Source organism: Pseudoalteromonas sp. SG45-2 (assembly GCF_014164115.1).
Taxonomy (GTDB): Bacteria; Pseudomonadota; Gammaproteobacteria; order Enterobacterales; family Alteromonadaceae; genus Pseudoalteromonas; species Pseudoalteromonas distincta.
In genome coordinates, this window is record NZ_JACJEO010000033.1 from 1 (window position 1) to 40449 (window position 40449).

33 protein-coding genes are annotated in these 40449 nt (G+C 39.6%); 10 read left to right on the plus strand and 23 right to left on the minus strand.

Annotation, left to right across the window (positions count from 1 at the left end):
• The 8 genes from H5116_RS18665 to H5116_RS18700 all read right to left on the minus strand — a co-directional run.
• The coding region (locus H5116_RS18665; protein ID WP_182716813.1) for a sterol desaturase family protein at positions 1-789 on the minus strand (789 nt) is incomplete at its 3' end.
• A complete protein-coding gene (locus tag H5116_RS18670; RefSeq protein WP_182716814.1) occupies positions 782-1462 on the minus strand; it encodes a CDP-alcohol phosphatidyltransferase family protein in 681 nt (226 codons plus the stop codon). The genes H5116_RS18670 and H5116_RS18665, both read right to left, overlap by 8 nt.
• 44 nt (positions 1463-1506) lie before the next feature.
• The gene (locus H5116_RS18675; RefSeq protein ID WP_182716815.1) at positions 1507-2145 is read right to left on the minus strand and encodes an ATP-binding cassette domain-containing protein; all 639 of its coding nucleotides are present in this window, start codon (positions 2143-2145) and stop codon (positions 1507-1509) included.
• Between the two features lie 72 nt (positions 2146-2217).
• Positions 2218-3972, minus strand: coding sequence for an ABC transporter permease (locus tag H5116_RS18680; protein ID WP_182716816.1), 1755 nt, complete (start codon positions 3970-3972; stop codon positions 2218-2220).
• A complete protein-coding gene (locus H5116_RS18685) occupies positions 3969-5303 on the minus strand; it encodes an ABC transporter substrate-binding protein (RefSeq protein WP_182716817.1) in 1335 nt (444 codons plus the stop codon). Before H5116_RS18685 ends, H5116_RS18680 begins: the two co-directional genes overlap by 4 nt.
• The gene (locus H5116_RS18690; RefSeq protein ID WP_182716818.1) at positions 5290-6108 is read right to left on the minus strand and encodes a DUF547 domain-containing protein; all 819 of its coding nucleotides are present in this window, start codon (positions 6106-6108) and stop codon (positions 5290-5292) included. The genes H5116_RS18685 and H5116_RS18690 overlap by 14 nt, the downstream gene beginning before the upstream one ends.
• A gap of 2 nt (positions 6109-6110) precedes the next feature.
• On the minus strand, positions 6111-8264 hold the full coding sequence (locus H5116_RS18695; RefSeq protein WP_182716819.1) for an FAD-dependent oxidoreductase: 2154 nt from the start codon (positions 8262-8264) through the stop codon (positions 6111-6113).
• A 19-nt stretch (positions 8265-8283) separates the two neighbouring features.
• On the minus strand, positions 8284-10644 hold the full coding sequence (locus tag H5116_RS18700; RefSeq protein ID WP_182716820.1) for a TonB-dependent siderophore receptor: 2361 nt from the start codon (positions 10642-10644) through the stop codon (positions 8284-8286).
• Positions 10645-11061: 417 nt separating this feature from the next.
• On the opposite strand from H5116_RS18700, the gene H5116_RS18705 reads away from it, so the two are divergent.
• Positions 11062-11475, plus strand: coding sequence for a hypothetical protein (locus tag H5116_RS18705; RefSeq protein WP_096794390.1), 414 nt, complete (start codon positions 11062-11064; stop codon positions 11473-11475).
• A 94-nt stretch (positions 11476-11569) separates the two neighbouring features.
• Here H5116_RS18705 and H5116_RS18710 read toward each other — a convergent pair whose 3' ends face one another.
• Complete coding sequence (locus tag H5116_RS18710) at positions 11570-11995, minus strand: hemerythrin domain-containing protein (protein ID WP_182716821.1); 426 nt, start codon at positions 11993-11995, stop codon at positions 11570-11572.
• A gap of 347 nt (positions 11996-12342) precedes the next feature.
• On the opposite strand from H5116_RS18710, the gene H5116_RS18715 reads away from it, so the two are divergent.
• From H5116_RS18715 to H5116_RS18725, 3 genes are read left to right on the plus strand one after another with little or no spacing between them, the layout of a single operon-like run.
• Entirely contained in the window at positions 12343-12597 is a 255-nt protein-coding gene (locus H5116_RS18715; protein WP_076924239.1) for a hypothetical protein, read from the plus strand.
• Between the two features lie 59 nt (positions 12598-12656).
• Positions 12657-12911, plus strand: a complete 255-nt coding sequence (locus H5116_RS18720) for a hypothetical protein (protein ID WP_096794392.1) — start codon at positions 12657-12659, stop codon at positions 12909-12911.
• Between the two features lie 29 nt (positions 12912-12940).
• On the plus strand, positions 12941-13159 hold the full coding sequence (locus tag H5116_RS18725; RefSeq protein WP_149603545.1) for a DUF6500 family protein: 219 nt from the start codon (positions 12941-12943) through the stop codon (positions 13157-13159).
• Positions 13160-13195: 36 nt separating this feature from the next.
• On the opposite strand, the gene H5116_RS18730 is transcribed toward H5116_RS18725, so the two are convergent.
• Both H5116_RS18730 and H5116_RS18735 read right to left on the minus strand, forming a co-directional pair.
• On the minus strand, positions 13196-15115 hold the full coding sequence (locus tag H5116_RS18730; protein ID WP_182716822.1) for a GGDEF domain-containing protein: 1920 nt from the start codon (positions 15113-15115) through the stop codon (positions 13196-13198).
• Positions 15116-15294: 179 nt separating this feature from the next.
• Positions 15295-16950 carry an RluA family pseudouridine synthase gene (locus H5116_RS18735; protein WP_182716823.1) on the minus strand — a complete coding sequence of 552 codons (1656 nt, stop codon included), beginning with the start codon at positions 16948-16950 and terminating at the stop codon, positions 15295-15297.
• Positions 16951-17266: 316 nt separating this feature from the next.
• Here H5116_RS18735 and poxB point away from each other — a divergent pair, with 316 nt between their 5' ends.
• Positions 17267-18991, plus strand: coding sequence for a ubiquinone-dependent pyruvate dehydrogenase (gene poxB, locus H5116_RS18740; RefSeq protein WP_182716824.1), 1725 nt, complete (start codon positions 17267-17269; stop codon positions 18989-18991).
• Positions 18992-19479: 488 nt separating this feature from the next.
• On the opposite strand, the gene H5116_RS18745 is transcribed toward poxB, so the two are convergent.
• The 3 genes from H5116_RS18745 to H5116_RS18755 form a co-directional block, all read right to left on the minus strand.
• A complete protein-coding gene (locus H5116_RS18745; protein WP_002960134.1) occupies positions 19480-20706 on the minus strand; it encodes a threonine/serine exporter ThrE family protein in 1227 nt (408 codons plus the stop codon).
• A 116-nt stretch (positions 20707-20822) separates the two neighbouring features.
• Positions 20823-22052, minus strand: coding sequence for a glycosyltransferase (locus H5116_RS18750; RefSeq protein ID WP_182716825.1), 1230 nt, complete (start codon positions 22050-22052; stop codon positions 20823-20825).
• Entirely contained in the window at positions 22049-23044 is a 996-nt protein-coding gene (locus H5116_RS18755; protein ID WP_182695390.1) for a LacI family DNA-binding transcriptional regulator, read from the minus strand. Before H5116_RS18755 ends, H5116_RS18750 begins: the two co-directional genes overlap by 4 nt.
• Before the next feature lie 166 nt (positions 23045-23210).
• Here H5116_RS18755 and H5116_RS18760 point away from each other — a divergent pair, with 166 nt between their 5' ends.
• From H5116_RS18760 to H5116_RS18770, 3 genes are all read left to right on the plus strand, one after another.
• A complete protein-coding gene (locus tag H5116_RS18760; protein WP_182716826.1) occupies positions 23211-25673 on the plus strand; it encodes a prolyl oligopeptidase family serine peptidase in 2463 nt (820 codons plus the stop codon).
• Between the two features lie 71 nt (positions 25674-25744).
• On the plus strand, positions 25745-26362 hold the full coding sequence (locus H5116_RS18765; RefSeq protein ID WP_182716827.1) for a LysE family translocator: 618 nt from the start codon (positions 25745-25747) through the stop codon (positions 26360-26362).
• A gap of 80 nt (positions 26363-26442) precedes the next feature.
• Complete coding sequence (locus H5116_RS18770) at positions 26443-26934, plus strand: DUF2798 domain-containing protein (protein WP_182692473.1); 492 nt, start codon at positions 26443-26445, stop codon at positions 26932-26934.
• A gap of 52 nt (positions 26935-26986) precedes the next feature.
• On the opposite strand, the gene uvrA is transcribed toward H5116_RS18770, so the two are convergent.
• A complete protein-coding gene (gene uvrA / locus H5116_RS18775) occupies positions 26987-29545 on the minus strand; it encodes an excinuclease ABC subunit UvrA (RefSeq protein ID WP_182716828.1) in 2559 nt (852 codons plus the stop codon).
• A gap of 268 nt (positions 29546-29813) precedes the next feature.
• On the opposite strand from uvrA, the gene H5116_RS18780 reads away from it, so the two are divergent.
• Complete coding sequence (locus H5116_RS18780) at positions 29814-30218, plus strand: hypothetical protein (RefSeq protein WP_182716829.1); 405 nt, start codon at positions 29814-29816, stop codon at positions 30216-30218.
• A gap of 13 nt (positions 30219-30231) precedes the next feature.
• Here the strand turns inward: H5116_RS18780 and H5116_RS18785 are convergent, their stop codons facing one another.
• From H5116_RS18785 to H5116_RS18795, 3 genes are all read right to left on the minus strand, one after another.
• Complete coding sequence (locus H5116_RS18785) at positions 30232-31020, minus strand: LytTR family DNA-binding domain-containing protein (RefSeq protein ID WP_024597345.1); 789 nt, start codon at positions 31018-31020, stop codon at positions 30232-30234.
• A complete protein-coding gene (locus H5116_RS18790; RefSeq protein ID WP_182716830.1) occupies positions 31017-32057 on the minus strand; it encodes a sensor histidine kinase in 1041 nt (346 codons plus the stop codon). Before H5116_RS18790 ends, H5116_RS18785 begins: the two co-directional genes overlap by 4 nt.
• Positions 32058-32284: 227 nt before the next feature.
• Positions 32285-33940, minus strand: a complete 1656-nt coding sequence (locus tag H5116_RS18795; RefSeq protein WP_259398874.1) for a CIA30 family protein — start codon at positions 33938-33940, stop codon at positions 32285-32287.
• Positions 33941-34991: 1051 nt separating this feature from the next.
• Between H5116_RS18795 and H5116_RS18800 the strand changes: the two genes are divergently transcribed.
• Positions 34992-35969 (plus strand): helix-turn-helix domain-containing protein, encoded by a 978-nt coding sequence (locus H5116_RS18800; RefSeq protein ID WP_182716831.1) that lies wholly within the window; start codon positions 34992-34994, stop codon positions 35967-35969.
• A 362-nt stretch (positions 35970-36331) separates the two neighbouring features.
• Here H5116_RS18800 and H5116_RS18805 read toward each other — a convergent pair whose 3' ends face one another.
• The 5 genes from H5116_RS18805 to H5116_RS18825 form a co-directional block, all read right to left on the minus strand.
• Positions 36332-37258 carry a DMT family transporter gene (locus tag H5116_RS18805; RefSeq protein WP_182716832.1) on the minus strand — a complete coding sequence of 309 codons (927 nt, stop codon included), beginning with the start codon at positions 37256-37258 and terminating at the stop codon, positions 36332-36334.
• Positions 37259-37359: 101 nt separating this feature from the next.
• Complete coding sequence (locus H5116_RS18810; protein WP_182695406.1) at positions 37360-38067, minus strand: AraC family transcriptional regulator; 708 nt, start codon at positions 38065-38067, stop codon at positions 37360-37362.
• 310 nt (positions 38068-38377) lie between these two features.
• Positions 38378-38785 carry a sulfotransferase gene (locus H5116_RS18815; RefSeq protein ID WP_310735997.1) on the minus strand — a complete coding sequence of 136 codons (408 nt, stop codon included), beginning with the start codon at positions 38783-38785 and terminating at the stop codon, positions 38378-38380.
• The gene (locus H5116_RS18820) at positions 38758-39363 is read right to left on the minus strand and encodes a hypothetical protein (protein ID WP_182711695.1); all 606 of its coding nucleotides are present in this window, start codon (positions 39361-39363) and stop codon (positions 38758-38760) included. Before H5116_RS18820 ends, H5116_RS18815 begins: the two co-directional genes overlap by 28 nt.
• A gap of 42 nt (positions 39364-39405) precedes the next feature.
• Entirely contained in the window at positions 39406-40152 is a 747-nt protein-coding gene (locus tag H5116_RS18825; RefSeq protein WP_182716833.1) for a glycoside hydrolase family 19 protein, read from the minus strand.
• Positions 40153-40449 lie beyond the last annotated feature (297 nt).

The window sequence follows — 40449 nt, forward strand, 5'->3', positions numbered from 1 at the left end:
CTTGTTTTTAAAAGGCATTGTAAGTAACCCCAAAAGGGACGCATTTTGGTTTTGGCTTGGGTATTCTTTTAAGCCAATATTTATATCTGCGTCGGTTTTTTTAGCTTTACCTTTGTAACTACCAAATAATTTATCCCACCAAATTACACTAAAACCATAGTTTGAGTTAGTTTCGCTAACCACTTGGCTATGGTGAATTCGATGCAATATTTGCGTCATTAAAATTAAACGCAGTGGTTTTTCAATGGCATTAGGTAGGCGTATATTTGCATGATTAAATAATGCTAAACCATTAAGTGCTATTTCAAAAATAAGTACCGCAATGGCAGGTACGCCAAGAGCAGTTATTGCAATGAGTTTTATAAGTATGCTCAGTACAATTTCGATAGGGTGAAAGCGCAAGCCCGTACTGGTATCCACGTGTGCATCGGCGTGATGTACACGGTGCAAGCGCCATAAAATAGGCACGTTATGAAATAACCTATGTTGCCAATAAATTAATATATCGAGTAAAAGTATGCTCAATATAATAATTAAACTGCTTGGTAGAGCTATTTGATTAAATAAGCCTATGCCGTGCTCTTGATTGTAAAGTGCTACGGCGGTTAGCCCAATGGGAACCACTAAGCGCGCAACAACTGATGAAGCAAACACTAACCCAAAGTTAGCAAACCAACGTGTACTGCTTTTTATTGGTGATTTACGCGCTGGTTTTTGCGCTTCAAGCAGCATCATTATAACTAAAATGCTAAAAAAGAAGCCTAAGCGCCACCATACTTCATTAGTCATTTATTACCTCAGAATTTGAACTGCTAGGCACGTTTTCAGCTGCTTTGTTAGCATCGGCTTCTTGTTGCTTAAGTGTGTGATAACCGCCATGTATACGGGTAAAAATAGTTATGCCACACGCAATACCAAAAATGCTCGCCATAACCGCAAAGTGCTGCGGCCAAATACAAAATGCAATAAATAGCGCTATTGTTTCAGTGCCTTCGGTTAAGCCGTTTAAGTAGTAAAAGCTTTTGTATTTAAATTGTGGTTTTTCGAGTTTAAATTTTTCGGCGGCAATCGCAAAAGCTAAAAAGCTTGAACCCGTACCAATAAAAGTAGCAAGTAATAACGATCCCGCTATCGCGTTTTGCTCAGGGTTTGCCAAAATAAAGCCAAGCGGAATAGCCGCGTAGAATAAAAAGTCGAGTGTGATATCTAAAAAGCCACCTGCGCTTGAACTTTGGTTTGCATAGCGTGCTAATGCGCCATCAAGTCCATCTAAAATTCGATTTAAAGCAATGGCAACTAATGCGCCGTACCACATTTCAAACGCCAGTAATGGCACTGCTAATAAGCCAACTAAAAAGCCAACTACGGTTAGCTGATCGGCGGTTATGCCGCGTTTATGCATAAGCATAACCACAGGTGTTAACAGTGGCTTAATTACAGGGGTGATAAATTTGTCTAGCATGTTTGTTGCCTTATGCGTTTAAAACTATTCATTAAAGTCATGTATTAAAGTGCGCTACTTAAAGTAATGAGTTTGCCATTTGCAGCGTCGGCATCGCTATGATCATGAGTAACCATAATTGCAGGTAGCTTATGATCGCGTATTTGGCTAAACACGAGTTCGCGTGTATCAACACGCAGTTGGGTGTCGAGTTTGCTAAAGGGTTCGTCAAGTAAAATGGCTTTAGGTTCGCTCAGCAGCATACGTAATAATGCAACACGGGCTTGTTGCCCACCTGAGAGGTTGTCGGGGTGGCGATTGCCCATGTCTTTAAGGCCGACTTTCTCAAGTGCGTGTTCTATTTTTTCAAGGCGTTGTTTTTTATTACCTTTGGGCATTGCAAAGGCAATGTTACCAGCAACAGTTAAATGAGAAAATAATAAAGCGTCTTGATAAAGCACTCCAATATGGCGCAAGTGTGGAGGGGTATTATTGATATTTTGTCCATTAAGCCACACCTCTCCATTGGCCTTAAAGCTACTTGGTAAAGTACCCGTAAGCCAATTCAATAAGCTTGATTTACCACTGCCTGATGGGCCCATAATAGTCAGAATTTCACCGCCATTAACTTGCTCGTTTAAGCTAAGTAACAGCTCATTTTGGCGATAAAGCTGACAATTTTTAATCTGTAACGATGACTGCATTAAAAAACCTTAACCCTGATAGTGTTAAACATGGGAGCTTTAAATATGTGCACGTTTTAAACTCGCGTACTTTTAAGAACGTGCACTTTTGAAAAAATATTTAGGTAAACCCCATGCCAGTATAAATCCAATAAGCGGCAGTGCCATTTGCATAATAGCGTACACGGCACTGGTGCGTCTGCTTGCGCCATTGGCAAGCGTAACGGCTTCGGTTGTTATTGTGGCTATACGCCCGCCGCCAGCTAAAAGCGTGGGGAGGTATTGTCCAAAACTAATAGCTAAGCCCAGTGCGGCTGCAATTAAAATAGGGGCAAACAACTGAGGTAGTTTTACTTTAAAAAACACCTTACATGGCGCTGCGCCTAAGCTTGCTGCAACATGAGCAAAACGAGGGTCTAAACGTCTATAGCTGCTCGCAAGTGACAAAAACACATAAGGCAGCACAAATAGTAAATGCGTAAGTACTACATTAAAAAATGCGGCTTGGTTATTTACCAGTTGTTGTATCCATACTAGCCCAAATAAAAAGGCAATACTGGGCACTAATAACGGTAAGTAAATAATTAAACTGGTAAAACGAGAAATAGGTTTGTCACTCAACTGCTCTGATTCTAAACACAATAAAGTAAGAATAATGGCAAATAGCGTGGTTACTAAACCGATTGCTAGCGTATTAAAAAGCGGGCTGCCCATTTGCATTAGCGCACTTTTAAAATGCAGTAGTGTAAATTGTTCAGGCATTGCATCTGGAAAGCGCCAAAAACCTGCAACCGACCACATAACTAAACCAATAAGTGACAACAGTATAAAGCTAATTACTAATGCGGTGAGTACGACCGTTATTTTTTGCCAATAAAATCCGCCGTATTCGCGCACTCCATTAGTGAGCGAGTCGCTAAATAATACTTTTATGGCTTTTTCTCCGGCAAGCCAAAGGGCTAACAACCCGCCTGTAACAGCCAGTTGTAATAAAGCACCTGCTGAGGCTTTAATACGCAGGTTTAAATCAACATCGTTAAACCAATGCATTATTGCAACGGCCAAGGTGGGTGGTGTATTTGGGCCTAAAATGAGTGGCATTTCTACACTGGCACTTGCATAGGCAAGCACGGCTAAAAGCGGCAAACGCAACAGCGGATAAAGACTTGGCAGTATTACTTTAAAAAAGGCGGTCATTGGACAATAACCCAAGTTAAGCGCAACCTTATGTTGTTGGCGTAATTTTTTGCCAAGCTCAGGTTGAGCAAGTACGCCCAGTGCCATTAATAATAAAAAGGGAAGCTCTTTTAGTGTTAAGCCTAAAATAATACTAATACCGAATGAATCATGCGGAAACATGCCGTTTGGCGCAAGTTCCCAGCCGCTTAACCAAGGCGACGCTAAGCGTGAAATCATACCTGAAGGGGCAATTAAAAACCCCACCGCAATAGCCGCGGCGGCATGAGGTATCACTAATATAGGGCTCAATAAACGCTGAATTCGGTTGAGCCACGGGCTATTAAAAAACGCAGCTAAAATCATTAAGGTAATGATAAATGCAAGCAAAGTACTTATTAAGCCCGTTGCAACGCTTAAGGTAACCATTTGGGTAAGGCCAGGTGTTTGCCAAAGGGCATTAAAACCTTGCAAGCTAAACGTTGTTTGCTCAAGTACGGGCGCATAACCAAAGGCTGGCAGCAATACGCTAATTAAGCCACCAAGTACGGGTAATATAAGTAAAGCGAGTAAAAATCGCGGGCTAAATTTTACAATGCGCGTAAACATATCGGTGCTGCACTGCGTTGTTGCTTTGGTATTTACTGGTACACTTTTTGAAATAACGCTCATTGGCTTACTCCATAACGGGTTTGCCAACCTTGCATAATGGCGTTTACCCAGCTTGGATGAGGTTCGCTCAATGTGCGTTTAATACTGTTTAAAGGCAGTGCACTTGGATGCGGTTTAGCTGTTTTAAATAAGGTTTGCTGATCGGGCGTTAACGTTGATTGAATAAGTACGCTTTTATCGCCCCATATATGCGCTTTTTGTTTTTCAGCTTGTGCCTCAGGGCTCATTAAAAAATTAGCCACTAATTGCGCACTTTGCTGGTGGCTTGCATTGTAAGGGATTGCCACAAAATGGGTATTACTCAAACTGCCATCACTCATTGCGTAACTGCGAATGCTGTTTGGTAAATCATAGCGTTTTACAGCTGCCGGTACTTCAGGTGCAGAAAAAGTAAAGGCTAAACTCAACTCTGTATCGTCCACAAGGCGGCGCATTTGAGCACCACTTTGCATAAAATGAGTGCCACCACGCCAAAGAGTTGGGTGTAGTTTATCTAAAAAGTCCCACAGTGGGTTTAACACTTGCGCCGTATTTTTAGTTGTAGCTGGTTGGTTTAGCTGCGCTTTAATGTTTTCGCTGCTGTGCTTATGCAGCACAACTAAGGCGTATTTTAAAAAGCTCATACCTAAAAAGTCAGGCGGCTTTGGGTAACTAAAGCGACCAGGGTTTTGCGCGCTCCAGTTTAATAATTCGTTTAATGTCGTAGGCAATTTATTGTTTGCCTTTCCATTTATTGCAATGCTGTCGTAATAAAATGTAAGTGACGCTTGCCCCCATGGGGCCTCCATACCATTGGTAGGTAAACCAAAGTCAAAGGTTACAGCAGGGTTGTTAGCCGGATCGGTTAATGCAAAGTAGGGGAGTTTATTAGCCCATTCTTTTAAAAGCAGAGAGTGCTCACTCATGGTGGCAAAGTTAGCCCCGTTGATCCACATTAAATCTACGCTGCCTTGGTTGTTATTGTTTGCTGATTTTTCGGCAAGTACACGGCTTACTGCTTCGCTGGTGTCACTTAATTTTACATGCACTAGGTTAATGTTGTACTTAGTTTTAACTTGCTGAGCTGCCCATTGAATATAGGCATTTATTTGCGCGTCGCCGCCCCATGCATAAAAGTATACATCTTGATTGCGACCAAGTGTTTGAACTTGTTGCCAGCGAGATCCCTGTTGTGTGTTAATTACTAAATTACTTTTACTATTTGAGTTAATAGCGGGATTAGCAAACGCAGTGCTCGAAAAAACAGCTAAATTTACGATTGCACAAACGCAAAACGCGACACAGCAAAAGCTGTATCGCGTCAGTGTTTGCCAAAACTTAATGGCGAACATTTAAATCCCAGTTGTAGTCTAAAAATTTAACTTTCATGTCATCATTTTCAAGTGCTTTTTGCTGAGCGGGTATCAGTTTAAGGGCATCAGGATACTGCAAGAAAAACTGCTGTAGCGTGTTTGCACCTCTAAAGCCTTTTTCAAAGTCATCGCCGTACCACTTAAATATTGAAGACACGCTTAGCGTATTTTCTTGAGCCATATTACGTGTCATATCTGATAAAAAGCGCACCGTTTGCTCTTGCAATTGGCTTTCTAAATCAGTGGCTGTATACGCTTCTTCTCGAAGCGCTGGACAACCAATACTCGCGCAATTTACCGCAAAGTGAATGCGAGGGTCGTTGTATTTACCGCTGCCACGTATTAAACCATGCTCAATATCATCAAGGCTGCGAGTTTTGCCAAGTAATGGCACAAACTCTTTACTCCATGGTGAGCTAAAAAAGCTCCCTAAGTCTTTAATTGATTTAAGATCTGGGTACTTTGTCAATATAAGTTCAACAGTCCACGCATTATAAGCATTGATTAAAAAAGCGAGTTGCTTAGGCTTTTTCCACGCGTCAAATTCGCTTTGCGTTACAGCCGTTAACGAATCTAAATACGTTTTTAGCTGTGCATGCTCACGTTTTATAGCAGCGTAATCAACCTCAGTACTGTGATTATGGTTAATAGCGACAACATGCTTATTTAACAATGCATTCCAGCTATCGTGCATGTTTTGGGCTTGGGCCGAAAATGACGTTGCAAACGATGTTACAACTAAAGCCGAACCAAGTAGCAATGCTTTTAGAGGTGTTTTAAACATAATTAACCTCTGCGCCATGTGTGGTATTTTTCAAGCAAGTTAAGCACTTTTTCAGGTGCATGAGCGCGTTTCCACTCACCTGCTGCGTATTTGTTACCTTCAGCCCAAGTAGGGTAGCTGTGTATAGTACCGAGTATTTTGTTAAGGCCTAAACCGTGTTTCATTGCCAGTACAAACTCAGCAATTAAATCGCCAGCGTGTTCAGATACTACGGTAACACCCAATATTTTGTCTTTGCCTTTGGGTGTAATCACTTTAATAAAGCCTTTAGTGGCGCTGTCGGTAATTGCACGGTCTAGCTCTTCAAATTCAAAACGAGTGATTTCGTAATCTATGCCTTTGTCTTTTGCGTCTTGCTCGTTTAAGCCAACACGTGCTACTTCTGGGTCAATAAACGTAGTCCACGGAATAACACGGTAATCTACTTTAAACTTTTTAAGGTGACCAAATAAGCCATTTACCGCTGCGTACCAACCCTGATGAGCGGCCACATGTGTAAACTGGTATGGACCTACAATATCGCCAGCTGCGAAAATATTTGGGTACAGTGTTTCTAGGTATTCGTTAGTTACTACTGTGCGGTTTGTTTCAATGCCTAGCTCTTCAAGACCGTAACCTTTAAGGCGTGCACTTCTACCAACGGCACATAATAGCTCGTCGTATTCAATATCTATTTCTTTGTCGTTATGTTTAACAACAATATATTTTTTACCATCGCGCGTTTCACAGCGAAGTGCTTGGTGCGATGTTAAAATATTAACGCCACTTTCGGTTAACGCTTCGTGAGCAAAAGTAGACACTTCAAGATCTTCTTTGATCATGATGCGCTCCGCCATTTCAATTTGCGTAATACTTGAACCTAAACGTGCAAAGCTTTGTGCTAATTCGCTACCAATTGGACCACCACCAAGTACTACAAGTTTTTTAGGTGCCTCATCTAGCTCTGCAAATTTATTCCACAACGTATCGCTTGTTACATAGCCAGTTTCTTCAATACCAGGTAGTGGCGGTACAAATGGGCGCGCGCCAGTGGCAATCACAATAGTACGGGCGGTAAGTGTTTGCGTGCCGCCATCGTTAAGTTTAATTTCTACAGTCCACGGGTCTATTAATTTACCGTAGCCTTTTACAACATCTACGCCTAAGTCAGTGTAACGCTCAACACTGTCGTGTGGTGCTACATCTGCAATTACTTTGTGTACACGTGCCATTACTTTTTTGAACGAAAACTGCGGTGTCGCATTTTCTAGGCCGTAGTTTTCACCATGGCGAATTTGTTCTGCAATTTTAGCGCTTTTAATGACTGCTTTACTTGGAACACAACCATAGTTTAAACAGTCACCGCCCATTTCGCCCGCTTCAATAAGGGTTACTTTTGCTTTAACAGCAGCGGCTATATAACTTGTTACCAAACCACCTGCGCCTGCGCCAATAACAATCATGTTACGGTCGAATTTTTTAGGCTTAGTGTAGTTTTTGTATACGCGACGCTTTTTAAACACGTTTAAGATTCCTTTTGCAATGAATGGGAATATACCCAATAAAGCGAATGATAAGATTAAGTTGAATGATAAAATTCCAGATAAGCTTTCTATTTGCGCCAGTTGTGTACCTGCGTTAACAAATACAAATGTACCGGCGAGCATACCTGCTTGGCTTACCCAGTAATAAGTCCATGACTTTATTGAAGTAACACCCATTAATAGGTTTATTAAAAAGAACGGAAACACCGGCACTAAACGAAGAGTAAATAAGTAAAATCCACCTTCTTTTTCAACGCCTGCATCAATTGCAGCTAAGCGCTCAGGAAAGCGTTGTTTAATAGTGTCGCGTAGTAAGTAACGCGATACTAAAAAGGCAAGTGTTGCGCCAATAGTTGATGCAAAAGATGCAACCAATAAGCCTTCAACTAAACCAAACAATGCACCTGCTGCAAGTGTTAAAATAGCTGCGCCCGGTAACGAGAGAGCTGTAACTACTACGTATAGTAAAAAGAACCCACCAATAACGAGTAACGGTGACTGCTCTTTGTATTGGTTAAACTGATCCATCGACCCTTTTAAGCCATCAAGCGTAAGTAGTTGGTGTAAGTCAAAATGAAAGAACAGGCCGACGGCGGCCGCTGCAATCAATAATAAAAATATTTTTTTAATCATGTTCTCTCTCAAACCGCTCTTAAAAATTATGGGTTAGTGTTAATTTTGCGTTTATTGGCAATTCAGGAAATGCCAATGTTGCGCCAAAGTAACCGCCTTCAAATACTGGGCGCCAGTTTTTTTGATTCGTTACGTTGTTCACATCTAATCGTAACTTGGTACTAGGCGTAAAAGCATAGCTAGTATTTACGTTTAGTGTGTACTGATCACGAATTTTTACCGTCGCCAAAAAGTCTAATGGATAACTCTTTGTATATAGACCTGAAAAACCCGTTTGCCATTTCGAATTAATTGAATAATTTCCGTTAAAGCTGAAAGATTGCTCAGGGATGCCCTGTACACGTGTGTTTGAAGGTGCAAAAGCGGTAAAGCTAGGTGCGCCAACACTGGTACCTTCAATAATATCTGGACGTGAGTTGTCAAATGCATCAGCTACTTGAGCCGAATCTTGACTACTTGCAGAATTATCGTAGCGAGCGTCAATATAGCTGTAGCCAGCACTTAGCCAATAAGGGTAGGCGTCATAAAATACTTGGCTTTCAAAGCCGGTAGTACGAATGCCAGTATTACTACCATCGCGATTACGTAAACTACGACGTTGGCTAAACACCGCACCATCGGCGTACCAATCGCTGTTAGTTGGTGCGTATTTTAAACCAAATTCAACCAAGGTATTTTCGGTTGAAAAGTTTTGTGCGCTAATTGTGTTGTCGCCACCAAGAGACGTGCCGCCAGCCATGCTATTTGATGTGGCTTCGTTGTAACTTGCTGCACCATAAGTGGTGTAATCACCGTTTAATCGGTAGTTAAAGCTTACTTGCCCCGAATGTAGCTTATCGTTAATGCTATCGCGAGCTGCAATTTCACCCTCTGGTGCTATTGGGTCGTGCGCGTCTACGTCATAAAAATCAATGCGGTAACCAACACTTGTATGAAACTTATCTGTCCAATCTGAATCTTGCTGAATAGCAAAACCCGTTTGCCATGAGCGCGAATCGGTAGTGTCTGATAAGTTAAAGTCGCCGCTGCCATCGTTATTAATATCGTACTGACCACCAGGGGATACAAATACACCTGGACTAATTTCAATTAAACGCGCTTGTTGTGCATCAGTTAAAGGAATGCGGCGATTTGAAACTGGGCCAGTTAAATCAATAGGTAAGTCGGCTTCTGTTGTAAATTGGCTGTAGCCTAGCACGCGGTTGTAACGCACATCAAAAGCAAAAATTGTTTGCTGTTCGTTGCTCCATTGGTAAGTCAGTTCGGTACGGTTTTGCGCGGTATCGGCACCATCTATAATTTCAACAAAGCTATTTTGTGCAATTTCTTCGCGTTGTAAGTGCTGAAAATACGTAATGTTTTTTATTGATGCATTGTTTGAAAGTTCACGCTTATAAATACTGTGTAGTAAATAAGTAGTGGCTTCGTTTTGATTGTCAGGGTCGGTAAGTACTGTACTACGGTCTATTTTTACTTGCCCAGTAGGTGAAACAATAGAACCTGCCGCTGGAACTGTACTGCCATTTGCTTGAACGCCTTGGCCGGTAATATAAAGGCCATTATCTATTAGCGCTTGAGTAGGGCGGTTAATACCTGCGTTATCGGTAAATTCAACTTGGTATAACTCAAAGTTAATATCCCAGCTGCTCTTGTCATCAGGTAACACCCTAAGTGCTGCAAATAGGCTGTCGCTTTTCGTGCCCGAAAAGTCGTAGTAACTGCCGTTATCAATGTGTTCAGCGCTTACTCTAAAGCCTACTTTGTCTTTTACTATAGGTGCACTGTAATCAACTAAAACACTGTACTGATCCCATCGTCCTGCAGATACCGTTGCTTTGCCTTTACTGTCGTCAGTTGATGCTTTTTTAGAATGTAAGTTTACAAAACCACCGTTGCGTTGGCTTGAACCAAATAATACCGGTGGCGCGCCTTTTACTACATCTATTTGTTCTACAGAGTTGAACGATAACGGCACACCGAAGCCATTATTACCTGCTTGGCGGCGTGTACCATCTTGGAAAAGCTCACCTAGTTGCCCACGAATAGTAGGTAAACTAGGTGCTCCAAAACCACTGGCTGAATAGGTATTAGGACTTACTGCAAGTACATCTTGTAAAGTCGTAATATTGAGTTGTTCTATTAACTCGCTTGAAATTGGTGTTACTGAACGGGCTATATCTTGTAGAGCTAAGTTGTCGCCAAAAGGGCCGTCTACAGTGGCATTTTTAACCGAAAGACCTTGAGATTTAATAACTTGGCCTGCCACCTCAATACGCTCAATTGCGCCTTCTTTTGCTGTTTTTGATTCTTCGGCTGCAAAAGCATTAAGTGGTGTATTTAATATGGTGGCTAGGGAAAGTGCTAAATATGCGTGTTTCAAACGTTTTCTCTCTACGGTTAAAATGTTGTTGGCGATAAAGACCGAAAGGATTAAAAATAACTTTCAGTAAAATTTTGATTCTTTTTGTTTTTTAGAACATAACAAAACAGATGCATTATAAAGATGGTAATTAAGTAGTATTGTTTTATTAGTTGATAAAATATTAATACAGCGATTGTACTAGACTGAATGTAAATATATGCTTTTAATAGAATTTTTAATTATAGACTACTTTCAACCTGCTAACATTTTAAAAGAGTTAACTTTTATGCAGCATTTTTAAATTACTTAAATAAGCTTCACTTTTAGTACTGCATGGCTTAACTAATGAATTTAATTAAAAATTTTTGAAATAAAAAATAACTTATACGGTCTAGGTTACTTCTAAGTTTATTAATATTCATTTAAGGAAATTTTATGACAGGTTCAATGAATTCTGATGTGCAAAACCGTTTGCAGTGGTCACTTTTATCTTTGCGTTTAGGCGTGTTTATTGTAATGGTTATGTGGACATTCGATAAGTTTGTTAATCCTGGACATAGCGCACGTATTTTTGAACATTTTTACGGTATTAGTGGCTCTACAGATATAGTGGCTTACATTATTGGTGCGGTGCAGTTAGTGCTTGTTTTAGCATTTTTAGCGGGTATTAAAAAACGCATTACTTATGGTGTGATTTTTGTGATGCATGGTTTGTCTACGCTTTCATCTTACAACCAGTACATAGATGGCTTTAATAACTTATTATTCTTTACTGCATGGCCAATGTGGGCTGCGTGTTTTGCACTTTACTTACTACGCGACCAAGACGTGAAATTTACTGTAAAGTAATAAAGTACATGCAAAAAAATTGGTTATAAGCCATAAGGCTTATAACCAATAAGTACACAGGGAGTGTGTGGAAGTCGGTTTGCATGTTATGCAACTAATGCATTGCGTCGTTGTATTGCTCAGCAAGGCTCTCTTTTTGCCCTTCGGTAAGTGCTTTACCCGCTAATTGAAACACTTCGTGTTCTTCTTCACTTAAATGATGATGTACCAAATGGTGTAGCTTTTTAGCTGCAACTAACCATGCAGACGAGCTCATTTCGGTATCTTCAAGTTGTTCAATTAATTCATCAATTTCGTGATGTTCAGCTACGCTGTGGCGCGCTTTTTCATGAGTTAAGTCATCAAACATAAGTGGGTTATAAAAGTAACGTTCTTCAAATTTTGCGTGTTGTTCTAGTTCTGTTTTTAGCTCGTCCATTAGCGTGTGGCGCTGCTCTGTTTCGCCGTGCGTTTGAATAAGCGCATCTACTAATTCTCGTTGTTTGTCATGATCGTGACGTAGTGCTTCAAAAATATTCATAACTAATCCTTTTACAATTTATTTGCTTATATCACTAATGTGCAAACTAAATGCCAAATATTAAGTTGATGTATTTTATTGCTTTTATTTTGATTTTTTATTTTTATGCTCATATCACTGTAAATTTTACAGTGATATGAATGCAATAATTTCAGGATTTTACATAGTTCAATTATAAAGGGAGTATAAATCCCTACAGAACCTTACAAATATTTACTGGTTGTTGATTTTATTGCAGTGATAAAGTAGCAACATTATTTAGGTACAACCTATATGTATTACTCCCACATATAATACATATAGGTATAAATGCAGGTAGCACGTTAACTGAATAGGATAGTTTAAGGATGAACATAAAAAGCCCCGTCGCCGCATTATTGCTGTGCGCTTTACTGAGTGCATGTAGTACAGCCCCGCGTTCTGACCCTAACTTATGCATTGAAGAGGCTGAAATGGTTGATCGAAATGGCGCTCAAACAAGCTCACAGGTTTACAATCAATGCATTAGCGCACAAATTAAAAAGGATGAAAAAAATAACACTTTTTTTGATGCCATCGGTACGTTCTTTTTTGAATTTTTTGTAATGGTGGTAGAAAAGTAAATAGGCTAACTTGCAACTGTAATTTAAAGTAAATAAGTTGCGTAAAAATAGGATTAGTTATGAAGCAATTATTGATAGCAATTCCACTTTTTTTATTACTAAGCGCTTGTGCGGCAAAGCCTTACGCAGGCTCGGCAAAATGTATGGAACAAGCAGATATTGCATACGAAACCGATACACTTAAAAATGAGACATTAGATAATGAATGCAAAGCTGCAAAAGTAAATACGCCTAATAAAGAGCTTGAGAATCATGGCTTGGTTGATAGAAGCCTTTTACAGCTAATCGTTAGCTTTTTAAATGGCGTATTTTAATAGTAAAAATATAATTAAATAAGGTATGTATGAGGGAAGAACTAAGAGCAAAAATAATTACCGTGTGCGATAAAAAAATAGCAGTTAAAGGCGAAAATGTAGGGCTTTCTTTTTATGCATTTTTTGCTAATAAAAACGACGACCCAGAGCTACTTATGGAAGCTGCTACTTGGTGGATACACACCCATAAATTAGATCATTTTGTAAAAGCACATAAAATTAAACAGATGGTTACAGATGGACTTTAGTCAATTAACTGAGCAAGTACTTCTAGCTGTGTTTATTTAATCAACAACGACTTGGTTTCTTCCGTTTTCTTTTGCTTTATAAAGTAATTTATCTGCATGCTTAATAAGAACATCTAGTGTGCTTTTTAAAGGGTTACTTACAGAGGCTCCAACACTAAAAGTGATTTTTGTATCACAAGGAAGGTCTTTTATATTACTACAATGCTCGGTAAACCTAGTGGCTAGCTGGTCAAATATATCTCGAATAGCTAGTTCGTCAACCGAATTTAGTGCAAACAACCATTCTTCGCCGCCGTAGCGGCCAAACTGATGATCACCACTTAGTGTTTCTCTTGCAGCTTTTGCAAAGGCAATAAGAACTAAATCGCCAACATCGTGACCAAAATGGTCGTTAACTTTTTTAAAGTAGTCTAAGTCAACAATTGCTATAGTCATTTTACCTTCATCAAGCTTTGCTTCTGCTGCGCGCATTATTCCTCTTCGATTAGGGCAATTTGTTAGGTAATCTGTTAATGAAATATCGTGATACTTTTGACGTTGTCGAGCTTGTCGATAAAATAAAAATAATGAAACAATCACTAAAATAAACGCAATAGCAGCGCTAAGTCGCCAAATTATTTTTTGATGATATTCTTCTTTAGCTTGTAGCTCACTAATATCTTTTGCGTACTCTAGTTGCTGTATTTTTTCTTCTTTTTCTTTTACTTCAAACTGTATCTGTAGTGTTTTTATATTATTTTCACTGGTAGCTTCGTAGTGTTTTTTTGTATAAAGGAGCTTTTGTTCAATTGCTTCAAAAGCCTCGTCAGTGTAGTTAAGGCGTCGCTTTAGCTCATAGCGTTTACTTAAAAAATCGGCTTTATAAATACTGCGGCTGAATTTATCTAATTTTAAAAACACCTCATCGTTTGCTTCATTTGCTTGATCAATTAAATCTAGTTTTATATATATGTCAGCTAACAAAATGAGCGATGCGAGTTGCATATCATAAACACCTGCAGAACGAGCAAGCTCAATGTTTTCTTTAGTTAAAGTTAAAGCTTTATCGTAGTTTGCTTGTAAGTACTCAATACTGGCAATTGAGTACTGAGCAAAGGTTAAGCCTTTTTGCATATTAACTTTTTTAAAATAGAGCAATGCTTTGTCTAGATATATTAAGGCATCTTTAGGTTTCTTAATCTCCAGCAATACATTGCCTAAACTCCAATATGCTTTTGCAGTAAAAAGCCCATCTTGCGTTTGCTCATATGCCGCAACCGCTTTTTTTGCATAATATACGGCTTTGTCTTTTTCGTTTAGATAATTATATGCATCGGCTATTTTTCTAAAAAAGTATCCTTGAGATGCTGAATCGTCATCTTTTAATGCTAATTCTAACCCCTCTAGTGCAACATTTAGGGTCTTTTTCAATGCATCTGTATCGGTGTAATAGTAAGCAAGTGCTCGTAAAATAATGATTTTTTCTTTAGTTGAATGCTGTTGCAAGCTCTCTTCTAATTTTGTGGCTAGCGTGTGTGCTGGAGCTGGGTTTGCATCCCTCGCTAGAGACTTGAGTTGTGATTCGAGAAATAATAAATACACACTTTTTTGGTTTGGTAACTCTTTGTTCTTTAAGTAATAGGATAAGTGAGTATTTAACGCTGCGTATTTTTCTTGTCTAAAAAGTAACTCCGCATACAAAGCGGCCGCTTCTAGATGAAGCTTTTCCCAATTTTGATCTTTGCTTATTTTAAACGCTTGAGTGAGTTTGTCTCCATTTTGAAGATAGTCTAATTCATTTAGTTTTATGTTATTGATGAGAGTTTGAGTCGTGTCAAAGTCTAGCGCATGTGAAGTTGCATTTAATGAATCGCCGTTAGCAGAGGCAAGCTTACTAAAAAGTAAAAATAAAAGGAGAACAATATACTTTGCCCATAAAGTATTACCTAAAATCTTTATTTGTGTATTGTTAGCCATGTTAATCCTTTGCTGATTTATTTTTATTATTGAAATACTTTTTCGCATTGCTTAATAAACTTGGGTTTGAACTGTTTCTTATACTCATCATTGAAAAAAATAAGACCATAAACAATATCAATTTAATTAATAAAAGCCAATATTTGTACGTTTTAGTGGTAGCGGTTTATGTGCTTTTGTTAAAAATCTGCGGCTACTTCAAATTCTAATCGTTTAAGTGTAATTGGGTGAGTAAATGCTAAGTATTCTGCATGTAAATGTAATCTATCGGCTTTTTGCCCGTAATGTGTGTCGCCTATAATTGGCATGTTTAAACCTGAACTGTGCGCACAATGCACTCTTAGTTGATGAGTTCGCCCTGTTTTAGGATATAACTGTAATCGGGTAATATTGTTGTTACGCTCTAAAACGTGCCAGGTAGTAAGTGATGGCTTACCGTGTTTATAACATACCATTTGGCGCGGTTTATCATCAAAGTCGAGCACTAAGGGTAAATCAATTACTCCGCTATCCTCAGCTACGTTACCATTAACTAATGCGACATAACGTTTATCTATGGTGCGTTCAATAAACTGCTTTTGCAGTGCTTTGTGCACGCGTTTATTAAGCGCAATCATCAATAACCCAGAAGTCGACATATCTAATCTGTGTACAATTAGTGGCCCTGATGCCTCTGGAAACTGCGTTTTGATTCGCATATAAACTGAGTCATCAATATTAACGCCAGGTACCGATAAAAACTCAGCGGGCTTATTTACCACAAGTAAGTCGTCATCTTTATAAACAATACTTAAATCTTTACCCTGAGCTGGGTTGATAAGTAGCGGGTTATCTTCAACATCTAAACCCTTTAGCATGTGCCCAAGTATTGGTTGGCATTTACTGTAACAAGAAGGGTAGTAGTTTTTATGCTGCCTAATTGCTGATTTAGGCGCTGCTCCCCACCAAAATTCAGCCATAGCAAGTGGCTTTAAGTCATGTTTATAGGCGTATTGTAATAATTTAGGCGCTGCACAATCGCCAGCACCCGAAGGAGGCGTGTGCTCAGGTAATGCTGCAAATATGGCATTTAAGTCTGTAGTTTCACCATTTGCATTTAAAAACTGGTACTGAGTAAATAACTTTTTTTGTAAGCTTTTAGAAAGCGTTTTACGGCGCTTTTTTAAATGAGCAATTTCATCAGAAATATTGATGTGTGTTTGCTGCAGTGACTCGATTATATTTTGCCAATAGGCTTTAAGTGCCAGCAGTTGCTTTTTTTCTACGATGCTTTGCCCTGCAAGCTTATTTTTTAACTGCTCAAAATCACTTTCGCTAAGCTCTAATTCGCCTTCGGTACGTTGTATTTTTCGTTGCCGACGACCGGCTTGCATTACCGCCTGTTGAGCTAATAACGCTTGCTGGTAGCTCTGTGTTGCATCATCAAGTTTGCTATTAACTTCAAGCAGTTGTTCGCTATTTTCTAATTGCTCAATTTGAGCATTAATATCGTTAATTATTTTACTTTGAGCCAAATAGGTATCGTCTTGCAGCTGCATGCTAGAAACAGGCGGCACAAAGCTAATATTGCCTTTATCACCTTCAATTTGTCCCGAATAAGCGCTTAAAAAGCCTAATTGTTGCTTAACATTTTGCACCACTAAAACCCCAAACATTTTACCTGTATTTTCTGCTTTTAAATGCGTTAACGTTTCAAGTTGTTGCTGTAATTGTTTTGTGGCTGCTACAGCTAATGGTTGCGGCTCGTAATAAAAAGGGAAAGTAAACTTTTCAGGAAGCGCGAGAGCATCAATATTTTGAGAAAATAATGTAAAGCAAGAAGCAGAATTTGACATAGAAGTAAGAGAAAAGCATTCAGTAAAATAATTGAGCGCATAATAACATATTCATAGTTAAGCCACTAAAAATCTCGCATCCGCATATTCATAAACACTTTAAAGCGGACATTCATGTTTTATGTATCAGTATGGGGGCGCAGCAAACCCAGGCGTTTGTTAGTAAAGTCTCAGTAGTAAAATATCTATCATTATCAAAATATTTAAGCTTATCGATTCTCAATAATTGAGCGCATTTCTAAACGATGACTTACCTGATAGATCAGAGACGAAAAATCAATTTACAGAATAACTGAATATTTAGGAGTTCTATATTATGAGTCAAAATATCGCAAGTTTTATTACAAAAACCCTCGAACAAGCAGGCGTAAAACGTATTTGGGGAGTCACTGGCGATTCACTTAACGGCATTAGTGAAAGTCTGCGAAAAATGGGAACAATTGAATGGCTAGGTACGCGACATGAAGAAGTTGCCGCATTTGCAGCTGGTGGCGAAGCCCATTTATCAGGCGAGCTTGCGGTGTGTGCGGGTTCTTGCGGGCCAGGTAACCTTCATTTAATTAATGGCTTATTTGATTGTCAGCGTAATAATGTACCAGTATTAGCAATTGCCGCACATATTCCTTCATCTGAAATTGGTAGTAGTTATTTTCAAGAAACCCATCCGCAAGAATTATTTAAAGAATGCAGTGTGTATTGTGAAATGGTGTCGAGCCCTGAGCAAATGCCGTACCTGCTAGAAACAGCAATGCGACAAGCAATACTAAACAAAGGCGTGAGTGTACTTGTGCTACCTGGCGACATTGCATTAAAAGATATGCCTAAAGCTATTAAGCCAAAATGGAACGTGCCAAAGCCAGCAACTTATACCCCCGCTTTATCTGATATTGAAGCGATGGCGACTCATCTTAATAAAAGTAAAAAAGTAACCTTATTGTGTGGTGCTGGTTGTAAGGATGCCCACGACGAAATTGTTGCGCTAGCCGAAAAATTACAAGCGCCAATTGTGCATGCCATGCGCGGTAAAGAATTTATTGAATACGATAATCCTTACGATGTTGGTATGACCGGATTTATTGGCTTTGCATCGGGGTATCATGCAATGCAAGAAGCCGATACATTACTTATGATTGGTACGAGCTTTCCTTATCGTGCATTTTATCCCGAAAATACCACCATATTGCAAATTGATAATCAGGCTGCGTCACTCGGACGACACGTGCAAATTGACTGTGGCGTGTTAGGGGATACTAAAAATTCAGTGACCACACTGCTTGATTATATTAAAGGTGAACGGAGCAGTTCGCACTTACAAAAATGTGTTAAAAATTACAAAGAGTCTCGACAAGATCTTGATGAACTTGCCAGTGGCAAAACCTCGCAAAACTTAATTCACCCGCAATACCTAACGCGTTTACTCAACGAACAAGCAGCTGACGATGCTGTTTTTACTTGTGATGTAGGTACGCCAACAGTGTGGGCTGCGCGTTATTTATCAATGAATGGTAAGCGTCGCTTAATTGGCTCGTTTAATCATGGCTCTATGGCAAATGCGATGTCGCAGGCAATGGGAGTTCAATCTGTTGATAGAGACCGCCAAGTCATTGCAATGTGTGGTGATGGTGGCTTTTCGATGTTAATGGGGGATTTAATCTCACTTAAGCAGCTTAATTTACCAATAAAGATTGTTCTTTATAATAATCGCTCACTCAGTTTTGTGGCTATGGAAATGAAAGCCAGTGGGTTTTTATCAAGCGATACCGATTTAGAAAACCCAAGTTTTGCTAACATTGCACAGGCCTGCGGCTTAAAAGGGATTCATGTGGATGACCCTGAAAAATTACCATCGGCAATGAACGAGATGATGAACCACTCAGGACCTGTTGTTTTAGAAGTCGATACTGCAAAACAAGAGCTTTCAATGCCGCCGCAAATCAAATTAGAGCAAGCAAAAGGCTTTAGTGTTTACATGATGAAAGCGCTGATAAACGGCAAAGGAAACGAGATTGTAGAGCTTGCCAAAACTAACTGGTCACGCTAAGTGAGTTACTTCCCTATTGAGTACTTTTGCTCAATAGGGAAGTGCCAAGTAATAATCCTCACTATCATCTTTTATTATTAAATTAATAAAAACACGCATAAAATACCTCTACTCATAGAGGGAACGGAGCAATAATGAAATGGAAATCGGTTTTACTGTCGCTGGCTGTTTTATGGCTTATTCAAGCTCAGCAAAGCAGTTTACGCACCAGTGAATACGCAAATATCTAGCCTATTGCAAGTAAATTCAACGCAGTTAGCGCTGAAAATAGCTGCTTGAGATAGATTTATTATCCAGAGTTTAGGTTATTTAGAAAGCGCTGAACTGTTTTTACGTTGGAATCACTATGAGGTTTTTGAGTTTGACTCAAGTGCAATGTAATGAGCTAAAACATTTAGCATTGGCCTCAATTGCTACTTGGTAGTTGTTTTTAGTTTAATGTTTTACTCGCTTTACTCAATTAAAGTAAAGCGAGTGCTCAATATCAGTTACAAACTCTTTTTAGGCGGTAGGGCTACGTTTGCAAATATTAGCCCTGCAACAAGCGACATAAATATTAAAAACGTTTGCTGGCCTATATGCTCTGCGTATATAAAGTCTTGGCCTTCAATGAGTGAGTTTAAGCCAATATAGGTTTTGCTACCTGGTACTAATACAATTAAGCCTTGCATGGCCACAATAGAAGCCGGCGCATTAGCAACACGGTTAAACAAGTTACTAAATATACCTACCGATAAAGCACCCACAAACGTACCTAACGTGTAATCAAGGTACATAGCCGAGCCAATACTGGTGCCATACGCTATAAAGCCTGATGCAATAGACCAAACAGCGTGCTTAAGTTTGGTTCTAAAAATAACGATTAAGCTGCTACAAAGTAAAAATATAGCCAGCCATGCGGTCCACTTTGGTAATGGTTCAGGTTGTACAAAGTCAGCTTGCCCAAAGAGTGCAAAGCCAATGCCTATGCCAATAAAACCGCCAAAATAGAGTTTAAATAACAGCATAAACGAGTCCATGACTCTTGCTGTACCCGACACTAAATGCCGCGCTGCAAGCTCTGCTAAGCCAAGCGCAAGTGCTAAACCTGGTATAAATACAATAATGGCCGAAAGTACCACCAAGCGTATGTTTATTTCAGGTGTTATATACACGCTTACTGCACAGGCAAGTATTGCCGATATTATGGCTACCAATGGCTCAAGCATATGGGCTACGCGTTTTGAGCGTCCCGACCAAAGCACAAACAAATAAACAACTAAAGTAAGAAGCGATGACCAAATAACATCAGTCCAGCTAGTACCCATTAACATTGCAAACGCACCACCAGAAGTTGCAAACGCAACGCCCGTAACAAGTTTATTGTATGGGTTTGGCATGTCGTAGATAGCATCTAGCTGGGCGTCAACTTCTTGTAAAGTTAGCTTGTCGTCAAGCATTTGGTTTACAAGGTCGTCGGTGTCGGCAAGTGAGCCTAAATCGTGATCGCCAGGGTCTACACGCGCAACATGGGTGTACTCGTCTTCGTGGCCATCAGTCCAAATAACAAACGTTACCGAAGTTGGCGACATAACAAACGACGATTTAAGTCCTAAATATGTAGCCACTTCCATTAGGTGGGCTTCTAGGCGGTAAGCAGGCGTACCATACTTGTGAAGCATTTTACCCAATTTAACGATAAATTTGCGTTTTTCTGTAAAGGTTGCAGTTTTCAAATCTTTTTGGACCAAATATTGCGATAACTAAGCTAAAAATATAGACAATACAGCTAAAACTGCCCACGTTTGATGGGCGCGATTTTAAACACTAATTGGTGTGTGTCTAGTCATTTTTAATCTAATTTTTTATTTTTTTCAGCTATCCATTGCGACATGTATTGAGTGCTGCGCATTGTATGATGTTTGAGCATTTGGCCTGTAAAGTTTTTTTCGCGATGAGCCTCTAAATCGCTACTTATTGAATCGATTTTTATAATTAACACCGTACTCAATTGTGCTTTATCGTAAAGCGTATTAAGGAGCGTGTTGCCATCTTGCTGTGCTTGTTCAAAGTCACTTTGATTGGTGTACATTTCAACAGCAGCATTGGCAAAATCGTCGGCGGTGTTGGCTATTTTACCAGGCCATGGTAAATCGTTATGCATGCCCTCTGCACCAATATAGGTGGTAACGCTGGGTGTTTGCATAATCATGGCTTCAAGTAATTTACCTTTAATGCCTGCACCAAAACGAAGTGGTGCTAAACATACGCGTGCGCTTTGCATTACATCAAACGCATTATCGGCCCAGCCTTTTATTAAAAACCCTGTTTTAGGGTTATTTAGTGCCGTGGCTTTTGGTGGTGGGTAGGAGCCATAAATATGTAGTTCTGCTTTTGGGAGTTGCTTGCGAATAAGTGGCCATATTTTTTGCAAATAAAGTACAGCATCCCAGTTTGGTGCGTGTCTAAAGTTACCTATGGTCATAAAGTGCTGGCGCTGCTCAAACGTTTTTGTACTTGTAGGCAGTGAGCTTAAATCGACCATAAATGGTAAATGGTGTAATAAGCTTGGCTCTATTTTAAAGACGCTGTTTAGCAGGCTCATTTCATAACTTGAAATAATTAAGCTTAGGTCGCAGCGTAAAATAGCGGCAATTTCTCGTTTTGCTATGTCTGAGTGTAAATCGCTGGTTGTAAACTCGCGCTCACCTTTAAAGGCTTCGTGGCGAGCGTTACGCAAACATTGTAAATCTTCGGTATCGAGAATTTTAATGGCATTTGGGCAATGCTTATCGACGCGCCAGCCAAATTGTTCTTCCATCATAAAACGGTCAAACATGACTATATCTGGGTTATAGGCTTTAACGTATTCGTCAAAGCTATCGCAGTTTAGTGCAATGCTTTGGCTGGTTATACCAAAGTCGTCAAGGTTTACCATGTGGTCGGTGCGCTGCGCGGGCGTTGCAAATTCAACGTCCCAGTTTTGCGCTCTAAATGCATTTAATAACGACATCATGTGCGTTCCCGCAGCAGACGAATTTGGCTCTGGCCATACGTAGCCAATTACCAGCACTTTTTTCATTGGCTAGAATCTCTAATTTGTAAGTTTACATTTACCAGTGTTTTTACTGGCGGGGCTGTATTTTGTAGTAGCTCTTGGAGTATTAAAAGGCACCGCTTAGCTATATCAGTTGTACTAATAGCCACGGTGGTTAAGTGATTATTTATAACCGCGCTATTAGGAATGTGGTGGCAACTCACTACTTTAATAGAGTGATGAGTTAATGAGTTAATAGCGGCAATAACACCTTGAGCAATAATATCGTTTGCACACACCACTGCGTTTAATGTGGGGTTGTGTTTATATGCTTCTATAAATGCATTTTTAGCGCTAAGGGCTGTGTTTACTGCGCAGTCAATGGGTGCTAATGGTGTAATGCTGTGCTGCGCGCATGCGGTATTGAAGCCACTTTGCAGTGCTTGTGAATCACTTAAAGTAAGTTCACTGCTTATAAATGCTATGTTTGTCACGCCTTGTGCGAGTAAATGCATACTGGCTACGTGGCTGGCTTTTTTATAGTCGGGTAATACACACGGAGCTGCGCTAAAGGGCACTTCACTCATTAAGGTAATTACTTTGTGTTGCGCGCTGAGCGCATCAAGCCATTTGGGGCAAGTATTAGCAACGGGGCAAATAATAAATGCAGCCGCGTTGTATTCTTTTAAGTTTTTAACTGCGTTTGCTTGTAGCTCAAGGCTATTATTACTGCTTACAATCATGGCTTGTAAGCCATTGTCGTTTAACAAAAGTTCTAAGCTGGTAGCAAGGTGTGCCATAGCTGGGTTAGTTAAATCATTTATTACTATGGCCACTAAGTTAGAGCGTTTTGAGCGCATAGCAGCGGCATCACGATTATAAACGTACCCTAGCTCATCTATCGCTTTGAGTATTTTTTGTTTACTTTTATTGCCCACTTTATCGCTTTGGGTAAGTACCAAGGATACGGTTGATTTTGATACACCAGCACGCTCTGCAACATCAAAAATGGTGACTGATTTGGCTTTGTTATGCATTGTATTTTAAGTACCGCAGTGGTGAATAAATAGCGCTGTAGTTTAGCTTAATCAGCACTATTAAGTCATCTTTTAGAGGTGTATAACTTACCTTAATACTTTATGAACAAAGCAAAACGTGTTTATATACGCCTATAAGAGTAAAAAATAACAAAAGGATAAAAACATGAGCGCTTTTAGGCTGTTAGTTGTCTTTATTTGTTGTGCGGCATTAGTCCCAACAAGTTACGCCGAGCAGGGCTATCAAACCCCATCACCCGAACTTGCAGCATTGGTTGACGCTAAGTTAGCACCCACTAGTTACTTATCGAGCGATGGCCAGTGGCTAGCGCTTTTTGAGCGCAAACGTGTAGTAACCCTTGATGAACTTGCAAAAGAAGAGCTTAAGCTTGCAGGTATTAAGCTAAACCCCGCTAATTTTTCGCGCTCTCGTGTGAGTGCCAAATTTAGTGCCGTGGAGCTAAAGCATGTTCAAAGCGGGTCGGTTATTAGCATTAACAACTTACCTAATGGCATTATCCGCTCACCTAAATGGTCATCTAATAGTAAATATTTAGCCTTTGTTGTTGAGCAACCAACCCAAGCCAACTTATGGCTTTACAGCGTTGAAACCAAACAAGCAAAAGAGTTAACTAGTGCTGCGTTAAATTCGGTACTAACTGCATCGCCATATAAATGGCTGCCAGATAGCAGCGCCATTGTTGCAAATATTGCTGTTAATTTTGGTAAACCAAGGCTTGAAAATAACAGCCAAAATGTAGTGCCTGTTATTCAACAAAGTACTGGCGAAAAAGCGCCAGCACGTACTTACCAAAATTTATTAACCAGCCCGTTTGATGAATCACAGTTTAAGTTTTACGGCCAAGGGCAATTGGCTTACATAACGCTTGATGGCAATACTCAAGCAATAGGTAGCCCTTCTTTATTTAAATCGTTTTCGGTATCACCTGATTCTACCAATATTTTAGTTGCCGGTATTAATGAGCCGTTTTCGTATCAAGTGCCTTACAGCCGCTTTGCAAGCACGTGGCAAATATGGGGCATGCGCGGCTATGCATTAGCAGAGCTGGCAAAACAGCCACTTGCCGATAATATTCCACAAGGTTACGACAGTGTACGCACTGGCCGCCGTGATTTTGAATGGCGAGCCGATCAAGGTGCTGAAGTTATTTGGGCCGAGGCACAAGATGGCGGCGACATGAAAACCGACGTTGAGCATCATGATTATGTTTACGGCTTACGTGCACCATTTAAACGTGAGCCTAAATTATTTGCCAAAGTAGAGCGCCGTTATGCGGGAATGGAGTGGGGCAACGAAAACGTAGCAATGCTGACAGACTGGCGCTTTAGCGATCGCCAAGTACGTACTTACATAGTGCAACCACGAAATGCCGACAGAAACCGCGTGCTATTTTCAGAGCGTAGTTACAACGATGCGTACAAAGACCCAGGTAATGCAATTTACGAGCGCAATGATTTAGGCGCAAACGTAATTAAAATTGTAGGCGGGCGTTATATTTACCTGCGCGGTAATGGTGCTTCAGAGCAAGGTAATGTGCCGTTTTTAGATAGGTACGATGTTAAAACAAATAGCAGCAAGCGTTTATGGCAATCACAAGCGCCATACTATGAGCGTGTTCGTTCACTACTTGATGACGAAGGTGAGCGATTTATTACTATTCGTGAATCTAAAACTGAGCAACCTAACTTTTTTATACGTGATTTAGATAACGACACGTTAACGCAATTAACGACATTTGAGCATCCGTACCCTGCATTTAAAGGCGTAACTAAAGAGCAATTACGTTATAAACGCGACGACGGTGTTGAGCTTTCGGGCACGCTTTATTTACCACCAGGGTACGATAAAACACAAGGCCCGTTACCGGTACTTATGTGGGCTTATCCACTTGAATACAAAGATAAAGCCGTTGCATCGCAAGTACGCGAATCGCCTTATGCGTTTACCTACATTGGTTATTGGGGCCCAATGCCTTACCTTGCTAAAGGGATTGCCGTGTTTGACGACCCTAAAATGCCAATAGTGGGTATTGATGGCAGCGAGCCAAACGATAACTTTAGAAAGCAGTTAGTATCAAGTGCGCAAGCAGCTGTTGATGTATTAGTTAAAAAAGGCATTGCCGATAAAAACAAGATAGCCATAGCAGGGCACTCGTATGGTGCATTTATGGTTGCTAACTTATTGGCTCATAGCGATTTATTTAAAACAGGTATTGCCCGCAGTGGCGCGTATAACCGCACATTAACACCGTTTGGTTTTCAAGGAGAAGAGCGTGATTTTTGGCAAGCACAAAGTGTGTACGCTGATATGTCGCCGTTTTTCCATGCTGAAAAAATTAACGAGCCAATGCTAATGATCCACGGCCAAGAAGACCCTAATTCGGGCACTTTCCCAATGCAAAGTGAGCGCATGTACGCAGCCCTTAAAGGTTTAGGTAAAGATGCTCGCTTAGTAATGCTCCCTTATGAAGCACATGGTTACCGTGCGCGTAAAAGCTTATTACATGTGTTGTGGGAACAAGAACAGTGGTTAGATAAGTATTTGTTAAATGATACAGCAGAGCCAGTAGAGGTTATTACTGACCCCGTGGTAAGTGCTGGTCAATAGTAATAAAAATGAGTAAGCAACAGCGCGGCTACTTATAGCCGCGTTTTTGCTTTTAATATGAGAGTAAATTAATGATTGATGTAGCAGCACTTGCGGTTTTTATTCCTACCTTCTTTTTTGTGTCGATAACGCCAGGTATGTGTATGACCCTTGCCATGACACTCGGTATGAGCATTGGCGTGCGCCGCACATTATGGATGATGATAGGTGAGCTGTTAGGTGTAGCAAGTGTTGCTATAGCTGCGGTATTAGGCGTTGCAAGCGTAATGCTAAATTACCCAGATGTGTTCGCTATTTTAAAGTGGGTAGGCGGTGCGTACTTAATTTATATTGGCGTTAACATGTGGCGAGCCAAAGGAAAAATGTCGGTCGATACCTCAAAACCAAGTGACGTAAGTAGGAAGTCGTTATTTACGCAAGGTTTTGTAACCGCAATTGCTAACCCTAAAGGGTGGGCGTTTATGATTTCACTACTGCCACCCTTTATAAGTGTTGAGCATGCTGTAGCCCCTCAGCTTTTAGTATTGCTTGGTGTTATAATGACCACCGAGTTTTTAAGTATGTTAGCTTACGCAACAGGCGGTAAAAGCTTACGTTTATTTTTAAGCCGTGGTGATAATATTAAATGGATGAACCGTATTGCTGGTAGCTTAATGGGGTTAGTTGGAATTTGGCTTATTTTTGGTTAGCTCAAAAAGTGGTTGATATTGTCAATTAATTTGTTATAGTTGATTTTGTCATCTATTTAACGCTTAAGGCATGCCCAAAAATGAGTACACCCGTATCAGCAAACCCAGTAATGGTTGAGCCTAAAAAAACACCTGTAATTTATAAAATACTGGTTATGGTAAGTATTATTACCTTAATTGGCGGTACTCTAACTGGCATTATGACTTATGTGAATGTGGGTGTTACAGAGCATTTTTATGCAGATTGGTTTACCTCATTTATAAGTGCAGTATTGGTTATGGCGCCTGTTGGTTTTGTAATGATGACCTTAATGCATAAGCTAGTTAATAAGTTATTGCCTAGTAGTAGCGAGCTAAAACGTAATTTAGTGATTAGTGTTTTTATGGCGCTGATCATGGAGTCGGTTATGGCGTTTGTTACCGCTACTAATAATATTGGCTATGCAGATATGCGTGTATTTGTAACTGGATGGGCTGAAGGGTTATTAGCCGCATTACCAATAGGTTTAACTATAATGCTGATAATGTCGGTTACGGTAAAACCTAAAATAGAACGCTTTTTAAAAAGCTAATAACAAAAAAGAGCCATTGGCTCTTTTTTGTTATTTAGTGTTTACCTGCTCTTTAAATTGCACGATTCAAAAAAGGTGCTGTTCGGCTTATTTTAGATTGGGCTACCTCTGTAGGTTTCCCTTGCGCTACAATTAAGCCGCCTTCTTCGCCAGCACCGGGTCCTACATCAATAACCCAGTCACTATTGCGGGCTACTTGCATATCGTGTTCAACCATAATGACGGTATTGCCAGCATCAACTAATTTATTTAACTGCGACATTAACATTGATACATCCGATGGATGCAGGCCTGTAGTTGGCTCATCAAGAATATAAAGTGTGTTACCGCGCTGCGTACGTTGCAGCTCCGTTGCTAATTTAATACGCTGCGCTTCACCGCCCGAAAGCTCAGTGGCAGGTTGCCCTAAACGTAAATACCCAAGACCTACTTGCATAAGTGCATCGAGTGATCGCAGTATTGCAGGCTCATTTTCAAAAAAGGTATATGCCGATTCAACCGTTAAATCTAGAATATCGCTGATGTTTTTATCACGATATGTAACCTCAAGTGTTTGCTCGTTATAACGTTTGCCATGACACACTTGGCAAGGTGAATAAACGCTAGGTAAAAACAGCAGCTCTATACTCACAAAGCCAACGCCTTCACAGTTTTTACAGCGACCTTTAGCAACATTAAACGAAAAGCGACCAGCATCGTAACGGCGCTCTTTCGCTTTTTGGGTAGAAGCAAATAGTTTACGCACATGATCAAATAAACCCGTATAGGTAGCTAAGTTTGAACGAGGGGTACGGCCAATCGCTTTTTGATTTACGGTAATCAGGCGGCTTATATTATTTATTCCTTCAATGATTTTTCCGCTGGTGTGTGTTTGCAGTTCTTGTTCGAGTAAGTCGGCTTCGTCGGTGGGGGCTTCCGGTATTACTTTTTGCCCAAGTGCTTCGTAAACAAGTTCTACTAACGCTTGGCTTACTAGGCTTGATTTACCCGAGCCCGAAACCCCAGTAACGGTTGTCATAACACCCAGTGGAAATTCTGCATTGAGTTTTTTAAGATTGTTACGCTCAATATCAGCTAATTTTAACCACGCTTTTGGCTGCCTTTGCTCCTTTTTTTGCGCGCTGTTTTGAGTAGACTCTTGACTGGCGTTTTTAGCAAAAAGGTGGCGGGCAGTGTGCGAATTTTTTACTTTACTTAACCCTTCAACAGGGCCGCTGTAAATAATGTTGCCACCATGCACACCTGCATCAGGGCCTACATCAACAATCCAATCGGCATGTTTAACAACGCTAACATCGTGCTCAACAACAAATACAGAATTGCCAGCCGCTATTAACTCGTCGAGCGCTTTTAAAAGTGCTTGTGTGTCGGCAGGGTGTAAACCCGCTGAAGGTTCATCTAGCACGTAAACCACCCCAAATAATTTAGAGCGAATTTGTGTGGCAAGTCGCAATCGTTGTAGTTCTCCGGGTGAGAGCGTTGGCGTTGTACGCTCAAGCGACAAGTACCCTAAACCAAGCATGGTTAGTGCTTCAATACGAGTGAGAATGTCACTGGCAATGCGCTGCGTAACAATGGCTTGCTCTGGATTTTTTGTATTCTTATTTACTTTGGTGCTGGCGGCATTACTTAATTTTTTAGCAAGTTCGTTTAATGTAAGTTGAGATAGCTCGCCAATATCAAGCCCTGCAAATTTAACACTTAACGATGCTTGTTTTAATTTTTTACCTTGGCAAGTAGGGCACTGCGATATTTGCATAAACTGTGATACGCGCTTTTTAGTACGCGGGCTTTGGGTAGTAGCAAAAGACTGTAAAACAAAGCGTTTAGCGCTTGAAAAAGTTCCCATGTAGCTTGGATCTTCGTTATTTTTTATCGCATTTTGTGTTTGCTCATAGGTGTAATCTGGGTATACCGGCACACTAGGTGTTTCGTCGGTAAATAAAATCCAATCCCGTGCTTTTTTAGAAAGTTTGTTCCAAGGTGTGTCTATGTCATAACCAAGCGAGGTAAGTATACGGCTTAGGTTTTTACCTTGCCATGCTGGTGGCCACGCTTCAATGGCGCGCTGGCGAATAGTTTTTGTATCATCTGGCACAAGTAGCTTTTCGGTTACTTCAAACACTCGGCCTATTCCTGAGCATTCTGGGCACGCACCTTGTGGCGTATTCGGCGAAAACGCATCGGCGTAAAGTATGCCTTGCCCTTTGGGGTATTCGCCAGCACGAGAGTAAAGCATGCGTAGCGCGTTAGAAATAGTTGTTATGCTGCCAACTGATGAGCGAACCGACGGTGCGCCGCGTTGCTGCTGCAAAGCAACGGCAGGCGGTAGCCCTTCAATAGAATCAACATCGGGCTCATCAACTTGATCTATCAACCTTCGGGCGTACGGCGATACTGAATCAAGGTAACGGTGCTGCGACTCAGCAAACAGCGTTCCAAACGCAAGCGACGACTTTCCAGAGCCCGATATTCCTGTAAAAACAACCAATGCGTTACGAGGTAAATCAACGTCTACATTTTTTAAGTTGTGAACGCGCGCCCCTCTTACTTGAATGCTGTTACTGGGATCAGATAAATCCGTTGTTGAGTTTTTATGTGTGCTTGCCATACGTTTATACTCCTGTTTAATCGCGCTTTTTACTTTAAGTTAGCTTTGAATTATTTACTCTTATCACTCGTTATTACCTCAAAGTAGCGCAAGCACACTGAATGAGCGCTTAGTCTGTAGTGGCGCAGCCAAAGCGCTGGATAAAATTATGATGATTGCTTGTTTACATAATAGGTATGGAATGCGAATATAATTTAAACAGTTATTGTTATGTAATTTATTAGGTAATTTACTAGGTATTTTACTAGGTAATAAAAAGGAACTCACAGTGAAGAAAGCCTTAGTGATCATTTTATTGGTGCTTTCGTGGGCAAGCCAAGCCGACTCTATCAAAGCGCTAAATGTTGACCGTGCAGTACCAAGTAGCATGCACTTATCGTTTGCAAACGATAGCAACATAACCCCTAAAAAAGGGGATTTTAAAATCGTTAATTATGTATTAATGAGCAATGAAGAGGGCGAACGCTGGGCTGTTATAACGCTAACTAACTTATCGTCGGGCAATCGAGAATTAGGCGAGGAGCACTTACTTGCACTTTTTGCTGACGGCAGCCGATTTATGCCAATGGAATTTAAACTCGGTTTTAAAGGCAACGAAACACAATCGGTAACTGTATCGTTTGCCGATTATAAATTCCCTATTTTAAGTGTGTATTCGAGTAACGACCAGTAGCATATTGGATAAGTTAAATATGCAGCAATTGCTTTAACTTATCTGCGCCGGCTCTGCTGGTGCTTAGTTCAGATTTAATATCGTCATTTACAATCACCATAAGTTTGCCATTAAACCAGCGCTGTATTTCTTTAATGTGGTCAATATTAACCAAATAACTGCGGTGGATTCGTACAAAGTTATGTGCTGCTAAAGCATGCTCAAGCTGATCAAGTGTATCGCTTAAATGATGAAATGTATCGCCATTCCACGCCAAACTATTGCCCTGCTCCGATTTAATAAATTTAATATTACTAGGGGAGAGTAAAAATATCCGCTCACCGTTTTTACTAATGAGCTTATTTATAGTGTTTTTGGTTAATGTAAACGTTTGCTCGTTGGGTTCGTGATTGACTAGGGTATGTGCACGTTGTTGCTCTAGTTGCTGCTGCGCTTTGGCGAGAGCTTTTTTTAGCCTAGCAATAGGAAAAGGTTTGAGTAAGTAGTCAGTTGAGGCGTGCTCAAAAGCTTCAATAGCAAATTGGTCATACGCGGTTGTGTAAATAATAATGGGCTGGTAGTTAAGTAAATCAATAAGCTCAAGGCCGTTAATTTCAGGCATTTGAATATCAAGTAATACCACATCAGGGGTCAACTCATTGATTAATGTAATAGCCTCTTTGCCATTTGTAGCCATAGCCACCAATTCAACATGCTCCATTAAACTTAATTGATGGCTTAATTTTTCGCGAGCGGGAAGCTCGTCATCGGCAAATAATACGCGCATTTTAGTAATAGTATGTTGCTGGTTTTTGCTGTTCATAGTGCTAGCTCCAACGTTACCACTGCACCATTATTATTGCTCAGTAGTACCTTACTTTTACCAAGTTGTTTGACGCGCTTGAGTATGTTTTTCATCCCTACACCATTGCCATGCCCGTGCTTTATTACATCGCTCGAAAAACCCTTACCATTATCGCTAATTTGTATTTTAACGCCGTTTGGAAGCTCACTCAGGGTTATATTAAGTATTAGAGAAGTTTGGTTGGCGTTGTGTTTAATGGCGTTTTCAATAATTGGCTGAATCAGTAGCGGTGGTAGCGATATGTCTTTAAGCCTATTGGGAATATGGTAATTAACCTGAAGTTTATCGCCAAAGCGTGCTTTTTCAATATTTAAGTATTTTTCTATTATTGTAAGCTCTTGCTGTAAAGGTATTTGCTGTTGCTCGGCGGTATCAAGGGAGTACCTTAAAATATCAGCAAGTTCATGCAGTACTTCATCGGCTAAATCAGGGTTCGTATGAATATAGGCCGAAATTGTATTTAAGCTATTAAACATAAAGTGAGGGTTTAGTTGATATCGTAATGTAGCAAGTTGGGCTTGTTTAAGTGCGTGTTTTTCGGCTGTTGCGCGTTTTTTATTTTCAATAAAAATACTGGTAAAGTAAATACACGATCCCCAAAGTAAGCCGTTAAATACAACAAATACTCCCATCGATTTATGCCCATCAAAAAGCTGTGTGAGTAATATATCGGTAAGCACATTACCAAGTGCCATAAATACAACTGCAATTAACCATTCAAATGCTATTTTGTTAATGTGTTTATTGCGAAGGTAAAAAATAACCGCTGCCGCACTCCAAACAGGAACCCAGTAAAAAGTAACGAACCACACAGTTGCAGCGAGTGCACTACCAGTAGTAAAGGATGCGGAGTTCGCGATTATTAGCCCAAGGGCATAAGCAATATCTACAATAAGTAGAGTAAAAAAGCTGTATTTATAAAATGGATGTTTGAGCATAGTATGTGCTTCTTTTTGTAAGTGATTAAACCATAACAAAAAACAGTCAAAACCCAAATGATTTTGTGTTTTGACTGCTACTCATTTAAAAGTAAGTTAGCTCTTTGATTTGTAGTGTGTTTTTTAATGACTCATTGCTTGCGCCTGGCATTTTACGCCACATTAAGTTAACCCCAGTTAATTCTGTTGCCGACCACGTAACTGGGTTACCAAAACCAAATTGTTTAAGTGTAGTGAAGGGAATATCAAGCGTGGTCCATTCATCGCGCGGCTTTAAAAGTACACTAAAGTGATCCCAAATCCTTTACATCACTATGATAAACAGACAAAGCAAAAGGCGTGGTAGACCCTTTATACGTTAAGCGCACACCTTTAAATGCTGAAGCATCAGCCGGTGATGTAAATTTTATTTCAGCGCCTGCCCACGCGCCAAAGCTTGTTGGCTTTGTAATGGTTGTATCTATAGTTAAGCTATTTTTATGCGTGGTAAGCGTTGCCACAGACTGACCACCCATTACCGAGTCGCTTAAGGCTTGCCATGGTGTATCACCGGTAAAATCATCAATAACATGCTGCGCTTGGCTGCTTTTAATTACTTCATTACAAGTGGGGCCTTGTGGCTTTATGGCTTTGTTTTGAGCAATAAGCGCTGGGCGGTCTACTTGTATACCTGCTTTATAAACCTCTGAGATTGTGTGAATATGGTTTATATCATCAAGTGGGTTTTGCTTAAGCAGTATAAAGCTTGCCTCAAAGCCTTTAGCAAGCTTACCAATACTATCTGCTTTATTGATCGCTTGTGCGCCGTTAACCGTTGCCGCATTAATTATTTCACCATTAGTTAGGCCCGCTTTTTTAAGTGCATCTAACTCGTTATGTAACCCTGTTCCATGGATTGTGTATGGGTTTCCGGCATCAGAGCCGGTGCCTATAGTGATATTAGCTTTATGTAACTTTTGAATATTTGCATAAGCGGTTTTACGTTCACTCCATGCGTGTTCTTTCCATTTTGAAGGCGCAGGCACATTTTCAAACAAGCACTCTTGAAGCTTTTCGGGAATGGTTTTTAGTAACTCGTTTTGTGAGCTAATAGTATGGTTATGCTTTTCATCGCTATGGTTGTGGTACACCGCAAGGGTAGGAATGTAGGTTACATTATGCTGTTTCATTAGCGTAATAAACTCATCATCTATCGCTTCGCTATTAATACCGTGGGCTAAAGCCGTTGCACCGGCCTTAATAGCGCGTTTGCCATCATCTAGTGTAGAAACATGCACAAAATACGGTAAATTAGCCGCTTTAGAGCGCTTACCTAGATCGCTTAATTGGCTATCAGTCAACGATTTACCCATACCGCCAAAGGTTTCAATAACCGCTTTAGTTACATGGGGTTGGGTGCTTATATGTTTTTTCCATAGCGCTGCTATGTCTTCATTTTTGGCAATTTCGTAAGCGTTGCCACCAAACTGCGTGCCATGCCCGCCAGGGTTGGTAAACAATGTACCTGCATAAAAAAGGTTAGGGGTTAGTTGGGCTTCTTCTAATTGAGCGGCTTCGTTTAGGGTTTGCTCAAACGAAAACAAATCAACAATGTTAGTTACGCCTAAATACAAATTAGAATTAAAGTGCGATTTAACCGGCAAATACTGAAACTCAGTAAAGTTACTGCCTGATGAACCCAAATGTACATGTAAATCAATTAAACCAGGTATTGCATATTGGTTGTTGGCATCAATAGTTTTATCGGCGTTTTGTAGTGGGTCGGTCGCTTTAGCAACGTTTACAATTTTACCATCGTCAATATAAAGCGAACTCGGCGCAGAAAAGCTTTGCGAATTACTTTGGTATACACGAATGTTGTCGACTCGCAGGTCAATGGCATGCGCACTAAAGTGGCTTGTTAAACTCAGTGCTATAACTGTTTTTGTAATAATGTTCATGACTATATTCCTTATCAAAATAGGTATTTGGCGTTTTGTTGATAAGGAATTTAGCGAGTTTTTTAACCTGCTTCATTAATGTTTATCTGAATCGACATTTTTTGCCGTTGAACCGACACTAAAGTAAATAAACGTAGTGGTGCGCTCAGATTAACTGAACTAAATATTATGAATTAGCGATAGATCCCTTCGGCGGGTATGCCTATTTTAAGACAGGGTTTTAAAATTTAATCTTGTTTGAATGACTTTTAAAGGCGGCTAGGAGCGATTAACAGCCGCTCAAGCATCTTGTAATTGGAATCCATTTTTCTCTATAGCTGACGTTCGAACCTGCTTTACTAATGCTAACTATTAGCCGAAAGCTGACATTAGTTTTTGTAAAAGAATAAACAGATTATTGGTAATTCAAACCAATATATACTGCATGTTTGAGGGCTAGTGTAAGCTCGTTGCTGCCTTTGAACTTCCATCACTTGATGCTCATTTGAGCCTAAAGCAGTCAGTAATGAATTCGGTTTCAAGATCACTTTGTGAGTATAGAAGACGCTAGCATTTAATTTTTACACAGATTTCTAATGAATTAATCATGTCAAATTACTGAAAATTATTAATAATAATGTAAATTAACAACTTAAATCGAGCAACCGTTAGTCAACAAAATTGACCCATTACTAACATTCCTTTTTTGAGGTGGTTTAACTATGGATGCCCTAGTTATGCTATGGGTGATTTTAGCAATTAAACACTAAACTCTTCCCTAAGCGAGTGACAAAATTGGATCAAACGGGCACCTTTAAAGCTTTTGGGCTGGAAGACCTGCCTGATGGGGAAATTTTGCCATAGATTGACAGCTTAGTTATATTTAGGATGTCTAATTTGGTTCGTCTCTCAAAATGAAAAACTAACTTGCTAGCACCAAATAAAATGTTTAAATTTAGCTGTTTAGCCTAATTGCAACCGCTGGTTGACAAATTAACAACTTGACTTGCTGGTCTGCAACTACCTGACTTTCTATGCTTACCGCTCAACAACAAATGAAGGAATGAACTTTATGATTTTAGCAGAAAAGATTGTCAGATTAAGAAAACAAGTTGGTTGGTCGCAGGAAGAATTGGCTGAAAAGATGAATGTTTCTAGGCAGTCAGTGTCTAAGTGGGAAAGCACTAATAGCATACCTGATTTAAATAGGATAATTATGTTGGCGGAGCTTTTTGACGTGTCTACTGACTTTCTACTAAGAGATGAGAATGAAGCTTTTGATTCTCATGATGAAAATAAAAAGCCTGATATCATTCAAATTAGTTTAGAACAAGCAGCAAAATATATTGAAAATAAGATGGAAGTGTCAGCCTTAATCACTAAAGGAGTTATACTTTGTTTATGCTCAGTAGTACCTTTGTTTTTCTTCTTGGCAATGGCTGAAACCAATCGATTGAACCTGACAGGCAATATCGCAGCAGCGATAGGAGTTGTGTGTATTGTAGTTATGGTCTCTATGGGAATAAATTTTTTTCTCAGAGGCAACCAATATGAAAGCGATATAGCGGTAATAGATAATGAAGCATTTGAATTAGCCTATGGTGTACATGGTGTTTTCAATGAAAAATTAACAAAGTTCAGACCTACCTATAATCGAAGATTATCGTTGGGTATATTTATGTTCATTATCAGTTTTGCACCTCTTATGTTTGCTAGTATGCTTTTCAGAGGCCCAAGTATAACTCTAATGATGCTAATTGTACTTATGCTCATCATAGCCGCTGGGATATACATTGTGTCTCCTGTTGCGGCTAAATACGAGGCTTATAACAATATTCTAAAAGATGGGCCTCTAGATACCGTAAAGAGTAGACGTGTAAAACGTGCTGAAAAACTCGCTGCATTCTACTGGCCTTTGCTAATCGCTATCTTTCTTGGTTGGAGCTTATGGACTATGGATTGGGGCGTAACTTGGATAATTTGGCCTGTAGGGGCTGTACTTTTCGCTGCACTGGTTGGATTAATGGAGTTGCTGGATAAAGAAGAGTGATGAACATGATATGCATCTTTATCAGCGATACAAAAACCTAATCTTAACCAGTAACTTTCTAATATGGCAGAGATTAGGGGGATACAAATAAGTCATCTAAATATAAATACTTGAACAACCGCTATGCTGGCATTTACGATCATCAATCTAGACCTAAATTCAAATACTATAAATGGCACTTTAGCGAAGTTCGGCTGTGAGCGTGAGGCAGACTGTGAGAAATTATGATGTATGAAGTCAATACTCGTCTCCTTGGTTATTACATTTTATGAACGTTCGTTACGAGCGTTCATGTTTTTTACTTTATATAAATGAATTATACCCTATGGTAAGCTTTTAAAAGCATTGTCAATGCTCTTAAGCTACATAGATTTAATAGGTACTCTTAATTGCTTTTGAGATTTGATGGTTTGCATTAATAGGCATAGTGATACCAAAGCCACACCTATCCAACCAATTATCTTAAACCTTTCACCAATAACGAAAACGGCTAAAACAGTTGCAACTAATGGTTCTATTAAGGTAATTAATGTCGCTTTACTTGCATTTATATAATTCAAGCCAAAACCAAATAATAAGTATCCTAAAAACATTGGAATTACTGCCATATACAAAGATACCAATGCATTGGTTGCGCTTGAAAATAAGTTATCACCTGTAAACCATAATGAAGGGAGTAACAATAAAGCAGCACAACCAAACAGTCCTGACATTGACGATTTCGAATGAACTCCACTTTCAATTAAACTCCTTGCTGCCCATGAATAACCTGCATAGGTTAATCCAGCAATACACCCCAAAAGAATACCCAGGCTCTGTTGATTAATACTGTATGAAGGATCATTACTCTGATCTCTACCTAACGTTAATAAAGTAATACCTATAGCTCCAATAACAAAACTCAGTACCCATTCCAGTGATATATTTTTTTTACTAATTAGGCTTTCAAGGATTGCAGCAAAAAAAGGTGCCGTAGCAATTGAAACTACAGTGCCAATTGCAACACCTGATAAACGCATTGAAGTATAAAATGCTAATGGATAGATAGCGACAGAAGCGGCACCTAAAAGTAATACCTTAGGCTGTGAAATCATGAGCTTATAATCTATAAATAACGTTTTTCGTGCTGTAATAACAAGTAGCACTCCCCCTATTCCCATAGAGAATGCACCAATTGCAAACGAACTCACATCAGGGGAATAGCTTGCTGCGGTGCCTGTTGTTCCCCACAAAAAACTAGCAATAATGATAGCAATTACACCTTTAAAACTTCCGTGATGACTTTCCATTGTGAAACCTGTTTTTTATTATTTCAATACAGAAATTGTATGCTAATGATGAAAGGAGTTTTTAACAATTAAGACGCTATCGTTGACAATAAAGACTAAGTTTACTTTTTGAATTTATTAGGTGGTAGGCCAAAGAATTGTGAAAACTTTCGGCTAAAGGCTGACGGCTCTTTGTAGCCTACTTTTTCACCAATGATTGATAGTGGATAATCTGTGTGTGTTAGTAAAGCTTGCGCTTTTTCCATACGAAGTTTGGTTACGTATTTCATCACAGTCATATTTGTTTGTTGCTTAAATAGTTTCTTAAACTGCGTCTCGCTTAGAAAAGCAGATTCAGCCAGGCGTTTAATGTGAAGTTGCTCTGCAATATTTTGCTCTATGAAGGATATTGCTGTACCAATACGGTTATCTACTTTTGACAATAAAGGTTGCTCTGCAAGCAGTAAACTGAACATTTCAAACATCGCCTGTTCTAATTGAGCATTAACTTTATTTTCTAATTGGTTTTCGATAAAGGTTAAGTAACTTTTAAGGGCTGAGTTAATTGCAAAAACAATACAGTGAGAAGATGAAATATTTAGGGGTAGGTTTTTCATGTCCACAACTACAAATCTAGCTTCAGTATCTGCAGTGAACAAGTGCTCTTCATTGGCTTTAACTACAACACATTCACTTGGCGCAACTTTACCATTGAAATCACCAACGCATATATTTATGACACCACGTAAAGGTAAAACCAATTGATTAAAGTGATGTGAGTGACGGGTTGGTTTTGTGCTATAAGAACGAATGGATAATAGATTTTTCATAATAACAGAAATGTATGGCCTTATTTCATCCTGATTTTGGTTATACATAGTAGAGCAATGGATGACAAAGTGAAGTGTTAGTTTTATTGGCTCTTTAACTTAAACCTCAATGACTGCAATGGTGGCTTAGCAGTCCCACTAAAGGCTTTGAAAGGTAATATCTGCTGTTGGCATTCTCCGCCACTCCACAACACAAAATGTTGATAATAATTGGCAAGGTATTTTACTGTGTCGGATGGCGCTTCGCTTATCCGACCTACACTTACACAAAGCCTCTTATTTGGCGTCTCTTACCGGTAAAATAAAGCGTTTACTCAATATTTATACCTTGCTTTAAAAGGTACTCCACTGTTTTATTAGTATGTGGCTTAAATGCTTTCCAACGGCCGATTGCTTTATTGTTAAGTGGTTGGCGTACTTGTACTTTACTGGCGGTAGAGACCGGTGCGGTGTTTAAGTGAAAGTCTATACACTGTGCTTGCCATTCTAAATTACAAAAGCTAACTAGCTCTTTTATTTGCTGCTCGGGCTGGGCGACTAGTTTTTCGTATTTTACTAATTTTATATTGCTATGCAGGGCGCTAAAGTGCTGCATGAGTTTATAAAAGCGGCTATTTAAAAAAGATAAATCCCCCATACTGGGGGCATTTATCACATTAGTATATGACCTTAATATAATTACTAGCGATGTTATTTTGAATTGGAAATTACTGGCCACTCGTCAACTAAAATGCCATTACCACAATCGTTGTCTGCATGTATTAAATTAGGTTTTAGATTAATCAGTTGTGGGAACGAAATGGTGTAATTGACCTTATAACCGCAAGAGCCAAAAGCAGAGTATAAGCGCAGAGACTTTAATTCATTCCCTATTTCACTAACTTCAATACTGCCGGTAATTAAATTAGTTTGCTTTAGCTCCCACTTATTATCAATAAAAGTAGGTTCTGACCAAGTTATGGGGTAAGCCATGTTAGTTAACGTCTTGACATAATAGGTCAAGTAACTGTCTTGATATGCTCCAGTGTTGCAAGCTAATGCAAGCAATTTATCACCCGAACTTAGCTTAAAAACTGAGACAAATCGATTGTTATGATGTTCGTCTTTGATAGAACAGTTGTCGTTTTTATTTAGTGAGCCAAGAAGCTTTTTTTGAGTTAATAGCTCAAAATCTAGAGGCAACTTTTGACCAGAGGGTATCTGCATTTTTAAGGGTTTATTATTCTTAATATCTGCATTGAGTGAAGCGGCATTAACATGCGAGCATAATAAAAAGATCATAACAAATAAGGTCATATTTAATTTCACCAAGAGTTAATCCATAAAAGTATATGTGTATTAAGCTAACGCTACATTTGTTGAGAATAATAACTTTTCAAATTCAAATGTACCTCGTGACGCTTTCAATAGTCGCTCAAAAATTATAGCGTCATTAGCAATCTCTAAAGCGTGATCTTGACCATTAATTATTCTCCTAGCTCCAATATAATTAGAAGTTGCACCTGATATAAATTGGCCTAGCTTCGCTTTAGCAAATAAACCTTCTCGCATGCCATAAGACATTATTGCATATGCAATTTTATGATTAAGTGCTAGGTCTGGATTTATATAGAGCTTATCTCCAAGCCCTAAAGCATCGCCAACCTTTTTATAATTATAATCCCATGTTAATTGTACATAACCCCTTCCGTAATATATGTTTTTTTCTACAGTTGAAGTAGTTGGAACATCGTGTACGCTACCATACAGCTTACCTTTTCCTTTTCCCCACTCTTTAATTGGTTTCCAGGTACGTCCGCACTCACGTTTTACTGTCGCTAACATGTAAGCAATCCATCGGATATCGGTAATGTGAGGATCCATTACACACTCAATCAAGAGTTTTTTTAGATCATTAAATGCTTGCTCATTAGGGAACTGCTTTTTATATATTTTAATGAAGTGTTCATAATCAATAACTTGAACTTGATTTAAAAGGGCAGCTTCTTTGTGCTTTTTTAGAAAGTTCTGACTTAATGAGGCTACAAGTGCTTTGTGAGTTAAATCATCAGGTATAACTTTTTTACTTGGGTGTTTATTACCCAATGCAGCGGATTGAAATAGCTTTAGTTGCTCTTCAGTTTTACTACCATAATATCCATCGGGCTTTAGTACTTTTTTACCGAAATACTTTTTTGTGGTACCTAATAAAAGCCTTTGTAGTACTAAAACATCTAGTGGGGCATTCCTAGCACCGTGACCAACACTATTAGTTAACCTTGTATGGATAATAAACCCATAAATTAATTAATACTTTAACCAAGTTCGGGTAATGTGAGGCCCAAGCTTTGGCTGCAACCAAAGCCTTTTATACAGTAGTTCGATTGATTGAAGGCTCCTCTA

Bases quoted from the DNA above. Each gene is read 5' to 3' on its own strand.
- H5116_RS18670 (WP_182716814.1), bottom strand. From the start codon at position 1,462: ATGCTAGACAAATTTATCACCCCTGTAATTAAGCCACTGTTAACACCT.
- H5116_RS18675 (WP_182716815.1), bottom strand. From the start codon at position 2,145: ATGCAGTCATCGTTACAGATTAAAAATTGTCAGCTTTATCGCCAAAAT.
- H5116_RS18680 (WP_182716816.1), bottom strand. From the start codon at position 3,972: ATGAGCGTTATTTCAAAAAGTGTACCAGTAAATACCAAAGCAACAACG.
- H5116_RS18685 (WP_182716817.1), bottom strand. From the start codon at position 5,303: ATGTTCGCCATTAAGTTTTGGCAAACACTGACGCGATACAGCTTTTGC.
- H5116_RS18690 (WP_182716818.1), bottom strand. From the start codon at position 6,108: ATGTTTAAAACACCTCTAAAAGCATTGCTACTTGGTTCGGCTTTAGTT.
- H5116_RS18695 (WP_182716819.1), bottom strand. From the start codon at position 8,264: ATGATTAAAAAAATATTTTTATTATTGATTGCAGCGGCCGCCGTCGGC.
- H5116_RS18705 (WP_096794390.1), top strand. From the start codon at position 11,062: ATGACAGGTTCAATGAATTCTGATGTGCAAAACCGTTTGCAGTGGTCA.
- H5116_RS18710 (WP_182716821.1), bottom strand. From the start codon at position 11,995: ATGAATATTTTTGAAGCACTACGTCACGATCATGACAAACAACGAGAA.
- H5116_RS18715 (WP_076924239.1), top strand. From the start codon at position 12,343: ATGAACATAAAAAGCCCCGTCGCCGCATTATTGCTGTGCGCTTTACTG.
- H5116_RS18720 (WP_096794392.1), top strand. From the start codon at position 12,657: ATGAAGCAATTATTGATAGCAATTCCACTTTTTTTATTACTAAGCGCT.
- H5116_RS18725 (WP_149603545.1), top strand. From the start codon at position 12,941: ATGAGGGAAGAACTAAGAGCAAAAATAATTACCGTGTGCGATAAAAAA.
- H5116_RS18730 (WP_182716822.1), bottom strand. From the start codon at position 15,115: ATGGCTAACAATACACAAATAAAGATTTTAGGTAATACTTTATGGGCA.
- H5116_RS18735 (WP_182716823.1), bottom strand. From the start codon at position 16,950: ATGTCAAATTCTGCTTCTTGCTTTACATTATTTTCTCAAAATATTGAT.
- poxB (WP_182716824.1), top strand. From the start codon at position 17,267: ATGAGTCAAAATATCGCAAGTTTTATTACAAAAACCCTCGAACAAGCA.
- H5116_RS18750 (WP_182716825.1), bottom strand. From the start codon at position 22,052: ATGAAAAAAGTGCTGGTAATTGGCTACGTATGGCCAGAGCCAAATTCG.
- H5116_RS18755 (WP_182695390.1), bottom strand. From the start codon at position 23,044: ATGCATAACAAAGCCAAATCAGTCACCATTTTTGATGTTGCAGAGCGT.
- H5116_RS18760 (WP_182716826.1), top strand. From the start codon at position 23,211: ATGAGCGCTTTTAGGCTGTTAGTTGTCTTTATTTGTTGTGCGGCATTA.
- H5116_RS18765 (WP_182716827.1), top strand. From the start codon at position 25,745: ATGATTGATGTAGCAGCACTTGCGGTTTTTATTCCTACCTTCTTTTTT.
- H5116_RS18770 (WP_182692473.1), top strand. From the start codon at position 26,443: ATGAGTACACCCGTATCAGCAAACCCAGTAATGGTTGAGCCTAAAAAA.
- uvrA (WP_182716828.1), bottom strand. From the start codon at position 29,545: ATGGCAAGCACACATAAAAACTCAACAACGGATTTATCTGATCCCAGT.
- H5116_RS18785 (WP_024597345.1), bottom strand. From the start codon at position 31,020: ATGAACAGCAAAAACCAGCAACATACTATTACTAAAATGCGCGTATTA.
- H5116_RS18795 (WP_259398874.1), bottom strand. From the start codon at position 33,940: ATGAACATTATTACAAAAACAGTTATAGCACTGAGTTTAACAAGCCAC.
- H5116_RS18800 (WP_182716831.1), top strand. From the start codon at position 34,992: ATGATTTTAGCAGAAAAGATTGTCAGATTAAGAAAACAAGTTGGTTGG.
- H5116_RS18805 (WP_182716832.1), bottom strand. From the start codon at position 37,258: ATGGAAAGTCATCACGGAAGTTTTAAAGGTGTAATTGCTATCATTATT.
- H5116_RS18810 (WP_182695406.1), bottom strand. From the start codon at position 38,067: ATGAAAAATCTATTATCCATTCGTTCTTATAGCACAAAACCAACCCGT.
- H5116_RS18820 (WP_182711695.1), bottom strand. From the start codon at position 39,363: ATGACCTTATTTGTTATGATCTTTTTATTATGCTCGCATGTTAATGCC.